The sequence below is a fragment of the Gardnerella piotii genome (assembly GCF_049815665.1).
GTDB lineage: Bacteria > Actinomycetota > Actinomycetes > Actinomycetales > Bifidobacteriaceae > Bifidobacterium > Bifidobacterium piotii.
The window spans coordinates 403,701-461,371 of sequence record NZ_CP187450.1 but is presented as its reverse complement, the minus strand read 5'-3'; the positions used below and the strand labels follow the sequence as shown (position 1 = coordinate 461,371).

General features: G+C 41.4%; 41 protein-coding genes and 4 tRNA genes (2 of these 45 cut by a window edge). 7 read left to right on the top strand and 38 right to left on the bottom strand.

Annotation, left to right across the window (positions count from 1 at the left end; translation table 11 throughout):
- From ACPEIW_RS01960 to ACPEIW_RS01900, 13 genes are all read right to left on the bottom strand, one after another.
- A protein-coding gene (locus ACPEIW_RS01960; RefSeq protein ID WP_425664061.1) for an ATP-dependent DNA helicase RecG crosses the window boundary here: on the bottom strand, positions 1-2,302 show its 5' portion. Its footprint begins 128 nt before the window's first position; only the first 2,302 of its 2,430 coding nucleotides appear in the window; it begins with the start codon at positions 2,300-2,302; the stop codon falls past the left edge of the window.
- A gap of 96 nt (positions 2,303-2,398) precedes the next feature.
- The gene (gene rpmB / locus ACPEIW_RS01955; protein WP_004105392.1) at positions 2,399-2,593 is read right to left on the bottom strand and encodes a 50S ribosomal protein L28; all 195 of its coding nucleotides are present in this window, start codon (positions 2,591-2,593) and stop codon (positions 2,399-2,401) included.
- 296 nt (positions 2,594-2,889) lie between these two features.
- Complete coding sequence (fni, locus tag ACPEIW_RS01950) at positions 2,890-5,412, bottom strand: type 2 isopentenyl-diphosphate Delta-isomerase (RefSeq protein WP_425664058.1); 2,523 nt, start codon at positions 5,410-5,412, stop codon at positions 2,890-2,892.
- The gene (mvaD, locus tag ACPEIW_RS01945; protein WP_425664056.1) at positions 5,405-6,559 is read right to left on the bottom strand and encodes a diphosphomevalonate decarboxylase; all 1,155 of its coding nucleotides are present in this window, start codon (positions 6,557-6,559) and stop codon (positions 5,405-5,407) included. Before mvaD ends, fni begins: the two co-directional genes overlap by 8 nt.
- A gap of 21 nt (positions 6,560-6,580) precedes the next feature.
- On the bottom strand, positions 6,581-7,726 hold the full coding sequence (gene mvk, locus ACPEIW_RS01940; RefSeq protein WP_425664054.1) for a mevalonate kinase: 1,146 nt from the start codon (positions 7,724-7,726) through the stop codon (positions 6,581-6,583).
- A gap of 622 nt (positions 7,727-8,348) precedes the next feature.
- Positions 8,349-8,795 (bottom strand): 50S ribosomal protein L9, encoded by a 447-nt coding sequence (gene rplI, locus ACPEIW_RS01935; protein ID WP_004112972.1) that lies wholly within the window; start codon positions 8,793-8,795, stop codon positions 8,349-8,351.
- Positions 8,796-8,810: 15 nt separating this feature from the next.
- A complete protein-coding gene (rpsR, locus tag ACPEIW_RS01930; RefSeq protein ID WP_004105399.1) occupies positions 8,811-9,059 on the bottom strand; it encodes a 30S ribosomal protein S18 in 249 nt (82 codons plus the stop codon).
- 208 nt (positions 9,060-9,267) lie between these two features.
- Positions 9,268-9,909, bottom strand: coding sequence for a single-stranded DNA-binding protein (gene ssb / locus ACPEIW_RS01925; RefSeq protein ID WP_425664051.1), 642 nt, complete (start codon positions 9,907-9,909; stop codon positions 9,268-9,270).
- A gap of 153 nt (positions 9,910-10,062) precedes the next feature.
- Positions 10,063-10,359, bottom strand: coding sequence for a 30S ribosomal protein S6 (gene rpsF, locus ACPEIW_RS01920; protein WP_004131822.1), 297 nt, complete (start codon positions 10,357-10,359; stop codon positions 10,063-10,065).
- 197 nt (positions 10,360-10,556) lie between these two features.
- Positions 10,557-11,573 (bottom strand): ribose-phosphate diphosphokinase, encoded by a 1,017-nt coding sequence (locus ACPEIW_RS01915; RefSeq protein ID WP_004131821.1) that lies wholly within the window; start codon positions 11,571-11,573, stop codon positions 10,557-10,559.
- 67 nt (positions 11,574-11,640) lie between these two features.
- Complete coding sequence (locus tag ACPEIW_RS01910) at positions 11,641-12,663, bottom strand: ribokinase (RefSeq protein ID WP_425664048.1); 1,023 nt, start codon at positions 12,661-12,663, stop codon at positions 11,641-11,643.
- A gap of 98 nt (positions 12,664-12,761) precedes the next feature.
- Positions 12,762-14,126 (bottom strand): PFL family protein, encoded by a 1,365-nt coding sequence (locus tag ACPEIW_RS01905; protein ID WP_425664046.1) that lies wholly within the window; start codon positions 14,124-14,126, stop codon positions 12,762-12,764.
- A gap of 19 nt (positions 14,127-14,145) precedes the next feature.
- Positions 14,146-14,439, bottom strand: coding sequence for an ACT domain-containing protein (locus ACPEIW_RS01900; RefSeq protein ID WP_004574723.1), 294 nt, complete (start codon positions 14,437-14,439; stop codon positions 14,146-14,148).
- A 461-nt stretch (positions 14,440-14,900) separates the two neighbouring features.
- Between ACPEIW_RS01900 and ACPEIW_RS01895 the strand changes: the two genes are divergently transcribed.
- Positions 14,901-23,798: a Rib/alpha-like domain-containing protein gene (locus ACPEIW_RS01895; protein WP_425664044.1), complete on the top strand. Its 8,898-nt coding sequence runs from the start codon at positions 14,901-14,903 to the stop codon at positions 23,796-23,798.
- Between the two features lie 301 nt (positions 23,799-24,099).
- Here the strand turns inward: ACPEIW_RS01895 and ACPEIW_RS01890 are convergent.
- The 10 genes from ACPEIW_RS01890 to ACPEIW_RS01845 form a co-directional block, all read right to left on the bottom strand.
- Positions 24,100-24,172: transfer RNA gene (locus tag ACPEIW_RS01890), tRNA-Val, on the bottom strand.
- Positions 24,173-24,212: 40 nt separating this feature from the next.
- Positions 24,213-24,284, bottom strand: a tRNA-Val gene (locus tag ACPEIW_RS01885).
- Between the two features lie 31 nt (positions 24,285-24,315).
- Positions 24,316-24,386, bottom strand: a tRNA-Cys gene (locus ACPEIW_RS01880).
- Between the two features lie 27 nt (positions 24,387-24,413).
- Positions 24,414-24,486: transfer RNA gene (locus ACPEIW_RS01875), tRNA-Gly, on the bottom strand.
- A gap of 118 nt (positions 24,487-24,604) precedes the next feature.
- Positions 24,605-25,567: an acyltransferase domain-containing protein gene (locus tag ACPEIW_RS01870; RefSeq protein WP_425664042.1), complete on the bottom strand. Its 963-nt coding sequence runs from the start codon at positions 25,565-25,567 to the stop codon at positions 24,605-24,607.
- A gap of 30 nt (positions 25,568-25,597) precedes the next feature.
- On the bottom strand, positions 25,598-27,124 hold the full coding sequence (locus tag ACPEIW_RS01865) for a DUF4127 family protein (RefSeq protein WP_020973647.1): 1,527 nt from the start codon (positions 27,122-27,124) through the stop codon (positions 25,598-25,600).
- Between the two features lies 1 nt (position 27,125).
- Entirely contained in the window at positions 27,126-27,968 is an 843-nt protein-coding gene (locus tag ACPEIW_RS01860; RefSeq protein WP_016635532.1) for a carbohydrate ABC transporter permease, read from the bottom strand.
- Entirely contained in the window at positions 27,958-28,929 is a 972-nt protein-coding gene (locus tag ACPEIW_RS01855; RefSeq protein ID WP_421778588.1) for a carbohydrate ABC transporter permease, read from the bottom strand. The genes ACPEIW_RS01860 and ACPEIW_RS01855 overlap by 11 nt, the downstream gene beginning before the upstream one ends.
- Positions 28,929-30,212 (bottom strand): ABC transporter substrate-binding protein, encoded by a 1,284-nt coding sequence (locus ACPEIW_RS01850; RefSeq protein WP_016785565.1) that lies wholly within the window; start codon positions 30,210-30,212, stop codon positions 28,929-28,931. The genes ACPEIW_RS01855 and ACPEIW_RS01850 overlap by 1 nt, the downstream gene beginning before the upstream one ends.
- Before the next feature lie 75 nt (positions 30,213-30,287).
- Positions 30,288-31,241 (bottom strand): ROK family protein, encoded by a 954-nt coding sequence (locus ACPEIW_RS01845; RefSeq protein WP_425664038.1) that lies wholly within the window; start codon positions 31,239-31,241, stop codon positions 30,288-30,290.
- Between the two features lie 278 nt (positions 31,242-31,519).
- Here ACPEIW_RS01845 and ACPEIW_RS01840 point away from each other — a divergent pair, with 278 nt between their 5' ends.
- The 4 genes from ACPEIW_RS01840 (at position 31,520) to ACPEIW_RS01825 (ending at position 37,580) form a co-directional block, all read left to right on the top strand.
- A complete protein-coding gene (locus tag ACPEIW_RS01840) occupies positions 31,520-32,659 on the top strand; it encodes an ROK family protein (RefSeq protein WP_425664036.1) in 1,140 nt (379 codons plus the stop codon).
- Positions 32,660-32,758: 99 nt separating this feature from the next.
- The gene (locus ACPEIW_RS01835) at positions 32,759-34,789 is read left to right on the top strand and encodes a beta-N-acetylhexosaminidase (protein ID WP_425664034.1); all 2,031 of its coding nucleotides are present in this window, start codon (positions 32,759-32,761) and stop codon (positions 34,787-34,789) included.
- A gap of 84 nt (positions 34,790-34,873) precedes the next feature.
- A complete protein-coding gene (locus ACPEIW_RS01830; RefSeq protein ID WP_425664032.1) occupies positions 34,874-36,058 on the top strand; it encodes a GDSL family lipase in 1,185 nt (394 codons plus the stop codon).
- Positions 36,059-36,341: 283 nt separating this feature from the next.
- Positions 36,342-37,580 (top strand): ATP-binding protein, encoded by a 1,239-nt coding sequence (locus ACPEIW_RS01825; RefSeq protein ID WP_425664030.1) that lies wholly within the window; start codon positions 36,342-36,344, stop codon positions 37,578-37,580.
- A gap of 702 nt (positions 37,581-38,282) precedes the next feature.
- Here ACPEIW_RS01825 and ACPEIW_RS01820 read toward each other — a convergent pair.
- The 10 genes from ACPEIW_RS01820 to ACPEIW_RS01775 all read right to left on the bottom strand — a co-directional run bounded on the left by ACPEIW_RS01820 (position 38,283) and on the right by ACPEIW_RS01775 (position 47,856).
- On the bottom strand, positions 38,283-39,728 hold the full coding sequence (locus ACPEIW_RS01820) for an MFS transporter (RefSeq protein ID WP_116285565.1): 1,446 nt from the start codon (positions 39,726-39,728) through the stop codon (positions 38,283-38,285).
- Positions 39,729-39,887: 159 nt separating this feature from the next.
- Positions 39,888-41,093: an iron-containing alcohol dehydrogenase gene (locus ACPEIW_RS01815; RefSeq protein ID WP_016785560.1), complete on the bottom strand. Its 1,206-nt coding sequence runs from the start codon at positions 41,091-41,093 to the stop codon at positions 39,888-39,890.
- 2 nt (positions 41,094-41,095) lie between these two features.
- A complete protein-coding gene (locus ACPEIW_RS01810; RefSeq protein WP_016635356.1) occupies positions 41,096-41,809 on the bottom strand; it encodes an HAD family hydrolase in 714 nt (237 codons plus the stop codon).
- A gap of 80 nt (positions 41,810-41,889) precedes the next feature.
- Positions 41,890-42,873 (bottom strand): nucleoside hydrolase, encoded by a 984-nt coding sequence (locus tag ACPEIW_RS01805; protein ID WP_425664027.1) that lies wholly within the window; start codon positions 42,871-42,873, stop codon positions 41,890-41,892.
- Between the two features lie 76 nt (positions 42,874-42,949).
- A complete protein-coding gene (locus ACPEIW_RS01800; protein ID WP_425664025.1) occupies positions 42,950-43,918 on the bottom strand; it encodes a carbohydrate kinase family protein in 969 nt (322 codons plus the stop codon).
- Positions 43,911-44,612, bottom strand: a complete 702-nt coding sequence (locus ACPEIW_RS01795; protein WP_422112755.1) for a phosphoribosylanthranilate isomerase — start codon at positions 44,610-44,612, stop codon at positions 43,911-43,913. The genes ACPEIW_RS01800 and ACPEIW_RS01795 overlap by 8 nt, the downstream gene beginning before the upstream one ends.
- A 5-nt stretch (positions 44,613-44,617) precedes the next feature.
- A complete protein-coding gene (locus ACPEIW_RS01790; protein WP_004133370.1) occupies positions 44,618-45,421 on the bottom strand; it encodes an energy-coupling factor ABC transporter ATP-binding protein in 804 nt (267 codons plus the stop codon).
- Positions 45,418-46,290, bottom strand: a complete 873-nt coding sequence (locus tag ACPEIW_RS01785) for an energy-coupling factor ABC transporter ATP-binding protein (RefSeq protein ID WP_116285560.1) — start codon at positions 46,288-46,290, stop codon at positions 45,418-45,420. Before ACPEIW_RS01785 ends, ACPEIW_RS01790 begins: the two co-directional genes overlap by 4 nt.
- Positions 46,287-47,108 carry an energy-coupling factor transporter transmembrane component T gene (locus ACPEIW_RS01780; protein WP_425664022.1) on the bottom strand — a complete coding sequence of 274 codons (822 nt, stop codon included), beginning with the start codon at positions 47,106-47,108 and terminating at the stop codon, positions 46,287-46,289. Before ACPEIW_RS01780 ends, ACPEIW_RS01785 begins: the two co-directional genes overlap by 4 nt.
- A 91-nt stretch (positions 47,109-47,199) precedes the next feature.
- On the bottom strand, positions 47,200-47,856 hold the full coding sequence (locus tag ACPEIW_RS01775) for an ECF transporter S component (protein ID WP_032813263.1): 657 nt from the start codon (positions 47,854-47,856) through the stop codon (positions 47,200-47,202).
- Positions 47,857-48,053: 197 nt separating this feature from the next.
- On the opposite strand from ACPEIW_RS01775, the gene ACPEIW_RS01770 reads away from it, so the two are divergent.
- Positions 48,054-49,946, top strand: a complete 1,893-nt coding sequence (locus ACPEIW_RS01770; protein WP_016829301.1) for a PfkB family carbohydrate kinase — start codon at positions 48,054-48,056, stop codon at positions 49,944-49,946.
- Between the two features lie 380 nt (positions 49,947-50,326).
- On the opposite strand, the gene ACPEIW_RS01765 is transcribed toward ACPEIW_RS01770, so the two are convergent.
- From ACPEIW_RS01765 to trxA, 5 genes are all read right to left on the bottom strand, one after another.
- On the bottom strand, positions 50,327-51,484 hold the full coding sequence (locus ACPEIW_RS01765) for a hypothetical protein (protein ID WP_425664020.1): 1,158 nt from the start codon (positions 51,482-51,484) through the stop codon (positions 50,327-50,329).
- Between the two features lie 736 nt (positions 51,485-52,220).
- Positions 52,221-53,012, bottom strand: a complete 792-nt coding sequence (locus tag ACPEIW_RS01760; RefSeq protein ID WP_116689381.1) for a DeoR/GlpR family DNA-binding transcription regulator — start codon at positions 53,010-53,012, stop codon at positions 52,221-52,223.
- 617 nt (positions 53,013-53,629) lie between these two features.
- The gene (locus ACPEIW_RS01755) at positions 53,630-55,288 is read right to left on the bottom strand and encodes an MDR family MFS transporter (protein WP_060785881.1); all 1,659 of its coding nucleotides are present in this window, start codon (positions 55,286-55,288) and stop codon (positions 53,630-53,632) included.
- 232 nt (positions 55,289-55,520) lie between these two features.
- Positions 55,521-56,525: a G5 domain-containing protein gene (locus tag ACPEIW_RS01750; protein ID WP_425664017.1), complete on the bottom strand. Its 1,005-nt coding sequence runs from the start codon at positions 56,523-56,525 to the stop codon at positions 55,521-55,523.
- Positions 56,526-56,704: 179 nt separating this feature from the next.
- A complete protein-coding gene (gene trxA, locus ACPEIW_RS01745; RefSeq protein WP_425664015.1) occupies positions 56,705-57,064 on the bottom strand; it encodes a thioredoxin in 360 nt (119 codons plus the stop codon).
- Positions 57,065-57,188: 124 nt separating this feature from the next.
- On the opposite strand from trxA, the gene serS reads away from it, so the two are divergent.
- Positions 57,189-57,671: the beginning of a serine--tRNA ligase gene (serS, locus tag ACPEIW_RS01740; protein WP_425664013.1), read on the top strand. The gene runs 804 nt beyond the window's last position; only the first 483 of its 1,287 coding nucleotides appear in the window; the start codon lies at positions 57,189-57,191; its stop codon lies beyond the right edge, outside the window.

Below are 57,671 nucleotides of genomic sequence, written 5' to 3'. Positions count from 1 at the left end.
TAATATGCGCGTCTTTAACAACTCGAAGCAACTTTAAGCTTGATTTTCCGCCAGATTGACTATCTCCTAAAACGTCTCCAGCGTTTCTAAGCTCCAAGTCTTTTTGCGCGATTACAAAACCATCTAGCGATTCTTCTACGACTTGCAAACGCTCTGCTGCCAACTCGTTGTCTTGAGCTGCAGATACCAGAAAAGCCCATGATTGCGTGCCAGAGCGCCCCACTCGTCCCCTAAGTTGATGAAGCTGCGCAAGCCCGAATCGCTCTGCGTTAAAAATCACTATGCAACTTGCTTTTGCAACGTCTACACCAACTTCGATTACGGTTGTAGAAACCAAGATTTGCACTTTTCCGCTTTCAAAGTCGCTCATAATTTTGCGCTTCTCGTCGTCGCTTGTGCGGCCTGTAAGCTCAGCAAAATTGACGCCACTAAATTGAGCGAGGTTTTTAAGGCGGGTTAAAATTTGCGATACTGTGTGAATTTGCGAATTTGCTTGCGAATTAACTTGCGAATCGTTTAGTGGATTAGATGCGTATGCGCCAAAGTCGCCAGCAACCGCGCAATCGCCATTATCGCCATTATCGCCATTATCGCCATTATCATCATCGTCTATTCGCGCACAAACAATGTACGCGCGCTCCCCCGCGTCAATCCTGGAACGAACGTGGCTAAACATTGCGGCCATTTTTGCAAAGTCCAGCTCGTTTATAACAAACGTGCGAATCGGCTTGCGGCCGCCTGGAAGCTCCGTTAAGTAAGACGCGTCTAAATCTCCAAACCAAGTCATTGCAGCGCTTCTAGGGATCGGCGTAGCCGTCATAACAAGAAGATGAACATCCGCATTATTGCTCATTTTTCGTATAAGCGAATCGCGCTGCTCAACGCCAAATCTGTGTTGCTCGTCGATAATCGCAAGCGCAAGGTTTGTGGGCTTAAAACTGGCGGAAAATGCGGCATGAGTGGCCACTATAATCGCTGGCTCGCCGCTTGCTACTTTTGCCAAAGCACTTCTTCGATCCGCCAGCTTCATCCCGCCCGTCACAAGCGTAATTTCAACGTTTATATGCGCGCGCGCAATCATTTTGCGCAAATTTTCGGCGTGTTGATGAGCCAGCACTTGAGTTGGCGCAACAAGAACCGCTTGATGGCCCGAACCAACAGCTTGAAGCATTGCACTCATTGCAACAACCGTCTTTCCAGAGCCGACTTCTCCTTGCAAAAGACGACGCATTGGTTTTAATGGGGACTCTGCGGCTGCTTGCGATTCGCCTGATAGTGCGGTTGCTTGCGATTCGCCCTGCGCGCCTTGCATATCTTCAGCAATCTCGCTAATAACGTTTTTTTGGCCTTCCGTCAACGCAAATGGCAAACTTTCTTCAAACTGCTGCCTTAAAGCGCCATTGTTGCATTTATAAGCAGAGCCTAGGCGCGAATTCTCGCGAGATTGCAAAACAGCGATTTGAGATATAAACGCTTCTTCAAAGCGCATTGTGTTGATTGCGCGCGCAAAGTCCTCTTTGTTTTGCGGATTGTGGATTGATTCAAACGCATCCGCGCGGTGCATAAGATTTTTACTTGCGATTACGGATTGTGGGAGAATGTCTGGTAAGGATTCAGACAAGGATTCTGTCGGGGATTCAGACGCAAAATCGCCACCATCGCAACTCTTAAAAAGTTGCAATAATCCTAAAATCGTCTCATGAATATGGTCGCTAGAAATTCGCGAATTTGCGTGGTAAATCGGCCGAGGAGCGCATAACTTTTCAAACGCTTCTTCAACACTTTGCGCAGCAAAATCGCCAGACGCGCTGGATCTCTCATCATTGCTAGATTTCTCATCGTTACTAGACTTCTCATCGTTGCTAGAAGGCGCTAAAACGCTTATAACTTGCGGATGCGTAAATTGCAAAACGCCATTAAACGCGCCGCTCGTGCCGCCTACAACAACGGTTTGACCAACGCTCATGCGGCTGCTAACCCATTGCGCGTACTGCCTGCTTTTCGAAAAATAGACGATTTGAGCGCGCGAAGCATCTTGCGCAACGTTTACATCTAGGCGGTACCCTCTTCGCGCATTCATTTGCACTAAGTTTATGGACTGTATAATCGCACAAAACGCCACTTCTTGACCTGGCAAAATTTGGCTTAAATGCGCGCGTTTTAGCGGATTTGTGACTCTAAACGGGTAGTACGTTAGCGCGTCTTTTACTGTGACTACGCCTAACGATTTTAATGCAGACGCGCGGCGCTTGTTGCCTACGATTGACGATATTGCTGTGTTAAGTGTTATGCGTGCTGCCATACTTCGATTATAATCGTTGCGCTACGATTTAAGCGAAAAATAGGGAAATAGAAAAAGCCCCGAGCACTGCTCAGGGCCTTACATTTAACACGCGATTCACGCTTCAACACGCTGAACCTTGCCTGCCTTAATGCATTTTACGCACACACGAAGGCGAACATTTTCGCCATCAATGGTGGTGCGAACTGGCTGAAGGTTCGGGCGGAAGGTGCGCTTATTGCGAATGTGCGAATGTGAAACACTGAAACCGGTCTGCGGTCCCTTGCCACATACTGCGCAACGAGCTGCCATAATGGACTCCTATTTTCTTTGACTTGCAAGTCTTGCGTCGCTCATCCATGCAAATCCAAACGCGACTAACCGACGCTAAATCGCATAAACAAATAAGCATGCTTGAACGCACAACTACACAAGTATATCACTACGCCAGACATTGCAACATACGCGAGGAGAGAAATACTCAGACCTCGCGCAACGTTGAACAAGGGAATATCGTTAGCGCGGTCTAAGCGCGCTAACGCCTTCGCCGCGCAGAAGCAGCGCTTCTGCCTTGAGCAGCTCAGCGAATCGAGGTGATTTCTCGCGCATTATGCAGCTCGAAATCGTCGATTCGCGAACGAGTTGGAATCAATCAAGATGCGCGAATTTTTGCGCAAGGCGGCAATATTCTTGCATCCAAGCAACGCCATTATTACGCGAATTTGCGCCTTCCAATCTTCAATCTGATCAACAAGCGCGTCCGTACCTCCGCAAGTTAGCGTATGCAAGAACTCGCCAGCAACTCCAACTGCACTCGCCCCAAGCTTCAGCGCACGCACAACATCAAGCGGCGTACGCACTCCTCCGCTTGCAAACACTTGCATTTGCGCACAACCGCCAGCAACCACAGAATCGCCAGCAACCGCACCATCGCAAGAATCGCAAGAATCGTGCAAAATCTCATCGCATTGCGCTATGTCTAGTAACGACTCAACAGTGGTAAGCCCCCAAGAATCAAGGAACTCGTAGCCGCGCACACCCCCACGCCTTGCATTTTCAATCGCAACAAAATTCGTGCCGCCGCGCCCACCAACGTCCACAGCGCGCACGCCCACATTTTGCAAGCGCAACACATCCCGAGCGCTCATTCCGCATCCAGTTTCCTTAACAACAACTGGCACTTTCATTGAATCAAGCGCGCGCACAACATCCTCAATATTGCTAAGCCACGCGCTAAAATCGCGGTCGCCTTCGCTCATAACAAGCTCTTGCGCCGCATTAAGGTGGATTTGCAACGCGTTTGCTTGCAAAATTTCAACAGCTTTAATCACCTGCTCAACGCTTGCCCCTGCGCTTACATTCGCCATAACAAATCCGCGCGGATTAAAGCGCCGAATCACGCTGAAAGTCTCTGCAAGACGCGGATTTTTGAGCGCTGCGCTTAGCGAGCCAGAGGCCATTGCTACACCAGTTTTTGCTGCCACTCTAGCTAGCGACGCGTTTATATTTTCGCCATTCTTGCTGCCGCCCGTCATTGCGTTAATGTACAGCGGAACATCCCATTTTGCGGATTCTCCAAACACACTCACGCTTGTATCTACATCGCTTAACGCCAATTGCGGCAACGCATTTGGAATAAATCGCACGCCTTCAAAACCAGATTCCGCGTGCGATTTGTATTGTTCGCACGCAAGTTTTATGTGATCGTCTTTGCGCTGCTCGATAAGCGAAGAGTCGAGATTTTCATCAATTTCTGCGACTTTCAGATTAAGCGCCTCAATCCCACTTTTTTGCCATTCGTCTTTAATGCGAGCAAACACGGCATCAAAATCTTGTGCGCGAGCAATCGCAATTCCGCAATCTCCTCCGCCTGCGCCGCTTGTTTTTGCTGGCAATCCTGCACTGTTGGCAACTTCGATTAGCTGCGTAAGTTTTGGCGTTTCGATTAGCGTTCCCGTGATTTTGCCAAGATCTTTTAACAGCGCACGATTTTGCGCGAATCCGCTTAATAACGCGTTAAAATCCCCATTTTCTAGCGCATTTGCGATTTTTTGCACGCATTTTTCGCTTTGCACGCAAAAATCTTCGTAAGTTTTAGCGTATGTTTTAGCGTATGTTTTATCAATATTATTCACGCTTAAAGTGCCACTTGCCTCAGATTTCACTCCAGCTTTTACACTTCCAACAAGCTCCGCGCTGCTTGCAGGACTCCCCGTCCACCCTACTAAAAGTCGCAAGCCGCCGCCCACTTTTAAGCGTTTCACTTCAAATCGCGGCCACTTTTTTTGCATCAACTCGCACAAGCTGGAGTCTCCGCTTTCAATCATTTCTACTTCTGCTTTAAGCCATTCGCGATTGTACGCGCGGTACAATACCCATCCGCCGTATGCGCTGGCTGCCACGTCTCCGCCGCTTCCCGACTTTTTTACTAGCGAAGACGCAATTATGGCTAATTTGCACAATTCTGGCGTTGCAATCGCCAATCCGTACCATTCACACAGCGCGCGCACAGCCGCCACCGTTACGGCTGCAGATGATCCAAGCCCGTATTTTTTGCCCGTTTTTTTATCATCTAAATCGCTTTCAATATGTACGTTGTATTCGCGCGCGCAATCCAATTCCCCAGACTCGCAAAACTCCCCAGACGCGCCCATCTCGCGCGCATATTCATCTACAACGTTCATTGCGGAAATCACGTACGCGTAGTATTTTTTAATTTTTTCTACATTAGTTTGTTCTAGCAAATCGTTGGTTTCTGGCGATTTTTCCGCTGGCAAATCGCAAGCAGCCGCGCGAGCACCGCATCCGCATCCATCATTTTTATCTAAAATAAATTCCTTGCTATTGCCAAAACGCGTGCCGTCACCAGTGACGCAACCATTGCCGCCGCCAAACTTCCAATACAACGGCTCAAAATTTTTATCCTCACACGTAATTTTTCCGTAAAAATTCCTGCCGTAAAAATTACTGCCACAGTCGGCATCTTCAGAAAAATCACAAGCTCCAGCCGCATCAACCGTAACTTTTACATAACGATTTACGGCTGTTACGATTGCAGCTCTTCCATCTACAACAGCGTATTCGCCTGCTATATAAAGCTTTCCAGGAGCTGCTGCTTGAAATTTAGTCATGATTTTCTCCGTACAACCTTACTTTAACCGCATCGCCTGGGCGCGCAATAACAAACTGCGGATTGGATTCCGCTGATTCAACAGATTCCGCAAAATCCACATGAGGCAAATCCGCAAAATCCGCCGATTTCTGCGACTCGCGCAAACTCTTAATCTCACTCAACACGCGCAAACTCAACTCATTTTTAACGCGCAAAGCCTGCTCCGCGTTAGTTAAAACCTTAACATTTGGACCTGCGTCCATTGTAGCCCAAACAGGCCACCCCTCGCCGCGCATTTGCAGCACAACTCTAAGCACGGCGTGCGATTCTTCGCTAAGGTAGTCAACGCTAGGATTGGCCGCGCGCATAGCAGCATGCATTCCTAAAGCGTTTCGCTCCGAAACCTCGCCCAACGCCTCTAAATCGCAGTTTTTAATCGCTTGCAAAGCCGTTGCAATGTCATCTTTACAACTTTCAATCCAACTTTTATAAAGCTGCGATGTTTCAACCGTTTGACGCATTGCTTTGCGGCTCGAAATCTTCTTTTTACTTGGATTCAAAACAACAGCCACCATTGCAAGATTAAAATCTTTTGGCGATTCAATTGGCTCCGCGTAACTTGTTTCGCTACTCACGCCCGCGTTCCACAACACCAATCCGCCATAAATCGACCTGCATGCCGACCCCGACCCTTTGCGCGCTAAAATCGAAAGTTCGCGCGCGTTTAACCTAAGACCAGACGCATACGCTGCAGCCGCCGCCAGCGCTGCAAAACCCGAGGCGCTAGACGCAAGGCCCGCCGCCGTTGGAACTGTGTTTTTGCTTACGACTCGCGCACGGCTTTCGATTCCAGCCATTTTTCGCACAATGTCTAGCATTTTTACGATTCGCGCGCGCTCTTCGCTTTGCAATAAATCGCCACTAAGCTCTACATCGTTTAAGCAAACGGAGTCGTCTTCTAGAGAATCGTCAAAATGCACGCTAGTTTTTGTGGAAAATCCGCCTAAAGTCAAAGATAGCGAGGAAGAATACGGCAAAATAAGCTGCTCGTCACGCTTTCCCCAATACTTGATTAGCGCAATGTTCGCGTTTGCTTCCGCGATTGCGCAATGCGTTTGCATCGACTCGTCAAACGCTATTTTTGGCTCAATTTCAACGTTTTCCACAATAACCTTTCTAAAACCTTTCTAACTGCCGATTTCCACAATCCACGTTTTAGCAGCACCTGCACGCTCTAAAGCCAGCGCCACTTTAAGTGCATCATCGTAGTTTTGCGCAAGCGCGATAACGCATCCGCCACCGCCGCCTCCAGTCAGCTTTGCTCCCAAAGCACCACTTTTGCACGCAGCACTAACCAACTCGTCTAATAGTGGCGTGCTCACACCTAATTGCGCAAGAATCTTGTGCGCGCGGCTCATCTTAAGTCCAATTTCCAGCGGCCGCCCAAGCTCTAAATCATCTTGCGCGCTAATGGCGATTTCCCCAAGCTGCTCTAAAAGCGCATCAACCGCATGCGGATTCAAATCGCGCTTTTTGCGCAACGAATCAACCGTATCGCGCGTTTGCCCTTTGCACCCCGAATCAGCCAAAACAAGCCACGCGTGCATGCGTATATTTATGTTGCTAAATTCGCCGCCCAAAAATCGCACTGCGCGCGCCGAAGACGTAGCCTTAGCGTCTAATCCCGATGCCTTTCCATGAGCAACATTTTCCGCCTCCTGCGTAAGCGCAAAAAGCTGATCCTCGCTGGCATCAATCGCGTAATAGTCTAGAATCGCGCGAATTACAGCGCCTGCAGCTGCAGCCGACGACCCCAATCCTCGCTCTGGCGGAAAATCGCAAGCTGTTTCCACTTGCAACTCTTCGCCGCGCCAATTCGCAAATTGCAAAGCCTTATAAATCGCGGTTTTAATGGAGTTCAAACGCTTTGGCGCACTTTTTAATGGCCCGCAAAAATTCAACGCTTTAAGAGTTACGCAGCTTTGAGCAAGCTCTTGCAAGCTGTTTTTATTAGGATTATTTTCGATTTGTGCAACTAGCCCGTCGGTTGCTTGCGACTTTTGCGCACCTGTGTTTAATGCGTTTTCTGCGTTTTGTGCAATTGATGCGTTTTCTTCGTTTGCGCTACTAACTGTTGCGCGCATCTTAAGATTTTTCAGCGGAAGAGCCACTGCACTGTAGCCATAAACAACCGAATGCTCACCAAAAAGAATCACTTTTGCGCAAGTCTGCCCAACGCCAATGCGATTATGTACGCGATTTTTTGTGCGCTCATTATTGCAATCGCACGGATTAGACGCGTGGCGATTCGCTAAAGTGTTGCACTCAGTCACTAATCCTCCTTTGCGACGCACTGGTTCACTTATTGTCATTGCTTAATTATTAGCATTGCATAATTGCGCAAATGCTCGCTTTTGCATGTTAAGTCTATTTATCAACTTTTATAATTTAGTAGCTAAAACGATTCAACACCACGATTTGCGCAATACGCACACAACACATTCACATTTCCGCTTCATGTAGTGCGTTTGTATCACAACACGCCATAAATCAGGTACAAACACACTACAGTTCTGCGTGTTTATGTAGTGCGATTGTACTAAAAAACACCAAAATCAAATACAAACACACTACATGACAGGTAATCGTTCGCGCGGTCTAAGCGCGCGAACGTCTTCGCAGCGCAGAAGCAGTGCTTCTGCGCTGAGCTGCTCAGCGCTCCGAATTACCTTTTCGCGCTACGCTTTAAGCGAAAAGGCAGGTCGTCGCGAATAAAAAAGCTCTGCGCAAGTCGCAGCAAGTAAAACTCACCACAATTCGCACAGAGCCAATGCTTAAGATCAATCCAAATGGATTGCCTCCCATCGCAAATTCCGCAAAATAACAAGCAATCGCAAAATCACAATAACTTGCAAGAACTCACAAAACCCGCGTGGGAAGCTGGAACACGTTTAACTACTCAGCTACAACCTTAACAGTAAAGGAAGCGCTGATTTCTGGGTGAAGAGCCACAGTTGCTGGGAATTCGCCAGTGGTCTTGATTGCAGCAACGCTAATAGCGCGTGCTTCAACGGCGGCCTTTGGTGCCAAAGCAGCAGCAATCTTATCGGCGGAAATACCACCGAAGAGCTTGCCAGACTCGCTCACCTTAGCGGCGATTTCTACAACAGTGCCTTCGATTGCGGCCTTAGCTGCAACAGCCTCTTCGCGAGTGGCAACAGCCTTAGCCAAGCGTGCGCGACGCATCGCTTCAATCTGGGAAGCAGCGCCCTTATTCCACGCAAAGGCCAAGCCCTGTGGAATCAAGTAGTTACGTGCGTAACCAGCCTTAACAGTAATAACGTCACCCGAGTGACCCAAGTTTGCAACGGTCTTGGTGAGAATAACCTTGGTTTCTGCCATGTTCTATCCTCTCAATCAGCGACCAGTGGTGGCGTATGGGAGCAAAGCCATCTCGCGAGCGTTCTTAACGGCCTTCGCGATCTTGCGCTGTTCCTGTACGGTTACACCAGTAATACGACGGGAACGAATCTTGCCGCGGTCCGAAACGAACTTACGCAACAAAGCAACGTCCTTGTAATCAATTTCAGTAATCTTGGCAGCCTTCAAAGGATTTGGCTTCTTCTTAAAAGGCTTGACCGGTGGTTGCGGCCTCTTACGTGACATAGGATGTCCTCTCTTAAATGCGTTAAACTTTTTGTTTTTGTTTATACGCTAAACTGATGTTTTTAATTGTAAAGTCGTATTTAGATTTTTACCAGCATTAGTTTTACAAGCAATAAGTCATATTCGCTAAACTATCTGCCCTAAAGCAGCGGCGACTAGACGCCATTAGCGCGCGCATAAAACTAGTAAACCAGTAAAACTAGAAAAACTAGAACTCTGGCTCTTCGTCTGATCCACCAAAATCGGAGCTAGCTCCAAACGTTGCAAATCCGCTGTTTGATGGAGCCGAAGCGCTCCACGGATCTTCAACGTTTACGCCCTGATTAGCGCCATTTTGCGCATTCATACCAGCACCAACAGCCGCACTATTCGCATAATTCGCGCCGCCAGCATAACCGCCAGTGTATCCACCAGCATTCATACCAGCTCCAGCACCAGCGCCCTGATTGAATCCGCCATTGTTCCCAGCAAAACCGCCCTTCGAGCTCAAACGATTAACCTGAGCGGTTGCAAAACGCAAGGATGGCCCAATCTCATCAATCATCAAATCAATGCTGTATCGTTTTTCGTTGCTGTTTTTATCAACGTAGTTGTTTGCACGCAACCTACCCTGAATAATAACGCGCATTCCCTTTGTAAGTGTTTGTGCGCAATGCTCAGCTAAGTCGCCCCATGCAACGCATCTAAGCGATAATGGCGTGCCGTTAACGTAGCTGTTTGTTCTTCTGTCAAAAGTAGAGGAATTAGAAACAATCGTAAAAGACGTTCTAACACTACCGTTGGAACTGGTAGCAGTTTCTGGCTCTTTAGCCAAATTACCAATCACAGTTATAACAGTTTCTCCAGCCATCGTAGCCTCTTTTCTATTAAGACTTGGAACAATTTCGTGGAACAATTTAGAGCAAATCCAATTTGACTATTTGACTATAAATTAATCAAACTAATCTAAATAAAATTTTGGATATTGTCCTTAAACTTTGACTTTACTTTGCTTTATTTCGCTTTACTTTGCGTCCTTGCGAAGAATCTTCGTGCGGACTACAGATTCGTTAAGGTTCAAAACACGGTCAAGCTCGTCGCTAAGAGCTGGCTCGGCAGTGTAATTCACTACAACGTAGTTACCTTCGTTCTTGCCATCAATCTCGTAAGCAAGCTTACGGCGACCCCAATAGTCGGTACCATCAACGGAACCGCCCTCTTTGGTGACAAGCTCAAGATACTGCTCGGTCAACTTCTTAAGACCGCGCTCGTCAAGCTCTGGATCGGCAATGAACATCAGTTCATACTTGTGTGCAGACATCACCCACCTCCTTCGGACTATTCGGCTGCGGGCTTTCCACAGCAGGAGTGTGTTTGCAAAATCGTTCGTAAATCAAGTTATTACACAATTTATTACGCTATTATTACGCAATAATTTTTTGCATATTTAATTTTACGAACAACCTACTAAGTCTACATCATGCTTGCGACTCACCGCCGCGCAGCTAATCAACCACACTAATGAGCGTAAATATTCCTGTGCTTCATGTCTTCTGGAAGCGCGTTTCTAAGCGAAACAAGCGACCCGGACCTAAACACAGACCTAATTCCAGCAGCCAAAAGAGGCGCAATCGAAAGAACCGTCATATTTTCTAAGCGCTTTTCTTCGGGAACAGGAACTGTATCCGTTAAAATGATTTCGCGCGCGCCGCAATTCTTAAGTCGCTCTACTGCAGGCCCCGAAAGCAGCGCGTGAGTTGCAACCAAAGTAACGGATTTAGCGCCCGCTCCTTTAAGAGTGCGCACAGCTTCGCAAATCGTGCCAGCCGTATCGATCATATCGTCTACAACAATGCAATCGCGGCCTTGAATGTCTCCAATAATTCCATGCGCTTCCGCGTGATTTGGTCTTGTTATATCGCGCGTTTTGTGAATAAACGCTAATGGCAATCCGCCAAGCTTTGCAGCCCATTGCTCCGAAACCTTGATTCGCCCTGCGTCTGGAGAAACAATCGTAGTGTTTTCTAGGCTCATTGTGTTGCGAACGTAGTCAATAAGCACTGGCATAGCCGTTAAGTGGTCCACAGGCCCGTCGAAGAATCCCTGCTCTTGAGCCGCATGCATGTCTACAGTCAAAATACGAGTAGCTCCAGCGGAACGGAATAAGTCAAACATAAGTCGCGCTGTAATTGGCTCGCGGCCTTGATGCTTTTTGTCTTGACGCGAATACCCAAAGAAAGGCGCAACAACGTTTATGCTACGCGCGGATGCTCGCCTTAAAGAATCCACCATAAGCAGCTGTTCCATAATCCAATTGTTGATTGGATCGGTGTGCGCTTGCAAAACAAAAACGTCTGCGCCTCTAACTGGCTGCGTAAAACGCACATACATCTCCCCGTTTGCAAAATCGTAGGCAGTTGTTTCCAGCACGTCTATTCCAAGGTAGTTGGCGGTTTCTTCCGCAAGTTGTGGATACGCTCTACCCGTTACAAGCATCATTTGCTTTTTTGGAGTGCCTTCAAGAATTGTTGACATATTTGCCTTCCCGTTTGCAAAATCAGTAAAAACGCATACGCGACTAGTCTAGCAGCATACAACGCCACTACTCAAATGCGCGAACAACCTGCTGCGCACTTCCATACGAGCTTTGCGCTCCAAATCCCATTGCTGCATACGCCGAAACGTAAGTTGCAACTTGCGCGCTTTGCTCCAGACTAAATCCAGCTGCAAGTCCTGCTAAAACAGTTCCCATAAACGCGTCTCCGCAACCCGTTGTATCTACTGCTTTAACACGCTGAGGGCAAATGCGCACAGCCTTCTTGTCATCTTGCGCAGCATAGTCTAAAACAACCGAGCCTTCTGCACCAAGCGTTACAACTGCCTCATCAAAACCATACTCGTGCATAATGCGCGCAGCATCGTGCCAGTCAAAATCATCCCAATTTCCGTCTTCTGGCTCGCTAATTTTAAGCAATTGCGCCATCTCGTGCTCGTTTACAAGAAGTATGCTTGCGTTTTCAATCAATTCGCGTGGCAGCTCGCTTACAAAAGGCGAATTATTTAGCAAAACTTTTACGCCAGCCGCACGCGCAATTTTTGCCGCCGCCGTTACGGTTTCCATTGGGCTTTCTAGGCATAATCCTAAAACGCTTGCGCCGCAAATTGCTTGCTTAACATCGTTTTGGCTAATGTATTCAACGCTCACTTTTGCATTAGACCCTGGAGCGTAAACGATTGTGTTTTCGCCGCCTTTTGCGTCTACTGTTATTACTGTTGCGCCACTTTTTACGCCTTCTACACGCAAAATTCTAGACGTGTCTACTCCTGCAGATTCTAGCGTGTTTAATAGGAATTTTGCATTTTCGTCGCTGCCTACCGCTCCAAACATTTGCACGTTTGCACCTATTTTTGCTGCAGAAACGGCCTGATTCCCCGATTTTCCGCCTGGAAGAACGCGCAAATCACTTCCGTTTACAGTTTCCCCAGGATTTGGGAGACGATCTGCGACTATTGTGTAGTCTGCGTTCATGGAGCCTACTACAGCAACGCGATTGCTTGATTCGCCTATCTTTTTTAGCGCGCTAGCAAGCATTTCGCCGCTTAGTGGCGTAGTCTTTTCCATCATAAATCCTTTCGTAAAATTCCATTAATTCGTGATTTAAGCGTGATTAAGTATTAATTCAAGCCGCAATCAAATCACAATTTAACTTACGATTAACTCGCCTAATTCTTAAAGCTATGCACAGGCGCTGGAATTCTTCCGCCGCGCGAAACAAACTCCTCGCAGCTTTCGGTATTTACTGGCATAATCGGAGCGTACCCCATTAAACCGCCAAAGTTGGCCATTTGCCCAACGCTTTTGCCTTCCACAGGTATTATGCGCACAGCAGTTGTTTTTTGATTTATCATGCCAATTGCTGCCTCATCCGCAATCATTCCAGATATTGTTGCAGCAGTTGTGCTTCCAGGAATCGCAATCATATCTAGGCCTACCGAACATACGCACGTCATTGCTTCTAGCTTTTCTATTCTAAGGCATCCCGACTTTGCGGCCGCAATCATGTTTGCGTCTTCCGAAACAGGTATAAACGCGCCAGAAAGACCACCAACGTAGCTGCTGGCCATTATTCCGCCCTTTTTAACTTGATCGTTAAGCATTGCAAGAGCGGCTGTTGTGCCAGAAGCGCCAACAGTAGAAAGTCCGATTTTCTCTAGGACTTCACCTACGGAATCTCCCACGGCTGGCGTTGGCGCAAGCGACAAGTCGATTATTCCAAACGGCACACCAAGCCTTCTAGATGCCTCTTGCGCAACCAACTGGCCGACTCGCGTAATCTTAAAAGCTGTGCGCTTAATCGTCTCGCACAAGAACGCAAAATCCTTGCCACGCGCCTCGTCTAGCGCGCGCGAAACCACGCCTGGCCCCGATACGCCAACGTTTATTACAGCGTCTCCCTCAGTTACACCGTGGAATCCGCCAGCCATAAACGGGTTATCGTCTGGAGCGTTGCAAAATGCCACAAACTTTACGCATCCGTACGAGTCGCGGTCTGCAGTCGCGCGCGCGATTTGCTTGACTACTCGCCCAAGCAGCTGAACGCAATCCATATCAATTCCAGTTCGCGTAGACCCCACGTTTGCGCTCGAGCACACAATATCCGTCTCGCTCAAGGCTTTTGGCAGCGACTCTATAAGCATGCGATCGGCAGCTGTCATGGATTTTGCAGGCAGAGCGGAGTAGCCGCCAATCAAATCTACTCCAACTTTTTTGGCAGCCTTATCTAGCGCGTGCGCAATTTGCACAAAGTCGTCTGGGCTTTTGCACGCTGCTGCTCCAACTAGGCTTATTGGCGTTACGGTTATGCGCTTGTTTACAATCGGGATTCCGTAGTCGCGCTCAATCGCGCATCCCGTGCTGACTAAATCTTTTGCAAGGCGCGTAATCTTGTTGTACACGTTTTCGCACACTTTTTGCACGCTTGCGTCTGCGCAGTCTAGCAGATTTATTCCCATTGTTATGGTTCTAACGTCGAGCTTTTCTTGCTCGATCATGGAGTTTGTTTCGCTCACTTCCATAATGTTTAGCATGGGCTTCTCCTACTAATCCCTAGATTCTGTGCATGTTTGTAAAGATTTCCGCGCGCTGGCAGTGTATACTAACGCCAATTCCTTCGCCCAGCTTTGACAACTCTTCGGACAGCTCGCCAAATTCTACGCTTATTTCGTTTACGTCTACAATCATCATCATGTTAAAGAATCCGTTGACGATTGTTTGAGATATATCTAAAATATTCGCCTTGCTATTTGCTAAATGAGTCGTAACTTTTGCTATGATTCCTACAGCATCTTTGCCCACTACGGTGATTACGGCTTTGTTTTCATCATTATTAGTGGTGTTCATAATCACTCCTATTGGCTATATGTGATTTTTGCTGCGCAACAGCTATTCTATCTATTTTATGTGCCATTCGCGCGCGTTTTGCTCCTTATTTATACTATTGCCCGCCGCGTATAATCGCCTAGTTGTGCAACACGCCAAAGTAGCATCTGAATAAATTTTCATAAAAGGTTAAAAATTTATAATAAAATCCTCCATATATTGTTATATCAACATAATATGCATCAAATACCCCCCCCCCCCATCAGTAAATTTTACACTTGTAGTCAACGTCACGCTTAAAAAATTTCACTCAAAAAACAAAAATACGATATAATATCTTGAATTGATGAATATTTATCTGTTCATGTAATTGAGCAAAGCTTGAATGCATACATGTTAAGCACACATTAGCAATCGCAATGCATCGCATGCTCCACAAAGCGGCCGAATAAAAGAAGAACACAAAAAGAATGGGGATTATTATGGTAAAGAACACTCGCAAAAAGCACGCTCGCAATCAAGAGTATCGCTCATTTGCAAATGTAAGCGCCAATTTTAGTGCATCAACCGCGCGCAAACTGTCACTTAGCGCACTTACAACGGTTCTTACTGCAGCCACCTGCTTGGGCGGTCAGCCAATCCTCGCATCCTCTAATATTCTTCTTCCTCCAACTACAGCGGCTTTTGCGGATCAAGTGCGTGATGCAAACACCACTCCATGGCTACATACGCCGAATATTCTTGAGTTCCAAAGGTATCGTTTTGTTAACAGCAATGGCAAACCTGGCAAAATAGAAGCAGACGGTTTGGGTGATTACGATAACACCACCAAGAAATCGGATATGTATGCACATCTTAAAAAGAACGGAAACGACCAGTACCTAGTCTTCGACGTGTTCTTTAACAACGACGGCAAGTCCATGCTTAAAGCATCAAAACAACAGCAGTATGTTTGGCAAATTCCTTTTGCAGTTGCTGACTTGGATAATAACGGCTTTTACAAGTCAGACACATTAAGTGATTTAAGCTTTAATTTTTATAAACGAAATAACTCTAGTTCACAAATGACAAACGCTGTTCTTTCACGCGATTTTTCATTATTCACTAAAGAAGATAGCCAATCAAAAAATCTTAATGACCCATTGCAAGATGACCAGCACCTTGGAAATTCTATTTACAAACCAACCTTCGGCATAAGAGGAGGAAATAGCAACAAGCAAGATTTGAGTAATACTTTCCACAATAATGCAGGCGACGGCGTCATTAGCAATGCTACAACATTGAAAGGCGTATATAGCGGCAAGAGCTACGGCATCGGCTTAAGAACTACAAACGCCAACTATGCAGTGCACATGCATTGCAAAGTAAAGTTACGTCCAGGAGTCACTCTTGACGAGATTCAAGATGCTTATACATGGGCAAATACAAGTACTTATGGTAAAAATACTAACTCAGCATACACATTTATTTCTGGTCGCGAGCGCTGGACTGAACCAGATCTTAAGCGCACAAAAAGCGATAAAATCCCTCCAAAGCTGTATTTTAATGACAAAGAAATTAGCGATTCCAACAACAGCATTGACGTGTATCAGGGTGAGTCACCAAAGATTACTTTCGGCACATCAGATGACAGCGGAAAGGTGACGAAGTTCTCTGTAAAAGGATTCCCAGACTTTGCTAAAAATGGCGATGTTAATGAGAAAGATGATAATGGTATTGATGCTAGCGAAAGCAATCCTCATACAAAAGTTATTAATAGGACTACATTTATACACAAAGATAAAAGTGGCAATCCAGTAAAATCCGACTACACGATTACTGTTTCTGCAACCGACGCTTCTGGAAACAAAGCAGAAAAGAAAGTCACAATACATCTTAAAAATCTCAATCAACAGTACAAGAAGCCAACCACTACCCCAATTACTGTTAATTGGGGTCATAAGCTTACTGAAGCTGATTTCGCTAATAAAATAACCAATGTAAACGGCGGAAAAATCGTCTTTAATCCATTCCCTTCAACCGAAATCCCTAAAGAATACTTTAACGGAAGGGAAACTCTTCCCGCAAGCGCATCTGCAAAAGTTGTATACTCAGATAACTCGTATCACGTTGTTACGATTCCTGTAAACATTAAAAAACCACTTTCTTTGCAACATAAGCTTAATGGAAATACCGTTAATGCTACTGTTGGCGAAGATCTTAAAAAGATAAATGGCACCAACAAGGTTGACGCTAAGCAATATCTTGGCAAGCTTGACGACGCCACTAAGAAGAACATCAAGAGCGCAGAGTGGGTTGACAACGAGCCTTCCACAGATGTTGCAGGAAAGAGAGAGTACACTGCTAAAGTCACGTTTAACGACGGCAGTACTGCGGAAGAAAAAGTCACTTTTATTGTTAAGCCTAAGCAGCCTAAAATTGAGACTGATTTGACTGGTGTTGCAGGAGTAAACGGCAAGGAAGTTGTAGTTGATGCTGGCTCTGGTGCAGTTGGAAGCACTGTAACACTTAAGGATAAAAGCGGAAAAGCTATCGGCACGGGAACCGTTGGAGCTGATGGCAAAGTTACGATTACAGTTAAAGACGGCATTCCTGAAGGAAAGATTACTGCCGTAACTACTACTGCAGATTCCGTAAGCTCTGAAGAAAGCAAGCCTAAGAACGCTAGTAAAGACGATCAAAAACCAACACTTACTGCCAATAAAACCAAGGTTGAAGTCGAAGTTGGCAAAGATTTAACTATCAACCTTACAGCAACAGATGATGTAAAGATTGACGACTTCAATATTGCAGCTCCACTAGCGAAACTTGTAAATGGTGATTTTTCACGTTTGCAGATTGATTACCAAGGAACACAAGATAATCCTAAAGATCGCAAAGTAAAAATTACAATACTCGGCATGAAAGAAAGCGAAATTGGAGAACACGAACTTAAGTTCTCAGTTACTGATGCTGCTGGTAACAAAGTAGAAAAAACTGTAAAGGTAACAGTTAAGAAGAAAGAAGACATTAAGTCAAGAAATATTACTGTTGACTTACATCACCAGCTAGACGCAAAAGATGCAAAGAAAGCTATTGCCAACGGAAGAAAGCTTGAAAAAGCAGGTGCAACCTTCAAATGGAGCAATGAAACTGGCGGCACTCCAGACACCTCCACTGTTGGCAATGAAAAGGATGGAAAAGTTATTGTAACTATTCCTACTAAAGACCCAAAGAATCCACGCGTTGAAACTGTTGACGTTAAGGTAACTGTTAAGGATCGTAAAGAGCCTAAAGTTACGATTAAGCAAAAAGATGGCAATAGCTATAAAGGTATTGATATTAAAACTGAATCTGAATCTGGAGGAAAAATATCTACTCAAATAGCAACTATTACTACATATCGCGGTGATAAGAACGATATTAAGATTACTGCAACCGACAACAGCGGAGAAGTTACAACTCTTACTTTAACGCCTAAAACTCCAGGAGAGAAAGAAAAAGATCCTACTGGAACTGGCACAGATCAAGCACCTAAGACTTTAACGCTTGATGGTACTACTCCGCTCAACATTGAGCCTAGAACGTATACGCGTACCTTAAAAGCTGTAGACCCTTCTGGTAATACTAATGAAGTAACTGTGAAGTTTGTTGTTAAGACTCAGGCAGATAAGTATAGCAAAATCGCAGACACGCCTGTTACGTACAACATGAGCGACGGCACCAAGCATCCAGATCCTAAGAGCGGCATTAATGCAACTGATCTAAAGAAACTCCCTAGCGACGCTACCTACTCTTGGGCTACGGAACCAGATTGGAATAAGCCTGGCAAACAGACAGAGCCTGAAGTCCTCATAACGTTCCCAGACGGATCCACTAAGAAAGTAAAGACAACTGTTACCGTTAAGGACAATATCGCGCCTGTTATTGTCACTCCTAATACCAACAAGGCAAAGAAAGCAGATACTGAACAAGCTGAGTACTACCAATTTAAGGTACATAACGGCAAACAGTTCAACATTGATATCAACGCTTATGACAACAGCGGCAAGATCAAGAGTGCAACACTTAGTATGCCTGAAGAAATAACTGGCAGTAAGATTAGCATCACTGATAAAGATAATAATTCTGCGGAAAAGCCTGCAAAAATTACTATTACAGGCACTGCACAGCGAGATGCTAGGATAACTAATTCGTCCGATAACAAGTGGTCTCGTGAGCTTGTTGTTACAGACGAAGCTGGCAACAAGTCTAAGCTTAAGGTTCAGATTTCCGTATACACGGATGCCGAGGAGCATACTGCTACTGCCAAGCAAGTCGATAAAAATTATGGCGATAATATATCTGAGCAAGATATAATTAATGCTATTACTATAACTAATAAAGATTCTAAAGATCCAAAGATTACACCAACATTCACAGTAACTAAGCCACTTCCAGAAAGCACTGCTACTGGTATGCATACTGTTCCTGTAACTGTTAAATATCCAGATGGATCTACTACAGTCGTAGACGTACCAGTAAAGATTGGTTCTGCTGCAAAAACATACGACCCACAAGGCAATACGGTTACTGTTCCTTGGCACTCCACGGAGGATCTTGCAACGAAAATCACGTCGTTTGACGATGGCAATGGCTTGAAGTGGAATGGTAACAAGCAACCAGCCACACCGCCAACGGTAACTATCGTAGACAACAGTTCCGTTCCAAACACCGATAAGCCTGGCGAAAGCAAAGTTCAAGTTAATGTTAAGTATTCGGATGGCTCTAGTGACGTTGCAACAGTAACTGTTAAAGTTTTGGATCCACAAAGCGAAACTTATACGCCAGAAGGTCAAACAATTAAGGTTGACTACAAAACGCCTAAAGATGACATATCCAAAAAGATTAAGGGCGTTGGCACTGGTAATGGCATTAAGCTAAAGCAAGGCACTAAGGAACTCACTTCTCTTCCAGGCGACATCGCAAGTATTGCTATTGACGATGATAAGACTGTTCCAGATGGCACTCAGCCTGGCGATTTCAATATTCCTGTAACCATTACATATAAGGATGGCTCTAAGAGTCATGCAACGGTAAAGGTTACTGTAGGAAAGCCTCAGAGTGAAACTCATACGCCAAAGGTTGACGGCGTAATCACTAAGAAGTATGGCGAAAATGGCCCTTCTAAAGCTGACATCATTGCTAAAGTCAAGTTTGACGATAACAACAAACCACCAACTGATACAAAAATTACAGTTGACGATGGTCAAATACCTATCAACACTACTACTCCTGGAACCGTCAACGTTAAGGTTACTGTTACCTACCCAGACGGCTCAACGGATCACGTGGAAGTTCCTGTAACAGTTGGCGATCCAGATAACGTTACTCATAAGGCTTCTGCAACGCCTATAGAGTTACATAAAAATGAGGCTCAGCCAACCGAGAAACAAATCAGAGATAAAGTTAATACTGGTGTTAGCAGCAGTGAGGGTCAGCCAACCATTACTGTAGATACGGGTAAGATTCCAACTACAGATAAGACTGGCACAACTAACGTTCCTGTTACAATCACATATAAAGACAAAACGTCCACAACTGTGCAAGTACCTGTAATTGTTAAGGATTGGAATAAAGACGAGTACCCTCCAAGCGCTGATCCTGTTGAGGAGCCGTATGGCACTAGTAAAGAAAAGACCAAGGAAGCTATCAAGAATGCTGTGAATGTTGATTGGCCAGAAGACAAAAAGAATGAGTTGACTTTTGAGATTGTTGATGAGAAAACAATCCCAGACGGCACTGAACCTGGCACGAAACCTGTTAACGTTAAGGTGACTTATCCAGACACATCAACAAAAGAAGTTACTGTTTATGTGACTATTAAAAACAAGCAGTCGGATACTTTCGAGCCGAAGGTAACACCTGTTGTTAAGCCGTATGGCACTGATAAAGAAAAGACCAAGGAAGCTGTTAAGAAGGCTGTAACTGTTGATTGGCCAAAAGATTCAAAGAAACAGCCAACAGTCACCATTACCAGCAAAGATGACGATATTCCAGACGGCAAGACTCCTGGAAACTACCCTGTTGAAGTTAAAGTCACCTACCCAGATGACACGACTGACACTGTTGAAGTTCCAGTAACTATTAGCAACAAGCAGTCTGAACTTTACCCACCTAAGGCAGATAGCATTACCAAGAAGAATGGCGAAAAGCCTTCGGATGAAGAAATTATCGGCAAAGTAAGCGTTCCTACTTGGCCAGATGACGAAAAAGATAAGCCAACTTACTCTATTAGCAAGGAAGATGCTAAGAAGATTCCTACTGGAGATAAGGCTGGCAAGTTTGAGGTGCCTGTAACAGTTACGTATCCGGATGATGGATCAACAACTGTTATCAACGTGCCTGTAACTATTAATGCTCCAAAGCCACAAGCGAAAACTGGCATGACTGTGCCAAAGGGCGTGGAACCTAAGCCAGAAGACAGCATTGCTAATAAGGATAAGTTCCCTGATGGCACACAGTTCGAGTGGACCGAAAAACCAGACACGAACACGGAAGGCAACGACATAACAGGCAAAGTAAAGATTACTATTCCTGGGTCTGATACTCCTCAAGAAGTTGACGTAACTGTTAACGTGGTTGACCCAAGTGCATCTGAAGTCAACGTGCCACAGGGCACGAATTTGCCAGACGCTAAGGATGTTATTAATAACACAAGTGGAGACGGAAACAAGTATCCTGATAACACTAAGTTCGATTGGAAGGCTGAAGATAAACCAGTCACCAATAATCCGGGCACAAAGAATGGCAAGATTATTGTTACGATTCCAGGTCAATCCCCTGTAGAGGTGCCTGTAACAGTAAACGTTACGCCAAATCCAGAAACGAATGTTGTTAACGTGAAGGTTGGCGACAAACTTCCAGACGCATCGAAGGGTATTGCTAATAAAGATAAGTTCCCTAAGGGAACCACCTTCGACTGGAAGGATGGCGGGCCAAAGACCGACAAGCCAGTCACCACTACTGGAACTGTGCTCATTCATATCCCAGGTGTGAAAGATCCAGTGGAAGCCACAGTTCCTGTGAACGTAAACCCTGCGCCTATAGCGCAGGACACCACCGTTATTCAGAACAGCGATCCAGATCCTAAGAACAGCATTAAAGACAACGATAAGTTACCTAAGGGAACCACCTTTGAGTGGAAGAAAGGTGCTGCTCCAAAGACCGACAAGCCAGGAGATACTACTGGCACTGTGATTGTAAAGATTCCAGGGCAAGAGCCTCAAGAAGTGCCTGTAAAAATTACTGTTACAGCATCTCCTGAAGGAAAAGACGTAACCGTGCTGCAAAATACTGACGGCAAGGACAACACTCCTAAGCCACAGGAAGTTATTAAGAATAATAGCGATTTGCCTAAGAATGCTGAGGTTTCTTGGAAGAAGAAGCCAGACACGTCACACGTTGGCAACCAGCCAAGCGTTGTGACTATTACGGTTCCAGGAATGACTCCTGTAGATGTGCCTGTAAACGTGCTTGTTGTGCCAAATCCAAAAGGCAAGACGGTGAACGTGCCACAAAATGGCAATGTGCCTGAGCCAAAAGACATGATTGACAACAATGGTGACTTCCCAGAAGGCACTAAGTTCGAGTGGAAGAAAGACGGCGACGGCAAGGAAACTGGCAAGCCAGATACGTCTAAGACTGGTAAACAAACTGGAACTGTTGTTGTAAATATTCCAGATATTACAACTCCTGTGAATGTAACAGTAAAAGTAAACGTTGTTGATAAAGACAAGCCATTTATCAACGATAGTAGCGCAAAGAATACGCCAGATAAGCCTAATAAGACCACTATTACTGGTAAGGGCACTCCTGGAGCCACTATTACGGTTCAAGACAATAGCGGCAATGCTTTGAAGGATGAAAATAAAGAAATAACTGTCACTGTAGATAAAGGTGGCAACTTTACAGTTGATGTTCCTAAGCAAATTCCTGGCACAACGCTCAAGCTTGTTCCAAGCAAGGACAACAAGTCTGGCACTCCAGCAGAGGTAACAGTTATTGCAAAGCCAAAAGCTCCTACAATCACCGTTCCTTCGGAAAGTGAAAGCGGAAAAGCAACAGACGGAAAAGTAATAGTAACGCCTACAAAAGATGACAGCGCAAAAGTTGTTACGATTGTGATTACAGCTAAGCCAAATCCGCTTAACGGCCCAGAGCAGCCAGTTCGCACGATTGTTGTTAAGAAAGATGATACCGACGGCAAGTGGAAGATTGACGGCCCTTATCCTAGCGGCGTAGAGGTTGATGAAGCTACCGGCAAAGTTACGATTCCAGCAAAAGACTTGGAGGACGGCAGCACGATTACTGCTGTTGCTAAGGATAAGGATGACCACTCTTCGGATAAAGCGGAGAAAACAACTGGCTTTAAGACTCCGCAGATTACCGAACAGTCTATAGCAGACGCTCCAAATGGTGGCGGAAGCGGCGATAGTGGCAATCACGAAAAACAAGTGATTACTGGTAAAACCGATATTCCAGGCGCAACTATTACTGTTACCGATAACAATGGCAAGCAAATCGGAACAGGTGTTGCAGACGGGGACGGCAAGTTTAGAATCGAAATTCCTAAGCAAACGCCTGGCTCGATTGTAAACCTTACGCCTACAAAAGGCACAGGTGATTTTGCTAAGACTGGAAACACTGTTGAAGTAACTGTTGGCGGAGATATTGCCGTTCCACGCATAGACACTCCTGCAGACGGAAGCGCCACAATAACACCAAATCTTACGGATACGCGCATAGATAAGGTTGTTATTACGTATACGCCTGAAGGCGACGGAAGCACGCCGCAAACTGTTACAATCACCGTTATCGCCGAGGGCGATATGCGTGTGTGGAAGATTGACGGCACTGCTCCTAACGGCGTAACTGTTGATCCAAATACTGGCGTTGTTACGATTCCAGCTGCAAAAGTTAAAGACGGAAGCACAATCACCGCTTTTGCAAAGAATAGCACTGATAACACTGCTGAAGGCTCGTCTAGTACTGTTACAGGCACGATTGCGCAGCCTGGAGACGGTGGTAGTGGCGATAGCGGAAGCGGAAGCGATGACGATAGCAACGGCGGTAGTGGCGATAGCGGAAGCCACGATAGCGGAAGCCACGCCAATAATGCAAACAACGCAAACAATGCAAAGAATAATGGCAACAAAAATGATGCTAGCAGCCACAATGGCAGCAATAATCATGGAAACCAATCTCGCAATAGTGAATCTAATAGTGAATCTAGACGAGATAAAGGTGCTCTAGGCAATACTGGCGTTGGTGTTGCATTAAGCGCTCTTGCATCTGCGATGCTTGCTGGCATGGGTGCTGCAGGAAGGGCTGTATCTCGCCGCAAGAAGCGCAATAGCTAGCACGCGCTAAAGCAGCACTATAAACCGCAAGAAAAGGCCCGGAGCGATTGCTCTGGGCCTTTTCTTACCCGCTTTTTTGAATTCTGCAGCTAACCTGCGCGAACGATATTTCCGCACTTTGTACCATATTCCACCTAAATTACGTACAAAACCCGGAAAAAACTTCCGCATTTTGTACCATATTTGACCTAAAAATGGTACAAAAAGCGGAAAACAGATCGTGTCGTTCGCGCAGCCTAAGCGCGCTAACGTCAATGAGTAAAAAAAAACGCGGTAAAATACCGCGAAAACAAACATATTGTGGGTGATATAGGAATCGAACCTATGACCCCTTCCGTGTGAAGGAAGTGCGCTAGCCGCTGCGCCAATCACCCAAAATTTTTTTAATTATGCGTGAAAGGCAATCCTTTCGAGTGGGCGATACAAGGTTCGAACTTGTGACCCCTTCCGTGTCAGGGAAGTGCGCTACCACTGCGCCAACCGCCCAGGTTGTTTATTAAGCTAACACGCTCAATCGAGGTGGGTACGAGAGTCGAACTCATCTATACGGCTTTGCAGGCCGCTGCCTAACCGCTTGGCTAACCCACCACAAGGCCGATAACTCACCAGACCTAGAGCGGACAACGGGACTCGAACCCGCGGTCTCAACCTTGGCAAGGTTGCGCTTTACCAACTAAGCTATGTCCGCAATGCTTTCTCGCTAACTAATGCCAGTCCGAAGCACGAGTAACTACTATACCAGAAATATTTATAAATTCAAGTCCGCCGCCCGTTGGCGTGTCGAATAGCAAACACTGTTAAATTTTCTACCTAACATTCTTTAAAACTCCGTACCCAATCGCCATCCTTCCCCCATTTTCAACATATTCCCTAATATTTTTTTGCAAACTTGTTTCCGTCTTGCCACTTTCCATGTCACTTTCCATGCCACTTTCCTTGCCACTTTCCTTGCGCACTTCCCCACACGCTTCTACATTGTTTTCCTTGCCACAATTTACACCATTTTCACCACGCCCAAAAATCTTGCAATTTTCTCCAAAAACCCAACGCTTATAGTCGTCAGAATATGCAATTCCAAAAACGCGAAACATAGATCTAAATACTCGAATATTCGACTTTTCTGGTAGCAACTTATCTAAAGCAGGATCAAGCAGCCACGATATGCAATAAAAAGTGCAATTCTTTAACTCAGGAATGTACTTATCTATAAACTCATTAGCCAACATAAAACTTATCGTTAAATTTTCTATGCTTAACTTTGCATCAGACGGAATATGTACGCTTACCAAATTTTGCCTTTTGCAAAACTCAAATTCTAATTCACCTAATCTAAATATTTTCATAGAAAGAAGACGCGGGAACCAAAATTCTTCGCTAAAAACAAAAGGATACTTGCCAACACGAATCTTCTTAACAAATCTTTTAATAAAACCAAAAGTACTTAAAAAGACTTCATCTTTAATTCCAGCTTGTTCATATCTTCTACGCACCAAAAGAACGCATGCCATAAATATTGAAAGAATCCGCATTCCGCTATCATCAGCACAATATTCATTCAATTTTGCAACTGCTAACTCTTGATTAAACCCGTCATTAAAAAGGTCTTGTATGCAATCCATCAAAACAGAAATATCTATATTTTTAAAAGATTGTACTATTGTGCGCGTTAGGCAATCATCAAAATGCAATTCGTTACACAGATTTTCAACATCTTCTGCAGTCTGCGAAATCAGGTATGACTTTTCATCTTCTTTTAACAAATCACACATTTTTACCTCACAATAAACTCACAACAAGACTCACAACAAATCAAAATTAACTTCAAACATCCTTTTCCATGGAAAATCTACATTATTGATTTTCAAAGGAAGCGCTTTCGATAAATTCAACTTGCTATACTCTTTCTGCAACAAGTTTTTAGCTTCGCACTTAGCCCACGCTTCGCATGGCTTTACATCAAAATAATTACCACCATAATTATCAATCCTATTAGCTATATTCCATCGAATATTTGATTGATATAACGCATCTTCGATTATTCTATATGCAATATTTTTCTTTATACTTTTTGAATCAATGCCTAAAATTGCTTGAGATAAAACTGTTCCCAAAGTATTGCAATTTGTATTCCATCCCGCATAACTAATAATTCTGTCTAAAACGTTATTATCATCTAGCAAAGTTAATAATTGCAAATCCCCACCATTTGAATACGCACTATCACATAATGCAACTTTCTTACCAGATTCAACTAGCGTGCAAATATGATTAGTAAAATAATTTAAATTTCTATACGTGTCATACGTTACATCATGATTAGATACAGAAAATTCTGCTTCTTGCATAACTTTTCCAGGAGCATTAATCATCAAACAAATGTTGTTTAGTCCACTTAAACCGCTTAAATCACCTAAATCGCTATCTTCCCAATTTTCTAAAAGCCTTGCTCCACAAGCTAAAACATGAGATTTTAGGCTTTCAAACATAGGCCTATCTTCGTAAGAAGGAACTATTGTTGGCCCTAATATAGACGAATATTCAACACTTATAGCAGGCTTTATTCTATGCGATTTACAAAACGCTCTTGCAAGCAGAGTCATGCCAACTTCATCTGATCCAGGATACATAGCAACTCTACTGTTTAACCTCTTAGAATAAACAGCTGATTGAAGTCTTCTTTGAGACACTGCAGTATATCCGTATGGACTAGAATCGTCTTGTGGAAAAATAAGATAATCAATAGTATTATTTGCTACTAAATCAAGAATTGATATATTAATACCAAGATTTTTATCACGACGATTTTCATAATCATCAATAACATATTGAGGAATATCAAAAGATTCTAACTCTTTCTCCTGCGATTGTGTTAGATCATTGCATCTAATCTTTTTATCACTCAGATATGCTCTTAAATAAAGACTCCTGCCATATTCTGCGTAATAATCAGGCTCCTCATCGCTGCTGTTATACGCAGGCGCGCGCATAACAGTGCAAAAAACAAATAAAGTCATATTTGGATTAACTTTTTTGAGCTTTTCTAATACGCGCAGGCGACTTTGCAAACAATCGCTTTGTAAATTATGTACTCTTGAAGGAACCAATCCCCCATACACAAGCATGTCTGCAGATATTATAGCAATATCACATTTTTTGGCGTTATCCATCAAGAAATCAACTATTCCATTAATATCTGCAGACTGTTTTTTATTACCTAATAATTCTAACGGCACATTTACAAGGTCAAAATCACTACTTTTAGCTAAAAGCTCTGGGAACTTATAGTTACAAGGTCGCTCGTCTAATGGAAGAAATAAGACTTTCATTTTAACCTTTCAACCCACCTTCTTGTAATCCTTTGTAAAGATGCTTTTGGAATAAAGCAAAGAATACAACTATAGGAACAAGCGATATTATTGCGCCAGCCGCAACTAATCTAGGATCCGTATAGAACGTTCCTTGTAAACGATTCAAGCCAACAGTAAGCGTATATTTATCGTCATCGCTTAATGCAACCAATGGCCACAAAAAGTCGTTGTAGCTTCCAACAAACGACAATATTCCAATAACAGTAAGCGTTCCTTTTACCTGCGGCAATGCTACATACACGAATCTTTGCCAAATATTCGCTCCATCTACTTTTGAAGCTTCTAGTAAATCTTGCGGAACAGATTTAAACGCATTTACCATAAGCAATACGTTTAACGGGCCAATCAAACCAGGCAAAGCCAAACCAAACAGAGTATTCGTTAATCCCATACCTTTTACTAGAAGGAATGTAGAAACAAGAATACCTTCGCATGGCATGATGATTGCGGCAACAAAAAGCAAATAACCGATTTTACTAAACTTAAACTTTAAGCACCCAAAAGCATATCCAGCCATTGAGCATCCGATTATATTCCCCAAAACATTCATTGCTACAACAATCAAGGTATTGCACAAATAGTGAAGTATAGGAACTGTTCTAAATGCTTTTACAAAATTTTGCACTGTAAAATCATGCGGAATCAAATACGGAGGCATTGCAAAAACATTGTCATTAGGGCCCTTAAATGCTAGTGCAATTTCCCATACTAATGGACCAGCTAGCAATATGAACACTAATACAAGAATGCAATATTGAACTATCGTTCCGATTCTAACGCGATGAGTGTTATTAGTTTTCATCTCCAGCACCCCTGTGAACAAATATTTGCTGAATAACTGTTATAAAACCAACAATAATTAACAGAACAACGCTTATTGCGCTAGCGTAGCCAGTACGAGCACTCAATCCTGTTCCTTCTTGCTGAATCAGCATTGTCATTGTTATGTCTTTTCCGCCTATTCCGCCTGTACCACGAGTAATTACATACACCTCGTTAAACACTCGGAATGCTGCTACAGACGAAAGCATCATTATTAGAGTCATTGTGGATCTAACTCCTGGTACTGTAATGCAGAAGAATTTGCGCATTATTCCAGCTCCGTCTATATCGGCAGCTTCGTACAATGATTTATTTATGTTAGCTAAAGCTGCTAAATAAATAATCATGTAATATCCAAGACCTAACCATATTGTTACAAACATTGCACTAAAAATTGTTAGCCATCTGTCTGTAAGGAATGGCAATGGCCCTGTTACTACGTGAATCATCTGTAGAATGGAATTAACTAATCCCCTTGTATCGAGCAAGTTAGTCCAGATAAGCCCTATTACCACTGCAGACAACACTACTGGGAAGTAGTAGGTTGTTCTAAAGAATCCTATTATTTTTGAATCTTTACTCACTAAAGCAGCAAGTATAAGAGGCAAAATAATCATAAACGGCACAACGCATACTGTGTATAAAGCAGAATTGAAAATAGCAGTTACAAAACGACTATCGCCAAATAGTTTTACGTAATTTGCAAATCCAACATTGTGCCCAGGTATAAGCATTCTAGCGTTTGTAAAAGATCTTAAGATAGTGTTTATAAACGGATAGATGCAAAACAATATAAGTATGATTAAAGCTGGCAGAACAAATAACCAAGATATGCATCCATCTTCGTTAAATTTTTTACGGAAGATGCCCCGAGGGGCAGGAGCAGCATTGCTGCTACTCACTGCCGACTCGGCTTGTGGATTATTCATAGGAGAAATCATTACTTTAACCTGTCGTTTAGTGCAGCAACTGCTTTATCAAGCGCTTCTTTAACTCCCTTTTCTCCTTGAATTGCCTGAGTTAATTCAGGAGATAGATAGTTTACGCCGTCAGTATCGGAGATCTCTGGTGGGAAGTTTGCAACAGTACCATTGTCAATTTCTTCCTTAGCAACTCTAAGAACCTTGCCTTCTATAGTAGATTCGTCAATGCTCTTAAAGAATGGATCATCCATTGCGCCAGCTGCAGAAGGATAAGTATTTGACTTCTTAGAAAACTCAACTTGATTCTTCTTGTTTGTTAAGAAGTTAGCGAGCTTCAAAGCCATTTTCTTATTCTTTGTTTGAGAATTTACTGCCATTAGCATTGGGTTAAGTGTATTCTTCTTGTTTGTTGCCAATGGTGCTACATCAAGTTGCTTATAGACTTGCGGAGCATTTGCCTTAAATGCGGCAACAGAAGAAGTTGAATCAAGCATATACGCTATGTTTCCTTGGAAATATAGTTTCTCTGCGTTAATTATGTTTGCGTTCATTCCATCTTTAGGAATAGCACCCTTCTTATAAAGATCTGCATAATGCTGAATATACTCAACACCCTTGCTAGAGTTAAAGGTAAACTTTGATCTGTCTTTACTCAAGAAGTTAACACCATACTCTTCAAACTGCGAAGGGAATACGTATGGAACAGCAATCATGTAGCTCTTACCACCGCATTTTTCATTAACCGTATTTGCCTGATCAAATAAATCATTGTAGGTTTTTGGCGGCTTATTAATGTCTAGACCGCAGTTAGCAAAAACATCCTTGTTCAAATAAGCAACATCAATATTCAAGTACCATGGGAATCCGTAGACTCCTTCGTCAATACCATTGCCCGAGAATTTAGATCCATCCCAAACCTGAGGCAAATAGTCCTTGGCCATTCCTGCAGCTTCTTTACTAAGATTCAGCAACGCTCCAGACTTTGCAAGATTGTATGCTTGCTGTTCGTTAACATTTACAATATCTGGCAATTGACCAGCTGCAGCATCCGTAGATAACTTTGAATCATAGTTTTCTGCAGGCTGATCAACCCACTTGACTTTTACTCCAGGATTTTCTTTTTCAAACTCACTAATAAGTTTTGTAAAATATGGAGTGTAAGTATCGTTCTTAAGGTTCCAAGTTTGGAAAGATACTGTAGAAGATTCGGAATTATTTGCAGAAGAACCGCATGCGCATAACGATAGTGCGGCTGCGATTGAGACGCATCCAGCAATAACACCTTTACCAATAGCATTCATAATGTTTCTCCTTTGAAATCAATTTATGTATTAACAGTTACGTATTAGCAATATCTAGTTGGAAAATGTATGTAATTAATTATTTCCCTCCTTTTTTATATCGTCATTGTGATTGCCGATAAGAGCTGCTCCTAACGCACCAAAAAACACCTCTTGATCTGCAATCACTAGACGATTAGATATATTTAATGAGGACAAAAATGGCGATTTTGTCTCAAGTTCACCAATAACTTTTTGTATATCCTTTAATAAAATTGTTCCTATCTTGCTTATGCCACCGCCGATAACAATAATTTTTGGGTCAAAAGTTACTGTGAGCATTTGTATTGTGCTTACAAGCGTGAATATGAATTTATGCCAGACTTTTTCAGCCTTTTCATTTTTATTGGAGACTTCTCTTAGCAACGATGCAATAGGATATCCATTTTTGGTAGGCCACATTTGCGCTAAAGCACTTCCAGATATTATTGTTTCTACACACCCACGCTGACCGCATGGGCAGATTGCACCATTTTTGTCTGCAACTATGTGTCCTATCTCTCCTGCAATCCCAGTCGAACCGTGGAAAAGCAACCCATTAATAACTACTCCTGCCGAAACACCAGTGCCTAAATTCAAGAACACTAAGCTGCTTGAATTTGCTCCATAATAATGGTATGCACCAAATGCTGCAGCATTAACATCGTTATCAATGTAGGCATTTATTCCAAATCTATTTAAGATTTCAGATTTGAAATCTAGATTATGCGATCCCAAATTCACCGATTCACATACGCAACCAGTGTTTTGATTCACTAATCCAGGTACTCCAATACCGATACTTAAATCAACTTCCTTTCCATATATATTGTTAACTTGCTTAATCACTTTTGATATGAGATTACACACCTCATCAACGATTTCTTTTTCTCCTTGATGAGTAGACACTTGAGAATACGCAATAGGCTTATTGTGCGTGTCGAAAGCTGCACACAGCACCTTTGTGCCACCAACATCTACACCTATACGTATTGGCGAATCAAGTGCCATAATAAACTCCTTACAATTACCTCTACCTTGAAGTAAAGTCCATATTTATTGGATTAAGTACAATTATTGCACTAAAAAATAAAAAAGCAATACCATTTATAATATTTATCAAAAAACATTGAAAATAAAGGCGTTTCGCAATATAACTTATTAATACAAAAAACGTAAATTCAAAAAAATAATTTCTAAAAACATCTTTTAGTATATGTTCCAAACTATATATTTATCTGATAATATGTAACATATAAAAATAAAAGGGCTTGAAGATGGGATGCAATATGGAAGATACCCAAATACCCCAGTCGATGATAAATCAGCTGATGACGGTTTCTCAAAAAACACTACCCGCAGATGCAAGAATAAATAATAGAATGTTAGTATTCAATTATTTATTCCCAAAGCAAATACTCTCTAGAGCAATGCTTGTAAGAAAGACCGAACTTTCAAAAGCATCAATCTCTACCGTTGTATCCGAAATGCTAGATGACCACATGCTTATAGAAAGTGGGCATGAATCAAAAATAGAACGTGGTAAAAGAGGAACATTACTAGAAGTTGATGCAACTTATTGGAATATTATAGCTATTGACATTTCTCAACCATGCTTAATACAAGGCGCAATCCTCAACCTATGCGGAGATATATTAAAACGATCAGAAATATCACTATACAAAAACACAGATGTTAGCGCAGACAAAATAGTTGAATTGTGCAAAACTCTTATAAAGCAATCGAATAATAATATATTGGGAATAGGCATTGCTGTTCCTGGAATTGTAGACAACAACGGAAAAGTTATACGTTCATTAAATCTTAAGTGGGAAAATATAAATCTTAAAGAAGAATTAAACAAATATTTTGACTGCCCTATTATTATTGACCACGATACAAATAGCGCACTTCTAGCAGAAAGATTTTTCGGCAACGGAGTATCAAACACTATATTTATACAATTATCACTAGGCGTTGGAGCATCTATATTAATAAATGACGCAATAATTACTGGCATAAACAATTCTGCAGGAGAAATCGGTCATATAACCATTGACACTAATGGTCCAACTTGCACATGTGGAAAAAAGGGATGTTTAGAAACATATATATCTGCAGAAATATTGCATAAAAAAATGTTCACATCTAATCAAGCAAGAATAGACATACTAACAGAAGCTGGACATCATTTAGGAAAAGCTCTTACAACAACTATTAATCTTTTAGACTTAACAGATGTTGTTATTTATGGACCATCCGACATTGTAAACAAAGTCTTTATAAGCGCAACAGAAGAAGCCATACAAGAGTACGGCCCTTATAATCCAAAACATTCGTGCACAGTAAGACGCTGTACGTGTAATAACGACATAACTCTTATTGGAGAATGCATTTCTGTTATTCAAAACAGAATTATGCATCTTTAATATACGAAAATATACCAATATTTACCAATAAAAATCTTTAATCATATTGTATGTATTAAAAGATAAAACTTAAACAAAAATAGCAAAGAAGCATTAATCATGGATATAAAAGAATCAACAATAACACTTGTGCCTTATCCACAAAAATTAAAAATTACAGGAAATGACTCCACAACTCTTCCAGAGTCAAGCTATATTAGTTTCAAAAATATTAAACCAGATACAAGAATTACTACTGCTGGAAAACAGTTATGCGTAGACTTAAAAAATCAATTTAATTTTGATTGGAATGTTAGCTACGGGGATGGCTATAAAAGCGCCATAAATGTATCAATAAACAAGGATCTTTGCGCACAAGAATATAAAATTTATACGTCATTAGCAAATAATCAACCAAGAATAAATCGTGCAATAATCACTGTAGAAGCTAAAGACATTCCGAGTATTTGTTTTGCAATACAAACTATAAGACAGTTAATTAAACAATTTGGAACAAGTATGCCTTTAATAGAAATTGAAGACTTTCCAAAAATACCAGTCAGAGCATACTCTTACGACGTTTCAAGAGGTAGAATACCTAAGCTTTCTTGGCTAAAGATTTTGGTAGATCAATTGTGCTTATACAAATATAACCAGTTACAGCTTTATGTTGAGCATACTATTGATTTAGAAAATACTATTGAATCGTGGATTAAGCATACTCCACTTACATGCAGTGAAATTATTGAACTAGACGAATATTGCTACAACCGAGGAATTGAGCTTGTTCCTACTATGGCAACTTTTGGCCATATGTACGAAGTTTTAAGAAGTCCGTCTTATAGAAACCTTGGCGAATTCCCTAACCAATCACAAAGGCCGTTTAGTTTTGTAGAAAGAATGCTGCATCACACATTTAATCCTGTAAATCCACAAACAATACCATTCATAAGTAAAAGAATTAAAGATTATGCAGCATTATTTAGATCAAATAAATTCAACATTGGCGCAGATGAAACCTTTGATCTTGGCTGCGGAGAAAGCAAAGAAATTGCGCAAAAAGATGGCGTAGCAAACCTATATTCATCTTACGTTCAAAAATTATGCAATACGTTACAAGAAATAGGATCGCAGCCAATAATGTATGCAGATATTGCATTAAAACATCCAAATATGTTATGCGCCATTCCAAAAAATGTTATTTTTGCAAACTGGAATTATGCAGCAAACGTTACAGAAGATAGTGTTAAATTAATACATAATCAAAACGCACAGCAATACGTATGCCCTGGAACACAAACATGGAATAGGCTAATACCAGACTTTGATTGCGCAGTTAGCAACATATCTAAAATGTGTAAATATGCTCACAAAAATAACGCTTGTGGATTATTACTCACAGACTGGGGAGATTATGGTCATATAAATGATCCAATTCTCTCTTTGCCTTATTTGATTATGACTGCTCAATACTCATGGGGATCTAGCAAGATAAGTAAAAACAATGTAGAACACGATTTTACAGATATCAATTCGCTAAATACCTTATTAAAAGATATAAGCAATATTCTTACCGATAACTCTTGCCCTCAATTATGCAATATTCTTCAAGAAGCATCACACTCACAAGCATTTAGCTGGTCAGACGCGGTGCAATTTAAAGAGCTTGATGATAATGGCGATTCAAACAAAGATGTTTTATTCTTATTAGGATTCAAAAAAGACATATCTCTAAAAGAAGCAAGAAAACAGTTTTTGACTGATAGAAATCAACAAATATTAAATGCAGAAAAATACAACAACACATTGTATAAATGCATAAATGATCTTTATAAAACGTACTCTTGCTCCAAATGCTACACACTCAAAGAAAGAACAAATAAAGACTTTATAAACACAACAATTTTAAGCATTCAAGGCCAGCAAATACTTAACAGCCTTGGATTGTATATTCTTAACGCAAGCGCAGAATATTCAAATAGCAGCAGTAAAATAAGCAAAGACCAAGTAGCTTACTTTGTACAGACTATAAACAATTGGTTTGTTCAATATGCGAATAGGTGGAATTCTATAGGAAAATCTGCAGACTTGTACAGGATTCGACAAGTTTTTGATTGGCACATAGATTGGCTGCTAAAAAACGCCAATTAAATATATTACTTTTATTACTTTTTATTACTATTTATTATCCGATGACTATTTTATGAAAATTATAAATATAAGATGAAGGCTTTTATGAATAACACAAACTGCTTAATCAACGAACAAGCAATTCTAGACTCTGGATTAAAAATATCTAACATATTCGATGTAAAACATAGAGTTTTAGGAAGATATAATAATGTAAAAAATCCTTGTGGAAGCAAAAAATACTATTCAACTTATTGGACTGGAAGCGGCGTTGAATTTTTGTATTCAGGAAACTCACTAAAACTTGTAATTGAGTCATCTTACACACAATATGAACCTTGGGTAAGCGTAGACATAGATGGGTGCCAAATAAGCAAACAAGCACTTAACAATGGCGTTAACTTAATCCAATTGTCTAACGATTTAGAAGATAACAAATATCATAAAATACGTTTGCTAAAAGAAACACAGTTTATGCACGAAGACCCGACTCAAACTTTTGTTATAGAAAAAGTCATATATGATGGAACTTTTAGGAATCCAGAAAAACCATCTTTAACCCTTGAATTTATAGGAGACAGTATAACAAGCGCAGAAGGAGCATGCGCAAATGCGAGTATACAGAAATATTGCTCTGCCATTTTTAGCGCTTGGAATGGATACCCTAGAATAGTGTCAGACGCCTTAAATGCAGATTTTAGCGTAATATCTCAAGCAGGCTGGGGAATAGTTTGCAACTGCGAAAATAATCCTAATTGCACATTAACAAATATATACTCAAAAATTTGTAAACCTGCTCAAGGGAGAAACATTGAATTTGGCTGCAACGACAGCTATAAACCAGTAAACAACACTGATTTTATTATTATAAATCTTGGAACAAACGACGCCACAGCTTGCTTTGCAAACGAGTGGGAAGACCCGAAAACACATAAAAAATTCAAGTTAAGTTTAGATAAAAATGCTCTAAACTCAAGTGAAAATGACTTCTTAGATAATGAGTCTGCAAAGATAGTTAAAAACGGCGTAAATAACCTATTAGAAACAGTTAGAAATATTAACCCAGACTCAACCATAATTTGGTGCTATGGGATGCTTGGAAATAGGCTGGAGAATCTTATTAAACAATCCATTAATGATTTCTGCAATAAAACGAGCGACAAGAAAATATTCTATATTGAATTACAAAATACTAGCGATAATAATCTTGGCGCATGCAGTCACCCTGGAAAAATAGCACATAAAAATGCTGCGCAAATCTTAATTAATAAAATAAAACAGTTGATGTAAAGGATGACAATCAAAAAAGAAAGTATGCATTACAAAAAGCGTCTATTATTGCCCGCGTTTGTTTCTTTTTACCCGCGTTTGTTTCTTTTCAACGCAATTCGGGAAACAAACACGCGAAAATCGCTTGCGCTGTCCAAGCGCACTATACTCACGGCGGTATTGAGTGACTGGAAGTAGGCTTCCAAGTATGAGCCTGTTTTGCGGAATTTGGAAGTAGACTTCCAACTTTTGCCATTTTGCACTAAACTTGGAAGTAGACTTCCAACTTGCGAAAGGCAAACGTATGTATTCCAGAACTGATTATCTTAATAAGCTTCTTGCTTTTAAAGACACTGATTTTGTAAAAGTGATAACAGGCGTACGTCGCTGCGGAAAATCGGTAATCCTTAAACAATACATGGATTCTCTTCGCGAGCTTGGGGTGCAAGACTCGCACATAATATACATAAATCTTGAAAGTTTTGAATATCGCGACGTGCTTACAGATTCCAATCTTATGGATGTTATCTGTTCAAAAATGCACAGTGGTAAAAATCCAAGCAGTGGCAAAAGTCAACAAACAAATGTAAATCAACAAAAAACATATATTTTAATAGACGAAATACAGTTTGTAGATGGTTGGCAAAAAGCCATTAACGCACTTAGAGTTAGTTTTAATTGCGATATTGTTATAACGGGTTCTAACGCAAAACTTCTTTCTGGCGAGCTTGCAACTAATTTAAGTGGAAGGTACGTCGAAATACCAGTATATCCGTTCTCTTTCAAGGAATTCTTAGGAGCAAAGCAAATCGACGTTAATTCTAGAGAAGTCGATTTGGTGTATAAAGAATACGAACAATATGGCGGCTTTCCTAGTGTTGTTCTTTCAGATGAGCCGCTTAGATACACCATTCTTTCTGGCATATACGATTCTATTATTCTTAACGATATTGCTGCTCGCGCTCAAATAAAAGATAGTTTTACGCTTAAAAGAATAGTCGCATTTTTGGCTGATAATGTTGGTCAACTTGTTAACGCTTCTAAGGTTACTAGTCTTTTAAAAAACGAGAAGATAGAAGTTTCAAATCATACTATTTCTAGGTATTTAGAGCTTTTGCAAAATGCTTATTTGTTCTTTGAAGTGCGCCCGTACGATATTCGCGGTAAAGCATACTTGAGGCAGAATGCAAAGTATTTTATTGTTGACAGTGGTTTGAGAAATCAGGCAGTTAGTCATCGTCTTGGGAATATGGGTAATCGCTTAGAAAATATTGTATTTTTGGAGTTGCTGCGAAGGGGGTATGACGTTGATGTTGCTCGAGTTGAGGGTAGTGAAGTAGATTTTATTGCGCGCAAGGGCGATTTGGTTGAATATTATCAAGTTACTCAGCAATTGCCAGAAAATACGCATGAAACCGATAATTTGCTTAAATTACGCGATAACTACGCGAAATTCCTTATTACAGGCAGATATGCGGGAGTTGATTTAATAGACGGCATTCACGTTAAGTATGTGGTTGATTGGCTGATTGAAAAGTCTTAATAAGACTTGACAAGTCTTAATAAGTCTTAATAGACGCTAGCAGATTGACCGTCTTTTGGCGCGCGCTGCGACGCTTGCGAGGCCTAAACGCGAAGGCAAGCCATGTCGCTCGCGCGGTCTGAGCGCGCGAACGTCTTCGCCGCACAGAAGCAGTGCTTCTGTTTTGAGCGGCTCAGCGAATCGAAGTGCATTCGCGCGCTACGCTATTCCTCGCGGCTATTAGTAGCCGCTCGGCTGATTTGGCATGTAAAGTCCACTGGACTTTACATTTGAGCCAAATCACGCTTTGAAGGAGCTTGAAATGCGTTATGCAATTTCAAGCTCAGTCAAAGCGCTTTGCAGCGCGGAAGCAGTGCTTCTGCCTTGAGCTGCTCAGCGCTCCAAATTGCCTTCTCGCGCTACGCTTTAAGCTCGAAGGCAGGTTGGCGCGCCTGCTAGGAGAGAAATACTCAAACCTCGCGCAACAGCAAATAGGAAATATCGCGCTACGCTCTAAGCGAAAAGGCAGGTCGGAGAACGCATCAAACAACAAAATAAAAGCCGCAACGAAAAATCCATTGCGGCTTTTATTACTTATAAACCTTTCTAAAATTTTCAACAATGCCTAATACTCTGCAATTTAACAATTACATAACAATTACAGTTAAATACGGCAATAAATAATTTATTTACTAAAATACCTGACTACAATACCTGACTCTACTACGCCTCATCTTTCTCAACGTGCGAATGGCTATAAATCATCTTCATAGAGAAGATGAAAATAACCATAGCTGCAAGAACGATAATTCCGCCTATCATAAACACGTTTGCATATGTGGAAGCAAGGCCGCTTGCTGTTCCAAACATAGATCCTCCGCTCATCGAGCCATTGGCCATAAGCTGTCCGAATAAAGATACACCAATCGAACCAGTAATAGCTTGAAGCAAATCATTAAATCCTAAAGCTCTACCAGATTCTTCAGGTTCTACTGTCAAAGTTGCAGTATCAACAATTGGCTGGTAGAAGAACGAAGTGCCAAAGTAGTAGATGCACGGAGCAACAGCAAGCGCCCAAACCTGGCCTGCAGGAATCAAAATAGCTATTGCAATCAAGCCGCATCCCATGCACGCAAGAGCAAGAATTACCGAAGCTTTGCGTCCAATCTTTTGAATAATAGGACCAGCAACAAATCCCATAATCGCAGCTAAGATGATTGACCAAACAAGCCAATTAGACACTTGGGAAGAATCAATCTTATAAACATTTAATCCAATAGCATTGCATCCTGCATTCAAAGTGTAGCTAAAGAAGTATCCAACAAAGATTACAACCATAGTCATTGCAAATGCTGGATTTGTAAGCATCTTAGGTGTAATGAATGGGTTCTTAGCCTTATTTATATAAACAACAAATGCGATTAACGTAACCACGCAAGCAGCAAGCCAGAAATAATTCATATCTGTAAAGAACATAGTTACAGATGCTGCAAATAGACCTATAAGCGCAAAGCCAATAACATCAATCCTTGCGCCCTTGCAATGTTCATCTGGCAGATTCTTACGCAATACTGGCAGCAAGAACACTGCCAACACGCCAATGCCAAACAGAATTCTCCAATCAACTAGGGTCATATATCCTGCAAGGAACACACCTAAAGCGGCAGCAGCACGGAATACTGCAACAAATATTCCGTACCAAATAACTCGCTTCTTCTTTTCTACATACTTAGAAACCAGCACCAAGAATATAGAGCCAGAAACTTGCCATCCAGCAGATTGTAAAATCCTAGCAATAATTACAATCCAAATATTAAGATGACCAAAGCATCCAAGAACCGATGCAGCAACAAACACAACAGTTCCTAATGTCATCATCTTCTTTAGCGACACAAAATCACCAAGCGAACCATAAATAACGCACACAATACCCAAGACAATTCCTGGCAAAGACGTGATCAATGGAGCAAGGTTTGCTTGTTTTAGCTGGTCTCCAATATTTACGTAAATCATTCCAAAAGCCTGCTGCTGCAATACGCCAAGAGTAAAAATAGCGAGCACAACAGGAATTGCAACTTTTGCCATTTTATTCATTTTTGCGAACTCTTCAGTTCCCTCTTCAGGAACTGGAATGCCATTAGTTCGCTCACTGACTTCAACTTTAGTCATGGCTATTCCTTTCTTCTATTCTTCCAATTAAATGGAATATTTTTGCCACGCCTATATTTTTGACGCAGCATCGCTGGCACAAATCTTCATTTGACTTATGTCAACAACATTTACTTATAAATCAGCTAAATCAGCAATACCCACTAAAAAACGAATTTTCTAACAGATTTCCCTATGCATAGAAAGCTGATATATTTTTTTACAATCATCTGGATTTAGCCTTGCAACGGAACCTATAGAATTATCTTCACCAAAGAACTCAATTTGACTCAGCATCTTATCGATTCCATCTTTTGGCAAACCCGCATCTTCAAAACTCGTAGGCATACCTAAGGATTTGAAAAACTTTTCAGTTTCCAAAATTCCCTTATTTGCTAAATAAGATTCACTATCTACAGTGCTAACATTTGCTTCAGTAGAAATGCCAAACACTTCTTTTGCGTATCTAGCAAATCTCTTAGCATTCTTGCTAGAAGCAACCTTCATCCATGAACACATGATTATAGATAATGTTGCACCATGAGGAGTGTTATATAGAGCACTAATCTCATTCGCTAACGTGTGCGTAGACCAATCTTCATTGCGACCAATACTAAAAGTATTATTCTGAGCAATTGTTGAAATCCACATAATCTGCGCACGCAAATCATAGTTTTCCAGATTTTCCAAACAGCGCGGACCTATGGAAATTAGAGTGCGCAGAACGCCCTCGCACATTGAATCCACTACCCCGAAATCGTTATCATCGCTAAAATATCTTTCGCAAATATGACTAAACATGTCTACTATTCCGCATGCTGTTGGATATGCTGGAACGCTAAGAGTTAGCTCTGGATTCATAAAAGCAACAACAGGTCTGACTATTGTATTAGATATAAGCAGCTTAAGATGCTCAGAGTCATTATTTATAACCACTACTTTGCTTGATTCACTACCCGACGCAGGCAAAGTAAGCACAGAAAACACTGGCAAACTAGACTTTACTTTCGCAAACCCAGTAAAATAATCCCATACATCACAATTACCAGCAGCTCCAATACCTATAGCTTTAGAAGAATCAATTACCGAACCACCTCCAATTGCAACGATGCCATCAATGCAATTATTTTTTACAACTTCAATACCTTTTCTAACTAGCGATAGCTTCGGATTTGGCTCAACTCCACCAAGATCAACAAAATCAATATTGTATTTATGCAAACTATTTTTAATATCAAAAAGAATATGTGAAAGGTATTCTCCCCCATCATAATGAAGAAGAACCTTAGATATACCTCTATCTTTTAATTCTTTTCCAACTTTACATTGAGCATTCCTGCCAAACACAAACTTAGTTCCAATGCAAAGATCAAAATTATTAATCATGATTACCGAACCTCCAGCAAAGAGTTTCTTTCTTCATTTGCAATATCAGAAGAAAATAGAACTGAAGAAATGTCATTTACGCAATTAGCTAAATACTTTGGCCTGGCCAACTTCAATGCAGAGATTTCACCGTCTCCATAAGATACAGCAATACAATCAACACAATTTTCTCTAGAAGACTCAACGTCGCTATAGGAATCTCCAATATATACACAATCAAAAGGGCTAATATTATATTTACTAATCATTAAAGAAATCATTTCTTTCTTGCTCATATAAACTTTCGATTCAGAATACAAAGAATCTGGAGAAATCCAACTGTCGAATAGCTCAATCCATTTTTTTATATTCAAAATCTTTTCCAATGCATCCAATGGCTTATTCGTAACTATTGCATTTATTACTCCGCATTTTTTAAGTTTCAAAATAAGCCGAGCAATACCCGCATACATGTGCGTACTATGAAAATTATTTAAATTCCTATAATGATTACTAATATCTGAATCGAATTTTTTATAAAATTCAAATCCAGGATATGGGATGAGGTACTTAAATATTTCTAATGTTGACTTACTCAAATTAGAACTATTAGATATAAATCCTTCAGGAAGCTTAGACCCACAAGCACATGCGGCATAGTTTATGGAACGCCACACGTCTTCGCTTGTACTGGCTATGGTTCCATCAAAATCCCAAAGGATTAATTTATACCTCATCCCAAGCCCTTTCTTTATAGATTGTTAATAATGAACAATGTTTCTAAATAGCGTTTCTTAATACTGTTTCTAAAACTAAATTAGTTATAACTTTCAAGAGTCTTGTAAAGCATATCTACAAATCCAGGGAAATCTAGCTCAAGAGCTGCTTCTGCGTTAGGTTCCTTACCTCTTGGCTCCATAGTTGGAGTACGCTCTAAATCAACAGCTGGATTTTCGCCACGTAGATGTCTGTAATCACATACAGTCATTCCTCTTGTTAGCTTTCCATCAAGCTCAACGTCAATATGCATTGGCACAGCCTTAATAAGTTCAGGGAAAGCAACCCATGTTACAGCACAAGCATCATGCATTGTTGCGCCTGTTAGATTTGTTTCTTCAGCACATGTTCCTATAAAGAATTCAGTTAAATCAGCAGCTAACATTGCTGCTTTTGTTCCAATTTGCCTAAATTTAGCAACATGCTCTGCTTTAAGATCGCATTGACGAGTTAAATTAATTCCAGTCATTTTTACATGAATTCCAGAATTAAACACTCTAGACGCTGCTTCTGGATCAACAAAAATATTGAATTCTGCCGATGGAGTCCAATTTCCAAAAGTAACAGACCCACCCATGATGCATATTTCTTTGACTCTATCAACAATTCTAGGTTCTCTATTTATTGCAGATGCTATGTTTGTTAGCGGACCTGTAGCTATAAGAGTTACATCATCTGTGCTCATAACTGTGTCAACAATAAAATCTACAGCATGCTTATTCTGTGGCGTATAAACAGGATCTGGAAGAACTGGACCATCTAGACCAGTAACACCATGGAATTGAGGCGCAGTAACAAGAGGCGCAACCATAGGACAGCTATGCCCAGGGTAAACACCAATATTATCTGCCTCGCCTAAAACTTCAAGAATTTTAATTGCATTAGTCGTCACATTTTCTAATGGACTATTACCGCCAATTGTTGTAATTCCTAGAACATTAAGATGCTTAACAGCAATCATTATTCCAAATGCATCATCATGACCTGGATCACAATCCAAAATTACTTTCTTTTTATTACTCATTATTAATGACTTCCTTATCATATTGTTTGGTAACTTATTATTTATTGCATTATTTATTAATCAATAACCTCAATTGTTATTTGAAAGTTTTTACATCATAATGCAACAAAAATTCATTAATTTGATTGATATTAGGAGAATTCCTAGCACCTTTATGCGCTACTGAATACGCAGCAACAGCATTCCCATACAGTAAGGATCGTTCAATATTAGAACAATCCAACATAGATTTTATGTAACCAGCGTTATAAATATCGCCAGCACCTATAGTATCTACAACATCAACATTGAACGGTGGAGCAGATATAACGCTACTATTCTTAAATCCTATAGAGCCGTTTGCACCATCTCTTGCAACAACTGTACGTCCATTAACAGATAAATCTTTTGCATTATTTTCCCATGTATCATCTCCTAAATAAGAAAACTCGTCTGGACCAGAACCTAATAAATGAGTTACATATGGCATTATTCCCATCAAAGCATCATAAAAATCAGGATTTAATACGCCATTATCAACTCGTAAATTCAAATCGAATGAAGTAGGAATTCCGAGATTATAAGCCTCTCTAAATATGCGCGTAATAGAATCTCTTGCAGAAGTGTTATACACAAGGCACATACCAGAAGAATGAATCCAATCAGAGTTTCTAACAGCATTCATAATGCGATCATCAAGATCTAGCACCTTAAAGGATTGGCTCTCTCTTGGCCAACCCCACAAATACCTTTCACCAAACTCATCTACAAACGCAAACACTCCAACGGTATTTAACTCAGCATGCGTGCGCAAATAGGTTGTGTCAACGCCTTCCTTAGCAAAATCATCTAAAACAAAACGACCATATTGGTCATTCCCTATAGAACCAACAAAATATGTATTAACTGCTAATCTAGAAAGCGCAACAGCAGTATTGGCAGAAGTACCTCCACCTTGAATAGATACATCAGGATACTTAACAATAGTTCTTTGCTTATTCAAAAATCGCGGATAAGGAACTATAATATCTACATTTGCATCGCCAACAACAATAACATTATGCATTTAACGCCGCCTTAATAAAAGCTTCCACTTTTACAGGATCCTTACATCTCAACGTATTTGCACGCTCGTCTTTGTAATTTGTAAGACTAAATGAGTCAACACCATACGGGTTAGTATCATGAATCGCATCAGCAACATTAGAAGCATCAAGGCCTCCAGCAATAATGCATTTAACAGATGTAGAGTCAATAATCTCCTTATCGATAGACCTATCGTGCTCAATTCCAGTTGCGCCTATGTCGTTAGCATCTGGCGATTTTGTGTCTATTAAAAAGAAGTCGGAAACTTTTTCATAATCTTTAACATATTGGAGAACTTTTTGCTCTTCTAAAGGAACGCCTTTAAGAACAGGTATAGCTTGCATAATAAGAAGCTCAGGAAACCTACTTTTTAACTCACCAACTTGTTCAGGAGTTATACCTTCTATGTCTCCAGATAAATGCAAAACATCTGGCATTGCTAAATTTAAGTCTTCACTAATTTCGTCTATATTCTCCGAACACGTTAAGCCAATTCTTACGGCACCTGGTTGTACACCATTAAAAATCTCTTTTGCTTGCGAGCAAGACAACTGACCTGGAGTATGTTGAATATGCCCATAGCTTACGCCAATATGCTTAGCGCCAAGACTTACAACCATACGCGCATCTTCCACAGTCCTAATTCCATAAATTTGTACAATAACGTCAGCCATATTATTCACCTTTCACTGTTAAACAATTCAACAAACGCTGGCACAGTAAATGGAGTGCCATTCATACCAACTTTTTGCGCAACTCTTGTAATCGGTGGAGGAGTTACAAAAGATAATCGCAAGATATCCGTTTGAGAAAACACCTTCTCTGCTGGCCCATCTAACAAAACTCTTCCAGACTGCATAACAATTATTCGACTAAAATTCTCCGTAACAAACTTCATGTCATGCGATATTGTTATGCACAATTTTCCTTGAGATTGCAGCGTCTTTATAATCTTCTTAAGACGTAGATTCCCTAAAACATCTTGACCACATGTAGGCTCATCAAAAATAATGACTTTTGGATCCATCATAAGTATTGCGCCAATAGTGCAGAATTTTTTCTCTGTTAAAGATAGGTCAAAAGGATGGATATCTAACTTATTGTTAAGACCAACAAGATTTGACACTAATTCCATGCGTTCTTCGATTAATTTTGAATCCATTTTTATTTGTTCTGGACCAAACGAAAATTCTTTACGAACACTCTCTAAAAACAGCTGGTCATCTGGATTTTGGAATACATACCCAACTTCGCAAGCCCATTCAGAGGTATCTTTAGTATCAACATTTATCCCATCAATTAAGACTTTGCCCGAAGTTGCTTTAAGAATACCGTTAAAATGCTTAACAAGCGTTGTTTTACCAGCGCCATTTTGACCAATTATTGCAACAGGCTCGTTGCCGCTAATGCTAAAAGAAACACCATCAAGCGCTTTGTGCCCCGATTTATATTCGTGCACAAGATTGATAACATCTAACTTCATGAGTTAACCTCACTTTTATTAGAACGTATGCTACTTTTAACAAGATCAACTGCCTGATTCTCGGTGATAGGAATTTTAGTCACATTTACTCCGCAATCGGCAATAGCAAAACCGAGTTTTACGTAGTCTGGAGGTTCAATTCCGTGATTAGTAATATCTGGATTTGTAAATACTTCATAAGGCGATCCACTTGTAAAAACTTCGCCATTATCCAGCACCATAACAGTATCAGCGCACCTTGCAACGCGCTCCATATCGTGATCAACCATAATCACAGTTACGCCACTATTATTGAGACGTTTTACAATGTCAAAAATCTCCTCGCTGCCAAGTGGATCAAGTTGTGTTGTACACTCATCTAAAACCAAAATCTTAGGTTCCATAATAAAAGTTGATCCAAATGCAACTCTTTGAATCTGTCCACCCGAAAGCTCAAGAGGATTTCGGTCTAAAATATCACTTATACGCATTAATTCTGCAACTTGAATAACTTTTTCAGTCATCTCCTTACGAGCAACACCTTGATTACATAATCCATATGCAAGCTCTTCTGCAACAGTGCCCGAAGTGTAGCTAAGTTGATTAAACGGATTTTGAAATACTAGACCGATTGTTTTAGAAAGTTTAGCTACACTAGAAGAAGAAACATCATTGCCGTCAACAACCACTTTTCCACGCGATTTGCCAACAAAATAATGCGGTATTAAGCCAACTAATGCATTACATAATGTTGATTTACCAGATCCGTTAGCGCCTATGATACATAAAAAGCTTCCCTCTTTAACATCAAAGCTTATATGTTTTAATGCACTTTTCTTACTACCGCTGTATCTATATGAAAAATCTTTTACGGAGAGAATATTATTCATTTTAGACCCCCATAATAAGGAATAATTCCAACATAGAAACAGGTAGATAGAACTAAAGAGATAGCAAGAATTAGTAATAACATGTAAGTCAAAACTGAGTCATAAACTCTCCATTGGACTTCTACTATGCTTGTTCTTTTTACTCCACTTACACCAAAGCCACGCGTTTCTAATGTCATTCCTCGCTCTTGAGCATCAGTCAAAGAGCTTAAAACAACAGGCCCAAGTAAAGGTATTAGCGCACGCAATCTGCCAATCGCACTTCCAGACATTTTTAACCCTCTAGCGCTTTGAGCCTGGCTAATAACAGACATTCGTCTTTGCATTTGCGGAACAACATTTAAGCTTGCTAAAACTAAGTAACCTATTTTTGCAGGAAGACCTATACCAGTTAAAGCAGCGACCATACTGCCTATATAAGTAGTTTTATTCATAATGTAAAAACTGCCCAAAAATACTAGAACAGTAACTACTACTCTTCCCGCATAAATCATTCCTTCGAGACCAAGTTTTGCAAATCCAAAATCCGCTATAAAGGTTTTATTACTGGGACTATATAGCCCTTGTATAAACATAAGCATTAATGTCATTGGTATTCCAAAGCCAAACATAAGTTTTACATATGGAACAACAATCCTTGCAATACTTGCTACAACAAAAAGAACTACAATAAATGCAATTCCTAGACAAGGATCTGGCCATGCCATAGATGAGATTCCTAAAGTAAAAATAGCAATTATTTTTGTTATAGGATTCAGCATAGAAACAGGATTATTATCGCAACGCTGCCATGTTAAACAACTTTTATTATCACTCATTGCAACATAACTCCCTCGTTAAACTTATGAAACCATAAAACCATGAAGCTGATTCAAGATTGTTAAATCAGCTTCTTCGCCAAAAAACTAATTAATCAACAGAATCTTCATCATATTCATCTGATTCATCAGAATTATCCGAATCATCTGAATTGCCTGCAGCATATTGACTTAAGAACCTCTTAGGCACCTTTTTAACAATAAAGTAGGCAACAGCAACAGCAATTCCCTTATCTAATAGGTTCTCAATAATTGATGATGAAAATACAGAAGCAAAAATATTTTTCATTGCTACAACAAGCGTTGCAGTAAGAACCGAGGTTCCATTAATGCCAGTTGCTCCACTAAAAACAAATACTGTTATAAGTGATGCAGAAACGGCGTTTACTAAGGTTACAACAACCCAAACAATTAGAACACCCCACCACTTTTTGAATAAACCTGCCTTAACCATATAACCAACAACAAGACCACATAAAACGCTAACTACCGCATAAGGTAAATTAACTGGATTTGCCACCAATGCTAAAAATACATTTGTTAAGAACCCAGTTAAGGCAGCAACCCACGGTCCCGATAAGCAGGCAACTACCATAGTTCCAATCATATCTAGAAACAGAGGGAGCTTTAGCGTTGAGCATAGAGTACCGCCAATAAGATTTATACCTACTGCAATAGGAATCAAAACTAACGATTTAGTTGAGAATTGATTCTTAATATTCTCAATAAATAATAGCTTCTTTGCCATCATGCACCACCCTTCAACAAAATGTTGATAAGTCTTGCAAAGTTGTTAATTCTTTCAAAATTTCAACAAAACAACACTGTATGAAAATTGTTTCCTAAACAGTTTTCATAATTCATCTTAGAATAATAAATACTTATTGTCAATAATGCACAGTTATGAATAAACTATATCTTTGAAGACAAAAAAGAAGGAATCAAATGAACATTAAAGACATAGCTCGATTATCCAAAGTTTCAGCATCAACTGTGTCAAAAATTGTTAACAGTAAAGATGATTCAATCAGTTCTGAAACTCGCGAGCGCGTCTTATCTGTAATACGACAATATCACTACACTCCATATGCAAAAATATCGTCGCAATCAAAAACTTGGCATATTGCAGTAATTCTTAGATCTTCAATATCTTTTGACACAACTTTAGACGGAATAATACAAACAGCACAACAATCAGGCTATGGAACAGTAGTTTTCAATAGCTATTCAAACATAGAACAAGAAAGTAAAAATATAAGCGCGCTTAGCAAACACAAAATCGACGGTGTTATATGGGAGCCAGTAAGCAAAGAAAGCTTTAATAAATTAAAAGGAATTGAACACGAAATACCATGGCTAACTATTGGATCAATAGGAGGCGACGAATCACTATTATTGCCCTATTCAGATGCAGCATATAAACTGACGGAACAACTAATATCGCATGGTCACACATCAATAGGATGTTTAATGACAGATGGAAGAAGAACAAAAGATTTTCTTAACGGATTCAAATCATGCTTATTTGACCATCACCTCGATTTTGACGAAAGCAGAATATTTTTTGACCTCAACGACAAATTAGTAGAAAAAATAAGCGATCACTCTATTACTGCGCTCGTGTCTTCTCATTATAGAAAAGCTTTAGAATTTCAACAGTTAATGACTTCTCTAAATAGAAGCATTCCCGAGGACGTGTCACTCGTATCCATAAAAAACGACACAAACAAACAGCCTATATTGGCAAAAAACTCTGAAATATCTACATATACAATCCGCAACGCTGATTTTGGGTCATACTTGTGCAGCAAGCTTATAGACGAAATAGAAAAAAGACATGAATCAAAGACTTCTTTCGTTCAAGAATTCCATCTGGACAACACAAGAACTATAGGATCACCATCTCAGCTAAGAAAACAAAAGATAACAATTATAGGATCTATTAACCTAGACACATGCCTATCTGTGCAAAATTTGCCAAGTAAAAATGAAAGCATTAATGTTCAAACTTCTAAAACTTATCCAAACGGTAGCGCAATAAACCAAGCTATAGCAGTATCTAACCTTGGCCAACGTGTAACCCTAATAGGAAATGTTGGATACGACTTGGATGCAGACAAAATATATAAAACACTTTCACAATGGGCAATAGATTCATCTGGCGTAATACGCAAACATGAATCTCACACTGGAAAAGCGTACACATTAGTAGACGCTTGCGGAGATTCAATAACATCTGTAATATCTGGCGCAAATAGCACATTAAATCAATCAAACATACAAGATAGAGCTAATTTGTTTGAAAACACAGCATATTGCATAATTCAATCAGATATACCTGTCGATGCAATAATATCTGCGTGCAAAATCGCTAAAAAAGCTGGTGCAAAAATCATATTCAATCATGTTTCATCCGAAAACATACCGAAAGAAATAATAGATAAAATAGATATTTTATTTACGAATATAGATAGTAAAAACACTGATCGAATTGAGGAAATAGCAAAAGAAAAATCCTCATCTTTTATAAATAAAGGCGTAAAAACAGTAATTATAAATATGCTGCATAAAGGATACTTACTATCTGATTACAAAGAAGAAAAAATAGTAAATAGCAACGAACCCAACATCGAGAAGTATAGCAACTGCAGTGATGCTTTTGTATCAGCACTAGCAGCATATATGCTATATGGTTACACCACAAACCAAGCAGCAGAAATTGCGGCCTACGCTGCAAATTATTCGAATTCTAGAGAAGAGATAACACCATCTTTTATAGACAAATATACTTTAGAAACAAGTATAACTATGCCTAAAAGCAGTTTGATAAACCAGTAGACGCTTTTTGTAGCTATAATCAGCGCGAGAAGCCACAAACACCGTAGTGCAATTGTAGTAGTGCGATTGTGCTGAATTTCGGTTTTTTGATGCAAACACACTACATTAGACTGGAAAACAAAAAGGCTTGTTAGAAACCTAACAAGCCTTTAATACTAAAGAACAGAATCCCGTCCCTAGCGGAAAACCATCTCTAGCAACAAGCATTAAGCACCTGCAAGCAGAATAAAGAACCTACACGGTAAGAAAAGGAAATTTCGGCAAACCGAGCAAACTCTAAACCCCGCGTGCAAGCTGCAGCACAAAACACGCGCCGCCGCCTAACGCAAGCCTATTTCAGGCGCGCACTCACACACTTAGCATAAGTGCGCGCGCAATGCTTAGTGACGAGCCTTGCGAACAGCAGCACCCATGCCAGCAAGCATGGTGGCAGCCAAAGCGGTCAAAGTTACGCCAACACCAGTACCAGTGTGGGTGTTACCGCGCTTGTCCTTGTCCTTCTTGTTCTCAACCTCAGTCTTAGCACCAGCCTTACCAGCAGCACCGTTTGCGCCAGCAGCTGGAGCACCTGGCTTACCTGGCTGGCCAGCTGGAGCACCAGGAGCAACAAATGGGTCAGAAGAGCCTACAAAACCAACACCATACTGGAAGTCACTACGAAGCAACTTAGCAGTCTCTGGAGCAACAAAACCAAGAACCAAAGACTCCTTATGATTCTTAGCATCACCATACGCTTTCTCGTAAGCTCCGAAAGCCACATCATACTTGCCGAAAGCCTCATCATACTTGCCCTTGGCGTCGCTAACCTTGCCCTCAAGCTTAGATACAGCAGCGTCAGCATCTTCCTTAGCCTTCTGCAAGCGACCAAGTGTAGCCGCATCACGCTTAGACATATCATCGGAATGCTCATTCTGGAAATCAGTATAAGCCTTCAAAGCAGCAGAAGCCTTAGCCTTAGCAGCCTTCAACTCACCGTCAAGCTTGTTAGCCTTAGCAAAAGCGTCGCGAACGCTCTTATCGGCAGCCTGAAGCTTAGTAGACGCAGCCTGCAAAGCAGCAGTGTAATCAGCATCAGATGGATCCTCAGCCTTTGGAGTTTTAGCATCCTTCTCCAAGGAAGCAAGATACTGAGCATGGAGATCCTTTACCTTCTGCTCCTGCTCGTTGTAATCCTTGACATTCTTATTGTAAGTAGCCAAGTCGTTTGCATACTTCTGTGCTGCTTCGTACTTATCAGCCTTAGCTGTAGTCTTCTTGGATTCGTCAAGAACCTTAGTTCCATTCTCATCTTTAAGGCAAGCAAGAACTTCAGCATCTTTTGGAACAGCTGGCTTATCCTTCTTCTCATCTGGCTTGGTCATGCCCTTAAGAGTCTTATTAGCCTCATCATACTGCTTTTTTAAATCAGCAGTCGTTGGAGCCTTTGCAGCTTCAGGAGCCTTAGGAGCATCAGCAGCAAAAGCTGGGGTTGCCATTGCAAAGCCGGCAAGCAAAGTAGCGCCAGCAGCGAAAGCGGCGATAGCCTTCTTATTCATCATTTTATTTCCTTTCTTCTTCTCCTATGCGTTAGGGGCGCATAGAAAAATTTGCTCCACAATCCAAAAACGGATTGTGGCACACGGCCAAACTAGGTGCGGCCATGTTTGCTATTAACATACCCCCCCCCCGTTTGAAAAAGTCAAGCCCCAGCCACACGTGCTAAACCGAAAAAATGATGTTATACACAAACTAATTCACAATAAAGGCCACATTGCCGTAAAATTTGTGGATAAACAATACTTAAACCGTAAAAATACGCATTTCAAGGTTTTTGAAGAATTTTCCCAGGTTTTTTTAAGGAAACGTTATTCGCGCGTGTCGCGGTACAAACGCACTACAAGGTTGCATAGGTTACATAAAGCTAGGTAGAGATTCGAGATTTTTTGCAGCGGATGAAGCGAACCTCAGCATGAAATGGTGATTCGCTGAAGTAGCAAGAAAAATCGAGAATCTCAGGCGATTAAGCAATACGCAATTGTTCAAACACGTAAGAGGGCTGGGTGATTCTTGGTCGAACAGTATAAGAGCGGCAGCCGATACCAAATAATCCAATGGCACACGCCTACAAACAAACTTAAGCCAAAAACAAAATCAAAGCCAAATCGGAACAACCGCAACAGCAAGCAACACGCAATAGGCGGAGCGTTGTGAGACAAGAATTAGCCAGCCCTCCCACAACGCTAAGTAGGAAAATAGCTTGCGAGGCCTAATCGAAAAGGCAGGTCGTCACGTAAGCTATTCGCCAGTAACTGTTGGCGCAAGAACCAAATTCTTAACCAACTCGCGAGTGCGAAGCTGCGAATCCGCATCTAAGCAATCGTCTGTAATAACAGTGTCAACCTGGTCAAATCGCGCAAAAAGCGAAAGCGACGTGCAAGTCCACTTAGTATGATCCGTTAATATAATCGTGCGATCCGCAATATCCATCAAAGCCATATCTGTAGCAGCTTCCAGCGAATTTGGCATAAGGAACCCACGAGGCAAACTAACGGAATGCGTTCCCAAAAATACTGTGTTTACGCGCAAAGACGAAACAACTTTATCTGCAATAGGCCCAACCAACGAGTTGGAACGCGTAATAACACCGCCTGTAACAATAACCTCAATGTCTTTGGATTCAAGCGCTTGAACAAGCTCCGCAACTGGAATCGAATTTGTTAGAATCGTGATTCCAGACGCCCTGCGCGACTCAAGAAGATGTTGAGCAAACACATACGCTGTTGTGCCGCCACCTATTGCAATCACATCTCCTGGCTGAACATAATCCACCGCCTTAGCGGCGATTGCATCCTTAAGCCCCATATCCATCTGCGACTTTACGGAAAACAGCGGCTCCGAAAGAAGCGTGTTAGTTGTAACAGCACCACCGTGCACGCGCTTTAGAAGACCGCGATCCGAAAGCTCCGCAATATCCCTGCGAATTGTCATTGCAGAAACGGCGAGTTCCTTAGAAAGAGCGGTAATACGCACGGCCCCCCTGGTGCGAAGGCGGCTCAAAATCAATTGTTGACGCTGTGAAGAAATCATGTGAACATTATCGCACAAGTAAATGCAAAAAACAAACGCAAATGAGCGTTTCTAGGCTCAAAACGTTAGGTATTTAACAAAAATCGCGTAAAATCTGGCAAAACGAACAAATGCTTACGCAAAATGCGCGCAATACCAAGCACTGTAGAGATTCGAGATTTTTCGCACTGAATGAGATGAACCTCAGCGCCGAAGGTGGTGATTCATCGAATGAAGAAGAAAAACCGAGAATCTCGGTGATAAAAACCACGCAATTGTTCAAGCATGCAAGAGGGCTGGGTGATTCTTGGTCGAACAGTATAAGAGCGGCAGCCGATACCAAATAATCCAATGACTAACCCTACAAACAAACCTCAACACAAAAAACAAAATCAAAGCCAAAACGGAACAACCGCAACAACAAACTACACGTAATAGGCGGAGCGTTGTGAGACAAGAATTAGCCAGCCCTCCTACAACACCAAGCAGAGAATGTCGTTCGCGCGTTACAGCGCGCTCACGTCTTCGCTTGCGTTGAAAGCACACCGTGCTTTCAACCTGAGCAAGCTCAGCGCTCCGAATTGCCTTTTCGCGCTACGCTTTAAGCGAAAAGGCAGGTCGTCGCGCGCGCAAAGATATCAGTATTGATGATGCGTATGATCGTGCATAACGTCTTTATGCTCCGATGCGTGCGGAATGTGCAAAACGCGCATACGATCAATCGCCCTGCGCGCAAGCTGATGAGCAGAACCTGCTCCTTCTCCTTTAACGCCAAAAATAACAATCAAAGCCATAATAGCCGTAATAATCGCGCTAATTCTCAAAGTCCATTGCACGCCAAAAATACTAGCTGCAACGTTATCCGCACTTCCGACTCCCGTAAGAACGTGATGCCATTGCGTAAAAGTAGCCATTGTTACAACAAGCACAGGCGCACCAATCGCACCCCAAAGCTGTCGCATTGTGTTAGTCACAGCAGACCCGTCGCCAAGCTCGCTTTGTTGCAAACAGTTTAATGACCAAGTTGTAACAGGCATAAGCAAGAAACCCATGCCGATTTGACGCGTAAATTGCCAAATAGAAATCCACCAAATCCACGTATGCATGTCTATAAGACTCATCATGACTGTGCCAAAAAGCAAAATCAACGAGCCAGCCATTGCCACTGGCCGCACGCCAAAACGATCCAGCATACGCCCACCAAAGTATTGCGAAATGGCCATTCCAAACGCGCCTGGCAAAAGCACAAGTCCGCTCATAGTGGCGGAAAAACCGCGATCAGACTGAATATAAAGCGGAATAACAACCATAATCGAGCTAAACGCAAAGAACGTTAAGCATGCACAAGCCGTTCCAACTGTAAAATAGCGATTTTTCAAAACGTTAATGCCAAGTAGCGGTTGCTTACCACTCGCGTGCGCGCGCAATTGTCGCACAACAAACCACGCCACTCCGCACGCACCAACAAGCATAGGCGCCCAAGAAAACGCGCTAGCAATTCCGTACGCTTCAATATTTGTAAAGCCAAACATAACGCCGCCGAAGCCAATAATCGAAAGCCCAACAGAGAAAAAGTCGGCTTTGGCGCTGCGATCTTGCTCACCAAAATTGTGCAAGAAGAACGCAGAAAGAACAATAGAAATTACGCCAATAATACTAAGCGACAAGAAAATTGAACGCCACCCATTAAAATCGGTTTGCATGCCACCAACAGTTGGTCCGATTGCAGGCGCAATGCTCATAGCCATTCCAACGCTGCCCATTGCCATTCCTCGCCTCGTTACTGGATACACGGAAAACACAGTGATTTGCAATACAGGCCACATAACGCCCGTGCCAATCGCTTCTAAAGTTCGACCAGCCAACGCCATAATAAAATCATTGCTAAGCCATGCCATAATTGAGCCGAGCGTAAAAAGAATCATAGACGATATAACGATTTGACGAGTGGAAAATCGCCTAGTTAAAAACGCAGTAAGCGGCACCATAATGGCCATAATCAGCTGAAAAATAGATGTAAGCCACTGACCTGTAGTAACACTAATGTTAAATTCGCGCACAATAGTTGGCAGCGCGGCCGTAAGTTGCAATTGCGCAAAATTACCAATAAACGTTATAAAGGTTAGAATTGCCAAAGAAACCAAGGCTGCTCGAGTAAGACGATTGTTCTTATACGCCTGCTCACCAACAAGAGCATGGCTAAGTTCACGCAAATTCCCAAAAGGCTTGCATTTATAAGACTTGCTAACAGAGTCACTACTCTTATTAAACCATGATTTTCTAGGCAATATTGTCACTTAAACTTCCTTCCATATTTGCAAAACACGCATAAAATAATCAGCGATTATTGCAAAATCAAGGAATATACTCGACTCTACAATAATCGCCTTAAAACAAGCTATAAGACTACTCCGTGAGTTTGTTGTTTACAAAACTATGTTGTTTACAAAACTAAAAACCCACGATTCTCTATAACCCCACGATTCTCGAAAAAATAATTACAAGTCAAATCAGTAGCTACACGCCAAATCAGTAGCTTCTGTGCGATAACCAATGCCTATACGCGCCCTGGATTGAGCCATAACGACCATTGCAATAATTCCAGAACCAACGAAGCTGAGTTTGATAATTAGTTGCCCAATCGGCTCCCATAGAAGACATCTTCCTTCCAGGCAAAGCTTGAGGCAAACCATATGCGCCAGAAGGATTCATAGCGTTTACGCGCCAGCCTGATTCGTGCGAGATAATAAACACGGTAGCAGTAAAATCAGCCTCGCTGTATCCGTTTGAAAGCAGCCACGAATGAGCCCACTCTTGCATCTCACCAGCTGGAACTGTGGTTCCAATAGACTCAGCAGAAGCAGAATCTACACTAGCGCCGCCAGTTCCAACAAGAACAACCCTATCTTTTGGAGCTTGCTTAACAAAAGACACAAAAACGTTGGAAGACACAATCTTCTTACCTGCACGCGTAACGATTTTGCTCGTTTCCATAACGCCAGGCGCACCTTGATCTTTAACCTTTTCCGTGCCTTTTGGAAGAGCAGATGTCTCTTTTTTAACCGTATTAAACGCAATAGGCTCGTCGGAAGTTTCTAACTTTGCTCCCGCACGCTTAATGGTTATAACTGTAGCTTCGTTAACCTTTGAATCAAGAGACGGCGTAACAACGTCGTGCGAATCCAAAGTTATGTCTCCCGCTTCTAAAACTGACTTAACGTTTGTAAAATCTGTTCCAAAAACCGCGCGATGATGGCCATTTATATTTACAGTAATATAAGAAGTTGCGCCTTTTTTAGATGGTTTGAGCGAGTTTCTGTATGCTCCACGAGAAACCTGATTTTCGCTATCTGTAGCCGAATAGGCGGTTACATAAGACTTTGCGGAATTTGATTTGGAACCAGAATAAAAGTTTCGAGAAACAATTCCAAGAACTACAACAGCCACAATACTAATAAAAATCACTGCAACTCTTGCCCATTGACGCATGCTCAATGAAGTAAGCGTAACAGTTTTCTTTCTGTGACTTGTCATAACTCTCCTTGATAGAAGTTAGTGCAAAGTGTAAACCTAAAACGTTATACGACTTTTCGTTATATAACTTTTAGTCATACGACTTTTTGCACAAAGTATATATAATTGTAGTCTTACGTAAAGAGAAGCCCTAAAAATCAAGGTTTTTGAGATTATTTCACACTCTTATTAAATCCGCTTTACTCGCTTACAGAATCACCTTCATCATCTTTACTAGGATCATAAGCTTTAGCTTGATTAACTAAATCTTCTAAATCAGCTGGAAGCAAAGCGCCAGCTTGACGATAAATAACATCTCCGCGCTTAATAACCATAACTGTTGGAACCGCTTTAATCGCAGCTGCACTCGCCAAATCTGGAGACTGATCAATATCTACTTTAACAAACGGAACATCTTCAAACTTTGCGCTTACTTGCTCAAAAATCGGCCCAAAAGCGCGGCAAGGACCGCACCAAGTGGCCCAAAAATCAACAACAACTACCTCGTTGGTGCTTGCAATCTTCTCAAAATCTTCTTGAGTAGCGTGAATAAGTGCCATTTTTACTCCTTAAAACAAGATTTAATAAATTTTACACGTACACGTACTCATTTGCACTGTAGTTATTCACATCATCTGTAGCTATTAGCATCATCTGTCGCCTTGCGGCACTAGGCTAGAAAACATGCTTGATATCCAATTTATTCGTGAACATGCCGACGTAGTTAAGGAGTCGCAACGCAAGCGTGGCGAGTCCGTAGAACTTGTCGATGAAGTGCTTCGCGCAGACGATTTGCGCCGCACAAGCCTAAAGGCATTTGAGGCAGCTAGAGCCGATCAAAAAGCAATCGGCAAAAAGGTAGCAGCCGCAAGCGCAGATCAAAAAGCCGAACTTATTGCACAAACAAAAGAGTTAGCGCAAAAAGTTGCACAGTTTAAGGCTCAATCCGAGCAAGCTACTGCAGACTACACAACAGCAATGTGGAAGCTTTCTAACATTGTAGAAGACGAAGCTCCAGAAGGTGGAGAAGACGACTATGTTGTAGTTAAGAAGGTTGGCACACCTCGCGACTTTGCGGCAGAAGGCTTTGAGCCAAAGGATCACTTAACTCTTGGAACTGGCGTTGCTGGAATCGATATGCGCAGAGGCGTAAAGGTTGCAGGCTCT

Bases quoted from the DNA above. Each gene is read 5' to 3' on its own strand.
- rplI (WP_004112972.1), bottom strand. From the start codon at position 8,795: ATGGCAGAAACCAAGGTTATTCTCACCAAGACCGTTGCAAACTTGGGT.
- ACPEIW_RS01760 (WP_116689381.1), bottom strand. From the start codon at position 53,012: ATGATTTCTTCACAGCGTCAACAATTGATTTTGAGCCGCCTTCGCACC.
- ACPEIW_RS01895 (WP_425664044.1), top strand. From the start codon at position 14,901: ATGGTAAAGAACACTCGCAAAAAGCACGCTCGCAATCAAGAGTATCGC.
- ACPEIW_RS01860 (WP_016635532.1), bottom strand. From the start codon at position 27,968: ATGAAAACTAATAACACTCATCGCGTTAGAATCGGAACGATAGTTCAA.
- ACPEIW_RS01785 (WP_116285560.1), bottom strand. From the start codon at position 46,290: ATGAATAATATTCTCTCCGTAAAAGATTTTTCATATAGATACAGCGGT.
- ACPEIW_RS01840 (WP_425664036.1), top strand. From the start codon at position 31,520: ATGGAAGATACCCAAATACCCCAGTCGATGATAAATCAGCTGATGACG.
- ACPEIW_RS01790 (WP_004133370.1), bottom strand. From the start codon at position 45,421: ATGAAGTTAGATGTTATCAATCTTGTGCACGAATATAAATCGGGGCAC.
- ACPEIW_RS01870 (WP_425664042.1), bottom strand. From the start codon at position 25,567: ATGTGTGATTTGTTAAAAGAAGATGAAAAGTCATACCTGATTTCGCAG.
- ACPEIW_RS01815 (WP_016785560.1), bottom strand. From the start codon at position 41,093: ATGATTAATAATTTTGATCTTTGCATTGGAACTAAGTTTGTGTTTGGC.
- ACPEIW_RS01905 (WP_425664046.1), bottom strand. From the start codon at position 14,126: ATGCTAAACATTATGGAAGTGAGCGAAACAAACTCCATGATCGAGCAA.
- rpsR (WP_004105399.1), bottom strand. From the start codon at position 9,059: ATGTCACGTAAGAGGCCGCAACCACCGGTCAAGCCTTTTAAGAAGAAG.
- trxA (WP_425664015.1), bottom strand. From the start codon at position 57,064: ATGGCACTTATTCACGCTACTCAAGAAGATTTTGAGAAGATTGCAAGC.
- ACPEIW_RS01855 (WP_421778588.1), bottom strand. From the start codon at position 28,929: ATGATTTCTCCTATGAATAATCCACAAGCCGAGTCGGCAGTGAGTAGC.
- ACPEIW_RS01835 (WP_425664034.1), top strand. From the start codon at position 32,759: ATGGATATAAAAGAATCAACAATAACACTTGTGCCTTATCCACAAAAA.
- rpmB (WP_004105392.1), bottom strand. From the start codon at position 2,593: ATGGCAGCTCGTTGCGCAGTATGTGGCAAGGGACCGCAGACCGGTTTC.
- ACPEIW_RS01910 (WP_425664048.1), bottom strand. From the start codon at position 12,663: ATGATGGAAAAGACTACGCCACTAAGCGGCGAAATGCTTGCTAGCGCG.
- ACPEIW_RS01770 (WP_016829301.1), top strand. From the start codon at position 48,054: ATGAACATTAAAGACATAGCTCGATTATCCAAAGTTTCAGCATCAACT.
- ACPEIW_RS01900 (WP_004574723.1), bottom strand. From the start codon at position 14,439: ATGAACACCACTAATAATGATGAAAACAAAGCCGTAATCACCGTAGTG.
- ACPEIW_RS01845 (WP_425664038.1), bottom strand. From the start codon at position 31,241: ATGGCACTTGATTCGCCAATACGTATAGGTGTAGATGTTGGTGGCACA.
- ACPEIW_RS01820 (WP_116285565.1), bottom strand. From the start codon at position 39,728: ATGACTAAAGTTGAAGTCAGTGAGCGAACTAATGGCATTCCAGTTCCT.
- ACPEIW_RS01750 (WP_425664017.1), bottom strand. From the start codon at position 56,525: ATGACAAGTCACAGAAAGAAAACTGTTACGCTTACTTCATTGAGCATG.
- fni (WP_425664058.1), bottom strand. From the start codon at position 5,412: ATGACTAAATTTCAAGCAGCAGCTCCTGGAAAGCTTTATATAGCAGGC.
- ACPEIW_RS01780 (WP_425664022.1), bottom strand. From the start codon at position 47,108: ATGAGTGATAATAAAAGTTGTTTAACATGGCAGCGTTGCGATAATAAT.
- ACPEIW_RS01805 (WP_425664027.1), bottom strand. From the start codon at position 42,873: ATGAGTAATAAAAAGAAAGTAATTTTGGATTGTGATCCAGGTCATGAT.
- ACPEIW_RS01800 (WP_425664025.1), bottom strand. From the start codon at position 43,918: ATGCATAATGTTATTGTTGTTGGCGATGCAAATGTAGATATTATAGTT.
- ACPEIW_RS01795 (WP_422112755.1), bottom strand. From the start codon at position 44,612: ATGGCTGACGTTATTGTACAAATTTATGGAATTAGGACTGTGGAAGAT.
- ACPEIW_RS01865 (WP_020973647.1), bottom strand. From the start codon at position 27,124: ATGAAAGTCTTATTTCTTCCATTAGACGAGCGACCTTGTAACTATAAG.
- ACPEIW_RS01775 (WP_032813263.1), bottom strand. From the start codon at position 47,856: ATGGCAAAGAAGCTATTATTTATTGAGAATATTAAGAATCAATTCTCA.
- ACPEIW_RS01830 (WP_425664032.1), top strand. From the start codon at position 34,874: ATGAATAACACAAACTGCTTAATCAACGAACAAGCAATTCTAGACTCT.
- ACPEIW_RS01915 (WP_004131821.1), bottom strand. From the start codon at position 11,573: ATGTCAACAATTCTTGAAGGCACTCCAAAAAAGCAAATGATGCTTGTA.
- ACPEIW_RS01850 (WP_016785565.1), bottom strand. From the start codon at position 30,212: ATGAATGCTATTGGTAAAGGTGTTATTGCTGGATGCGTCTCAATCGCA.
- ACPEIW_RS01825 (WP_425664030.1), top strand. From the start codon at position 36,342: ATGTATTCCAGAACTGATTATCTTAATAAGCTTCTTGCTTTTAAAGAC.
- ACPEIW_RS01810 (WP_016635356.1), bottom strand. From the start codon at position 41,809: ATGAGGTATAAATTAATCCTTTGGGATTTTGATGGAACCATAGCCAGT.
- ssb (WP_425664051.1), bottom strand. From the start codon at position 9,909: ATGGCTGGAGAAACTGTTATAACTGTGATTGGTAATTTGGCTAAAGAG.
- ACPEIW_RS01765 (WP_425664020.1), bottom strand. From the start codon at position 51,484: ATGATGAATAAGAAGGCTATCGCCGCTTTCGCTGCTGGCGCTACTTTG.
- rpsF (WP_004131822.1), bottom strand. From the start codon at position 10,359: ATGTCTGCACACAAGTATGAACTGATGTTCATTGCCGATCCAGAGCTT.